The organism is Paenibacillus sp. P4_A9 (assembly GCF_056402415.1).
In genome coordinates this window covers 57,672-115,342 of sequence record NZ_JBFUHL010000005.1, presented here as the reverse complement: position 1 = coordinate 115,342, position 57,671 = coordinate 57,672, and the positions used below count along the sequence as shown (strand labels likewise).

At 47.4% G+C, this 57,671-nt stretch carries 46 protein-coding genes and 1 riboswitch (2 of these 47 cut by a window edge); of the genes, 9 read left to right on the top strand and 37 right to left on the bottom strand.

Annotated features, from left to right (window positions below; genetic code table 11):
• The 8 genes from AC1DVJ_RS06965 to AC1DVJ_RS06930 form a co-directional block, all read right to left on the bottom strand.
• Nucleotides 1-622: the start of a family 78 glycoside hydrolase catalytic domain gene (locus AC1DVJ_RS06965; protein ID WP_477589419.1), read on the bottom strand. 2,279 nt of this gene lie to the left of the window's left edge; only the first 622 of its 2,901 coding nucleotides appear in the window; the start codon lies at nt 620-622; its stop codon lies off the left edge, out of view.
• A gap of 34 nt (nt 623-656) precedes the next feature.
• Nucleotides 657-2,864, bottom strand: a complete 2,208-nt coding sequence (locus AC1DVJ_RS06960; RefSeq protein ID WP_477589418.1) for a hypothetical protein — start codon at nt 2,862-2,864, stop codon at nt 657-659.
• Between the two features lie 41 nt (nt 2,865-2,905).
• Entirely contained in the window at nt 2,906-3,898 is a 993-nt protein-coding gene (locus AC1DVJ_RS06955; RefSeq protein WP_477589417.1) for a phytanoyl-CoA dioxygenase family protein, read from the bottom strand.
• Nucleotides 3,895-5,286, bottom strand: a complete 1,392-nt coding sequence (gene pepV, locus AC1DVJ_RS06950; RefSeq protein ID WP_477589416.1) for a dipeptidase PepV — start codon at nt 5,284-5,286, stop codon at nt 3,895-3,897. Before pepV ends, AC1DVJ_RS06955 begins: the two co-directional genes overlap by 4 nt.
• Before the next feature lie 24 nt (nt 5,287-5,310).
• Entirely contained in the window at nt 5,311-6,675 is a 1,365-nt protein-coding gene (locus AC1DVJ_RS06945; RefSeq protein WP_477589415.1) for a DUF455 family protein, read from the bottom strand.
• Nucleotides 6,676-6,697: 22 nt separating this feature from the next.
• Nucleotides 6,698-9,427: an alpha-L-rhamnosidase gene (locus AC1DVJ_RS06940; RefSeq protein WP_477589413.1), complete on the bottom strand. Its 2,730-nt coding sequence runs from the start codon at nt 9,425-9,427 to the stop codon at nt 6,698-6,700.
• A 74-nt stretch (nt 9,428-9,501) separates the two neighbouring features.
• A complete protein-coding gene (locus AC1DVJ_RS06935; RefSeq protein ID WP_477589412.1) occupies nt 9,502-10,845 on the bottom strand; it encodes a DUF455 family protein in 1,344 nt (447 codons plus the stop codon).
• 16 nt (nt 10,846-10,861) lie between these two features.
• Complete coding sequence (locus AC1DVJ_RS06930; RefSeq protein ID WP_477589411.1) at nt 10,862-12,541, bottom strand: hypothetical protein; 1,680 nt, start codon at nt 12,539-12,541, stop codon at nt 10,862-10,864.
• A gap of 179 nt (nt 12,542-12,720) precedes the next feature.
• Here AC1DVJ_RS06930 and AC1DVJ_RS06925 point away from each other — a divergent pair, with 179 nt between their 5' ends.
• The gene (locus AC1DVJ_RS06925) at nt 12,721-13,794 is read left to right on the top strand and encodes a M42 family metallopeptidase (protein ID WP_477589409.1); all 1,074 of its coding nucleotides are present in this window, start codon (nt 12,721-12,723) and stop codon (nt 13,792-13,794) included.
• Nucleotides 13,795-13,895: 101 nt separating this feature from the next.
• Here AC1DVJ_RS06925 and AC1DVJ_RS06920 read toward each other — a convergent pair whose 3' ends face one another.
• The 12 genes from AC1DVJ_RS06920 to AC1DVJ_RS06865 all read right to left on the bottom strand — a co-directional run bounded on the left by AC1DVJ_RS06920 (nt 13,896) and on the right by AC1DVJ_RS06865 (nt 32,761).
• The gene (locus tag AC1DVJ_RS06920; protein ID WP_477589408.1) at nt 13,896-15,503 is read right to left on the bottom strand and encodes an extracellular solute-binding protein; all 1,608 of its coding nucleotides are present in this window, start codon (nt 15,501-15,503) and stop codon (nt 13,896-13,898) included.
• Nucleotides 15,504-15,581: 78 nt separating this feature from the next.
• Nucleotides 15,582-16,499 carry a carbohydrate ABC transporter permease gene (locus tag AC1DVJ_RS06915; protein WP_477589406.1) on the bottom strand — a complete coding sequence of 306 codons (918 nt, stop codon included), beginning with the start codon at nt 16,497-16,499 and terminating at the stop codon, nt 15,582-15,584.
• A gap of 25 nt (nt 16,500-16,524) precedes the next feature.
• Complete coding sequence (locus tag AC1DVJ_RS06910; RefSeq protein WP_477589404.1) at nt 16,525-17,496, bottom strand: ABC transporter permease; 972 nt, start codon at nt 17,494-17,496, stop codon at nt 16,525-16,527.
• 156 nt (nt 17,497-17,652) lie between these two features.
• Nucleotides 17,653-18,735 (bottom strand): beta-galactosidase BglB, encoded by a 1,083-nt coding sequence (gene bglB / locus AC1DVJ_RS06905; RefSeq protein WP_477589402.1) that lies wholly within the window; start codon nt 18,733-18,735, stop codon nt 17,653-17,655.
• 78 nt (nt 18,736-18,813) lie between these two features.
• Nucleotides 18,814-20,457 (bottom strand): response regulator, encoded by a 1,644-nt coding sequence (locus tag AC1DVJ_RS06900; RefSeq protein ID WP_477589400.1) that lies wholly within the window; start codon nt 20,455-20,457, stop codon nt 18,814-18,816.
• Entirely contained in the window at nt 20,432-22,240 is a 1,809-nt protein-coding gene (locus AC1DVJ_RS06895; RefSeq protein ID WP_477589398.1) for a sensor histidine kinase, read from the bottom strand. Before AC1DVJ_RS06895 ends, AC1DVJ_RS06900 begins: the two co-directional genes overlap by 26 nt.
• Before the next feature lie 128 nt (nt 22,241-22,368).
• The gene (locus tag AC1DVJ_RS06890; RefSeq protein WP_477589396.1) at nt 22,369-25,599 is read right to left on the bottom strand and encodes an alpha-mannosidase; all 3,231 of its coding nucleotides are present in this window, start codon (nt 25,597-25,599) and stop codon (nt 22,369-22,371) included.
• 36 nt (nt 25,600-25,635) lie between these two features.
• Complete coding sequence (locus tag AC1DVJ_RS06885; protein WP_477589395.1) at nt 25,636-26,412, bottom strand: phytanoyl-CoA dioxygenase family protein; 777 nt, start codon at nt 26,410-26,412, stop codon at nt 25,636-25,638.
• Nucleotides 26,413-26,525: 113 nt separating this feature from the next.
• A complete protein-coding gene (locus AC1DVJ_RS06880) occupies nt 26,526-27,938 on the bottom strand; it encodes a Sapep family Mn(2+)-dependent dipeptidase (RefSeq protein ID WP_477589393.1) in 1,413 nt (470 codons plus the stop codon).
• Between the two features lie 45 nt (nt 27,939-27,983).
• Nucleotides 27,984-29,144 (bottom strand): trans-sulfuration enzyme family protein, encoded by a 1,161-nt coding sequence (locus AC1DVJ_RS06875; protein WP_477589392.1) that lies wholly within the window; start codon nt 29,142-29,144, stop codon nt 27,984-27,986.
• Nucleotides 29,131-30,996, bottom strand: coding sequence for an ABC transporter ATP-binding protein (locus AC1DVJ_RS06870; protein ID WP_477589391.1), 1,866 nt, complete (start codon nt 30,994-30,996; stop codon nt 29,131-29,133). The genes AC1DVJ_RS06875 and AC1DVJ_RS06870 overlap by 14 nt, the downstream gene beginning before the upstream one ends.
• Nucleotides 30,953-32,761: an ABC transporter ATP-binding protein gene (locus tag AC1DVJ_RS06865; RefSeq protein WP_477589390.1), complete on the bottom strand. Its 1,809-nt coding sequence runs from the start codon at nt 32,759-32,761 to the stop codon at nt 30,953-30,955. The genes AC1DVJ_RS06870 and AC1DVJ_RS06865 overlap by 44 nt, the downstream gene beginning before the upstream one ends.
• A 329-nt stretch (nt 32,762-33,090) precedes the next feature.
• Here AC1DVJ_RS06865 and AC1DVJ_RS06860 point away from each other — a divergent pair, with 329 nt between their 5' ends.
• Nucleotides 33,091-33,894, top strand: a complete 804-nt coding sequence (locus AC1DVJ_RS06860) for a phytanoyl-CoA dioxygenase family protein (protein WP_477589389.1) — start codon at nt 33,091-33,093, stop codon at nt 33,892-33,894.
• A 245-nt stretch (nt 33,895-34,139) separates the two neighbouring features.
• On the top strand, nt 34,140-34,886 hold the full coding sequence (locus tag AC1DVJ_RS06855; RefSeq protein ID WP_477589387.1) for an NHL repeat-containing protein: 747 nt from the start codon (nt 34,140-34,142) through the stop codon (nt 34,884-34,886).
• Between the two features lie 13 nt (nt 34,887-34,899).
• Here AC1DVJ_RS06855 and AC1DVJ_RS06850 read toward each other — a convergent pair whose 3' ends face one another.
• The 3 genes from AC1DVJ_RS06850 to sigK form a co-directional block, all read right to left on the bottom strand.
• Nucleotides 34,900-35,808 (bottom strand): AraC family transcriptional regulator, encoded by a 909-nt coding sequence (locus tag AC1DVJ_RS06850; protein WP_477589385.1) that lies wholly within the window; start codon nt 35,806-35,808, stop codon nt 34,900-34,902.
• A 238-nt stretch (nt 35,809-36,046) separates the two neighbouring features.
• Complete coding sequence (locus AC1DVJ_RS06845; RefSeq protein WP_477589384.1) at nt 36,047-36,718, bottom strand: ABC transporter ATP-binding protein; 672 nt, start codon at nt 36,716-36,718, stop codon at nt 36,047-36,049.
• 63 nt (nt 36,719-36,781) lie between these two features.
• Nucleotides 36,782-37,483 (bottom strand): RNA polymerase sporulation sigma factor SigK, encoded by a 702-nt coding sequence (gene sigK, locus AC1DVJ_RS06840; protein WP_477589383.1) that lies wholly within the window; start codon nt 37,481-37,483, stop codon nt 36,782-36,784.
• A gap of 284 nt (nt 37,484-37,767) precedes the next feature.
• Nucleotides 37,768-37,866: riboswitch (purine riboswitch) on the top strand.
• A gap of 61 nt (nt 37,867-37,927) precedes the next feature.
• Between sigK and AC1DVJ_RS06835 the strand changes: the two genes are divergently transcribed.
• A complete protein-coding gene (locus AC1DVJ_RS06835; protein ID WP_477589381.1) occupies nt 37,928-39,352 on the top strand; it encodes an NAD(P)/FAD-dependent oxidoreductase in 1,425 nt (474 codons plus the stop codon).
• 185 nt (nt 39,353-39,537) lie between these two features.
• Entirely contained in the window at nt 39,538-39,879 is a 342-nt protein-coding gene (locus tag AC1DVJ_RS06830; RefSeq protein WP_477589380.1) for a LytTR family transcriptional regulator DNA-binding domain-containing protein, read from the top strand.
• A 73-nt stretch (nt 39,880-39,952) separates the two neighbouring features.
• On the opposite strand, the gene AC1DVJ_RS06825 is transcribed toward AC1DVJ_RS06830, so the two are convergent.
• From AC1DVJ_RS06825 to AC1DVJ_RS06800, 6 genes are all read right to left on the bottom strand, one after another.
• Nucleotides 39,953-40,363, bottom strand: a complete 411-nt coding sequence (locus tag AC1DVJ_RS06825) for a hypothetical protein (protein ID WP_477589378.1) — start codon at nt 40,361-40,363, stop codon at nt 39,953-39,955.
• A 109-nt stretch (nt 40,364-40,472) separates the two neighbouring features.
• Nucleotides 40,473-41,738 (bottom strand): MFS transporter, encoded by a 1,266-nt coding sequence (locus AC1DVJ_RS06820; RefSeq protein ID WP_477589376.1) that lies wholly within the window; start codon nt 41,736-41,738, stop codon nt 40,473-40,475.
• Complete coding sequence (locus tag AC1DVJ_RS06815) at nt 41,735-42,184, bottom strand: MarR family winged helix-turn-helix transcriptional regulator (protein ID WP_477589374.1); 450 nt, start codon at nt 42,182-42,184, stop codon at nt 41,735-41,737. The genes AC1DVJ_RS06820 and AC1DVJ_RS06815 overlap by 4 nt, the downstream gene beginning before the upstream one ends.
• Nucleotides 42,185-42,429: 245 nt before the next feature.
• Nucleotides 42,430-43,497 (bottom strand): lactonase family protein, encoded by a 1,068-nt coding sequence (locus AC1DVJ_RS06810; RefSeq protein ID WP_477589373.1) that lies wholly within the window; start codon nt 43,495-43,497, stop codon nt 42,430-42,432.
• A gap of 25 nt (nt 43,498-43,522) precedes the next feature.
• The gene (locus AC1DVJ_RS06805) at nt 43,523-44,158 is read right to left on the bottom strand and encodes a DUF2238 domain-containing protein (RefSeq protein ID WP_477589371.1); all 636 of its coding nucleotides are present in this window, start codon (nt 44,156-44,158) and stop codon (nt 43,523-43,525) included.
• Nucleotides 44,159-44,260: 102 nt separating this feature from the next.
• Nucleotides 44,261-45,106, bottom strand: coding sequence for a helix-turn-helix transcriptional regulator (locus AC1DVJ_RS06800; protein WP_477589369.1), 846 nt, complete (start codon nt 45,104-45,106; stop codon nt 44,261-44,263).
• 134 nt (nt 45,107-45,240) lie between these two features.
• Here AC1DVJ_RS06800 and AC1DVJ_RS06795 point away from each other — a divergent pair, with 134 nt between their 5' ends.
• Both AC1DVJ_RS06795 and AC1DVJ_RS06790 read left to right on the top strand, forming a co-directional pair.
• The gene (locus AC1DVJ_RS06795; protein ID WP_477589367.1) at nt 45,241-46,236 is read left to right on the top strand and encodes a Gfo/Idh/MocA family protein; all 996 of its coding nucleotides are present in this window, start codon (nt 45,241-45,243) and stop codon (nt 46,234-46,236) included.
• A gap of 30 nt (nt 46,237-46,266) precedes the next feature.
• Nucleotides 46,267-47,205, top strand: coding sequence for an aldo/keto reductase (locus AC1DVJ_RS06790; RefSeq protein ID WP_477589365.1), 939 nt, complete (start codon nt 46,267-46,269; stop codon nt 47,203-47,205).
• 124 nt (nt 47,206-47,329) lie between these two features.
• Here the strand turns inward: AC1DVJ_RS06790 and AC1DVJ_RS06785 are convergent, their stop codons facing one another.
• Complete coding sequence (locus AC1DVJ_RS06785; protein ID WP_477589499.1) at nt 47,330-47,773, bottom strand: hypothetical protein; 444 nt, start codon at nt 47,771-47,773, stop codon at nt 47,330-47,332.
• Here AC1DVJ_RS06785 and AC1DVJ_RS06780 point away from each other — a divergent pair.
• On the top strand, nt 47,718-47,972 hold the full coding sequence (locus AC1DVJ_RS06780) for a c-type cytochrome (protein WP_477589492.1): 255 nt from the start codon (nt 47,718-47,720) through the stop codon (nt 47,970-47,972). The genes AC1DVJ_RS06785 and AC1DVJ_RS06780 overlap by 56 nt on opposite strands.
• A gap of 279 nt (nt 47,973-48,251) precedes the next feature.
• Nucleotides 48,252-49,007, top strand: a complete 756-nt coding sequence (locus tag AC1DVJ_RS06775; RefSeq protein WP_477589364.1) for a DeoR/GlpR family DNA-binding transcription regulator — start codon at nt 48,252-48,254, stop codon at nt 49,005-49,007.
• A 318-nt stretch (nt 49,008-49,325) separates the two neighbouring features.
• On the opposite strand, the gene AC1DVJ_RS06770 is transcribed toward AC1DVJ_RS06775, so the two are convergent.
• From AC1DVJ_RS06770 to AC1DVJ_RS06740, 7 genes are all read right to left on the bottom strand, one after another.
• The gene (locus tag AC1DVJ_RS06770; RefSeq protein WP_477589362.1) at nt 49,326-50,588 is read right to left on the bottom strand and encodes an MFS transporter; all 1,263 of its coding nucleotides are present in this window, start codon (nt 50,586-50,588) and stop codon (nt 49,326-49,328) included.
• 181 nt (nt 50,589-50,769) lie between these two features.
• Nucleotides 50,770-52,401 (bottom strand): beta-N-acetylhexosaminidase, encoded by a 1,632-nt coding sequence (gene nagZ, locus AC1DVJ_RS06765; protein ID WP_477589360.1) that lies wholly within the window; start codon nt 52,399-52,401, stop codon nt 50,770-50,772.
• A gap of 25 nt (nt 52,402-52,426) precedes the next feature.
• Nucleotides 52,427-53,242 (bottom strand): carbohydrate ABC transporter permease, encoded by an 816-nt coding sequence (locus tag AC1DVJ_RS06760; RefSeq protein WP_477589358.1) that lies wholly within the window; start codon nt 53,240-53,242, stop codon nt 52,427-52,429.
• A complete protein-coding gene (locus AC1DVJ_RS06755; RefSeq protein WP_477589356.1) occupies nt 53,239-54,123 on the bottom strand; it encodes a carbohydrate ABC transporter permease in 885 nt (294 codons plus the stop codon). Before AC1DVJ_RS06755 ends, AC1DVJ_RS06760 begins: the two co-directional genes overlap by 4 nt.
• A 14-nt stretch (nt 54,124-54,137) precedes the next feature.
• Entirely contained in the window at nt 54,138-55,484 is a 1,347-nt protein-coding gene (locus AC1DVJ_RS06750; protein WP_477589354.1) for an extracellular solute-binding protein, read from the bottom strand.
• 94 nt (nt 55,485-55,578) lie between these two features.
• A complete protein-coding gene (locus tag AC1DVJ_RS06745) occupies nt 55,579-57,177 on the bottom strand; it encodes a response regulator (RefSeq protein WP_477589352.1) in 1,599 nt (532 codons plus the stop codon).
• Nucleotides 57,174-57,671, bottom strand: the 3' end of a protein-coding gene (locus AC1DVJ_RS06740) for a cache domain-containing sensor histidine kinase (protein ID WP_477589351.1). It continues 1,317 nt past the right edge of the window; the window shows 498 of its 1,815 coding nt (coding positions 1,318-1,815); the start codon falls outside the window, past its right edge; its stop codon occupies nt 57,174-57,176. Before AC1DVJ_RS06740 ends, AC1DVJ_RS06745 begins: the two co-directional genes overlap by 4 nt.

Genomic DNA, 57,671 nt, shown 5'->3' with positions numbered 1-57,671 from the left:
TCCGCTTTGGCTGTACAATCTCCGTCGCAAACGGATAAATCGGTCGCTCGTGAAGCTTCCCCCACGGTAAACCGTCATGGCTCGCTACTATAACGGCTTGGTCCCAATCGGAATCATCGTATTCGGCTTCGATCCAAGCGCCCGGAGCCAAATTGGCATCGTAAATTTCCATCCAGCCGAGGTTGACGTTGCGTTTTACGGTCAATCGGTCATAGGCCTCGTTCAGCTTGCACTTCCAAGACTCGTCCGTCCCGATTGTCTCGGCGCCTTTTCCCGGTCCAAGCCGCAGTTCGGCGATCAAGCCGGCCTCGGCTTCAATATATTGATAATTCGAATGCCCGTAGTGCCAAACCTGAACTGCGATGCAGTTATCTCCGGTCTTAAGTAAATGCGCGATTTCATAGGAATCGTAGTACCAGTGCTCAGCAACGGAACGAATCGGCCCACTGCCGAGGAAATGTCCGTTCACCCAAACGCGAAAGCGCGAATCCCCCGAAATATGCAGCTGAGCGCTACGAGGCGTTTCGGAATCCAACTGAAGTGTCCGTCTAAAGCAAACCTGTTCGTTAATCGGCATGCGGTCGTGACCGTCTTTCCATATCCAGAAAGCATTATTAAACATGAAATGAGCCTCCTTGTGTAACTTCCATATCAAGCTAGCGAATCGATCCGCTCCATGCGCGCCACTTATGATTGGCTATTGCATATGTACCGGTGTGGAATTGGTAAGAAGACATCACTGGCGTCACAAACAAATCCTCGCCGTGGTAACGGACTCCGAGCCCGTTAATAAAGCCGAACGTTCCCGACGTTCCCGAATTCGAATTCGAGTCTCTCGTTTCCACATATGAAAAATCAGCATCGGTTTCGATGCTCCCGTAAGGAAGGCGGCTTTGCTCCCAAGAATATTTCGGATAATGAGGAGTGTCGATCAGTCCTTTATTTAAATCCAGCTTATAGGTAAATTCAATTTTTTTGCCGGAAACATTATATTCCAAAGCAAGCTGATCGTTCGCCCCAGAAAGCGCTGTCACTTTTGTTCTTCCGGCGATGTTCCGTGCGTCGCCATTTGCGGAAATAGGCGTAAGAACGGTAATGAAGCAGTTCATCTCTCCGGCACGAACGTGCCTGCTGTCCGTTTCATAAACCATGTGGCTCTCTCCGTAACAACGTCTGATCGACTCATAACCCATCGAACGGTCGCTTCCGGGAAATTCGATTAATAATGCCAGCTCTCGCCGGTTGATGAACGGCTGCGTGTCCCCAGGGAACCTGTGAATATGCTGCACCTGTCCGATATAGTAGTCATTTTCTGCCTCCAAAACCATGCCGGGATGCCACAAATTTACTGTGCTGATCGATTGATCGGTTTGCGATACTGTCCAGTCGACGATGATAAACGCTCCATCTTCTTTTACATACGTGATGGAGCGATCCCATACCATTTGACGGTACGGATCGTTCAAACGGGTCCTGCTATATTCGATTCCATCGAAGGTATGGAAATGCAGCAGCTCCGTCTCGACGCGTCTATATTTCCCATCGTCATGAATAAAGTCAAACATGCTCTGCCCCGGGTCAGGTTGTCCGCTGCGAAAGACAAGACGGTTGTGATAAATGTCTGCGCGGTATCTTCCGTTTGGCGCCCCATCCCGGTATCCCGACTCAGCAAGGAGGATGTTTTGCTCCTTTACCAGCATCAGAATGGAGTTTTCATCGGCATGGCCGTGATGCGCCTTTTCAGCGGGCGCGTTGATCGTGCGGCGAAGATATTCGCGCGAAGTAAAGGAATAATTGCCTTCATCCCGAAAATTATGGAGCAAATAGGTTGCGTCATCGTGTGAGCCATCGCGAAAGACGATTTTTTTCCCGATGACGTCATCCAAAAGAAGCTCGCTTTTCCACTCCGGCTTTACCGGCTCCAGCGTTTCGTCCGCCCACAAATAAGCATAGGCGAAGTAGCACGCCAAGAAAACGGACGGAGGACCTGCTTCCTGACTCATGGCATAATCCCGGATCTGCTTTGCGGCATACCTCATTTGCCCGCAACGATATTGGGCAGCGCCTTTTTCCAGACAGACAAACCAGAGAAACCAATTGCAGTTGAGATGTGAATCGCCGAAATCGGGGAGCAGCCCATAAGGAGTAATCGCGCGCGTAATAAAATCGAAATAATATTTCGTTTGCGGCCTAGAGTAATAGTCCGCTTCCTTTCCGGTATGCTCGGCATACGCGATGCAGGAAATAAGCCATAACGGCAAATAAAGCTCCGCGTCCTCGATTGACCATCGGCCGTACGATTCCTCCGCGAGCACATCACGCAGCTTTGCCCATTCCCTCGTTTCCTCTGTATCCCCTAAGGCGGATATGGCGAGCGATAATGCAAATACGCGCAGCATGGATCGGTTGTGGGCTCCCCACTCCGGGAAATGCATCATAAAGTTGATCGAGCTGCGGATCGAGTCCTCGATAAGTCTCGTCTCCTCTTCGCTTAACAGCTCCGACCCTTTCATGAATAGGTAACCCTGAATATAGTAATTTCCTTGAAACATCGTTTCGAAGGACGGAATTCCTTTTGCGTATTCCGGATGCCGGCCAGCAATTTCTTGGGGTACGATCTTCTTGAATTCATCGATGGCGAGCAGCATGCGTCTCGCCTGTTCCCCGTATTCGCGTTCGCCGGTAATATGATAGAGGAAGCCTTCCGCTTGCGCCTGAATCGGTATGTTTCCCGGTGGGATGTACATGCCCAGGAAGCGATCGGGCTCGAATGATTTTTTCCAGTTTTCGATGGACAGCTCATATTGCTTGCGTCCCTCCAGTACAGCCTCTTTGATATACGTCAAGTACGATTGTCGATTCATGTGCCAACTTCCTCTCTGCTTTTCAGTTATACCGTCGTTGTTCAGGACGTTTGTTCCGTCATAAAGCCGTCCTCTGATCCCATCATTCGGGCAGGTGCAATTGGGACCGGCTTCTCATCTGTTTTCGTATTCGTATCAACTGGAGTTCCAAATTTGGGGAGCGCATACGGCAGATGCGTTTGGCCACGCGCCAAGATATGATGCTGATTGGCGGCTTCCCCTTCGAAGGGGGCCCCATGATTCCAAGGCACCCACGATCTTGCATTGCTATAATGGCAAACAAAGGACCTTCTGAATCGGTCTTCCGATTGGTTTGGGTATGATCGATGAAATAAATGGCTGTGGAAGAATAACACGTCACCTTTCTCCAACTCGACTGGAACCTTATTGGGATACTGGGCGACTTTTTGGGAGAGCGTGTTGATCTCATCGTCTTGATGACTGGCATGTTCAATCGGATCGAGATTTTGAAAGGCTCCAAGCGAATGAACCGAGAAACTGGCTTTGCTGGGAGGATAAATTGGCTCGCAATGAGAACCAGGAGCCACCCAAAGGCAGCCATTCTCCACATCCGCTCTTTCGAGTGCGATCCATGCTCCGATCAGTGTCTCCGGATAAGTAGGAATGTAATAAGCATCCTGGTGCCATCCTTGCCCTCCTTGTCCGGGAGAATTGAAGAAATTCATCGACTGAAGCGCCAGAACATCAGGGCCGACCAAAGCTTCAATTACGTCTAAAACCCGAGGGTGCAAAAGTCCCCATTCCGCTGTTGGATGCGATCGGTGCAGCATATGGATTCGGGTAAAACGTCTCACCAGTTGGTCTATAGGTGTACCGGGCGCTACAGAGCCGAGCCCGGCAACCTCTTCCCGCCCATACAGAATATTGTCCGCCCACTGGCGCAGCTTGTCTGCATCATCGGAAGTTAACAGTGATTTGACAATTAAATATCCATTTCCGTGATAAAACTTATATTCCTCCACAGCCAGCCTGTAACGGTCTTGGCGGGATATTGTATTCGGTAAATAAGTCACTTCAACCATCCCCCCCCGCCCAGCAATTCATACATTGCTTGCGTGCAAATTACAGCGTGGCGCATCAAATCATCAATCGGCACAAACTCGTCGGGCTGATGCGCACGCGTATTTGTGCCCCGAAAACCGGGTCCGAAAGCAACGCCTCGATTTTGCAGCTTTCTCGCATATGTACCCCCTCCGATTGACAGCAGCTCTGCCTTCTCACCAGTAATGGCTTCGTAAGCCTTTGACAGCTTCTTGATCAAAGGATGATCCGCTGGAACATGAAGCGGCTCAAGATGCTGCAGCACCTCCACTTTTATCCCGTAAGCACCGGAAATGCGGCGTAGGGCTTCTATAACGGATGGTCCGTCTTCGGTTACCGGATACCGCAAGTTTAAAATAATAGAGCTTTCGTCACTTCCTACGTTCATTTGACCAAGATTGATGGTTAAACGCCCATGAACCGGATCGCTTTTGGCCAGCCCTAATGATTCTCCGAACGCTTCAAATCCTATTTTTTCTCGAACAAATCCAACGAACCTCATTAACTCTCCGGTCAGTGGAAGGTTACACAGTAGCTCAACCATTACAGAAACGGCATTTATGCCTGACGGCGGATAGGATCCATGACCGCTTCTCCCTCTGGCTTCCAGCAAAAACCTGCCATTCTCCGATCGGCATTCAATTCTCTCTGCAGATTTGGCCAGCCGATAGAAACGTTCCGTCTCCTCTGCATCAAGCGACGCCATATCGATTTCGGCATAACAGTGGTCGGGCACTACATTGGGAGCACTTCCGCCGAATAAAACGACGGGACCGCTGCAGTGAGCAACGGATAAACGAATGACATAAAATCCTTTTTCCGCATTGATGATCGGATAGGCGGCATCGGGTGTAAATCCGCAATCCGGAAGCGGCTCTTGAGCAAAATATTCGTCTAAATCGGTCATGCCATTTTCCTCGTTCGTGCCAAAAATAATCCGAAGCCTCTTTTTTGGTATTAATCCCGCATCTTGAATGGCTTTAAGTGAAAACAGAGCGGCAATGACCGCTCCTTTATTATCGGATGCTCCCCTTCCATAGATCCGGCCTTCCTGCATGACGGCCTGAAAAGGATCGAGGCTCCATCCGTCTCCTTCGGGTACGGTATCGACATGAACCAAAACCGCTGCAATTTCATCGCCTTCGCCGTACTCCGCATGACCTGCAAATCCGCCCACATTGCGAATCGTAAATCCCAGCTGTTCCGCAAGCCGCAGGACATATGTCAAAGCTGAATGTATGCCTTCGCCATAGGGCATTCCTTCCTTCGGATCGGCTATTACGCTTCGGATTCGAATCAGTTCGCATACGTGATATATAATCTCATCCTCGTAGTCCAAAACCCTCTGACCGAAAGTCATATGTTCCCTCCCGATTTCTCCGTTCTACTCCCGAGCTGTGGAGACCGGAATAACCTTCCCCTTCTCAAGCATCCACTGTTCCATATGCCGCTTAATCGATTCGAGGTTATGGCGCTGTTGATGAGGCATCGTTCTTGTAAAGGCTGCCGCTTGCTTCTCCCGCAGAGAGATACCGATCCTTTTGACATCATCCACAAACTCATTAACGGTTCTAAAATCTCCGTAATGACGCATCAACTGTTCCACCCATTTATGACCGAATGCTACGTGCAGCGTTTCATCGGCAAGGTCGAACCGAAGAAGCTCTACCGCTAAATCCGTCCCTCCCGCTTCACTCGCGAGTCTCTCCAAATAATCAGGCTTAACTTGAAAGCTGCCCGGCTCGTACCAACACGTAACTGCCGCATACCGCTCGTGAGGCTTCATTTGGATTGAGCTCATGTAAGTAGCGACCCATACTTCAAACTCCTCAGGAGAAAAACCTAAAGCGGTCATCAGCTTTAAGCCGAACTCGGAATGACGAGCCTCATCCCACGTATGGCGTGCAACGTCATAATAAAATTCCCATGGCATGCCTTTTACTTCATACAAAATCGGTGAGATGTATTCCGCCGCATCCAACTCGTTATACAACCAGACAGCAAGGGCGGCACGCTCGATTAAAGGATTTCCTTTTAAGTTTTGCGACCACAGATACCCTTCGATCGGATGCTCGTAAGAAAAGTACGAGTTCACAGATCGGTGCTGGCGCTCAGGAGGCTGATACGTATAACCCGCAAAGCGCCGTTTCGTTTCAACGCTCTCCACTCCCGTGATTCCGCATACGCCTCCTGCGATATGCAGTAAGGAACGTATATGCATAACCCATTGGGAGACATCTGATTCACCAGAGCAAACATTATCTTCATCCCGTATCTGCTGAAGCATGGCGCTACCTTCGACCATTTGTTTGTCGAGTGCGTTTATGATCTCTTTCAAAATACGGACAGACGGCCGGTCCGGCAATTCGACCGTCAAATGGATATAATCTTTGTATGCGCAACACAGGCCTGGCAAAAACACCGAATAGAGCGTTTCCAGAAAAGGCTCTTCGTCGGATGCAAAAAGCGCTTCCTCAATCACACTGTTCAGATGATCCTCAAGCGGCGCATCTGGTTTCGTACCTGGCAGCTCCAAGAGCCTCTTTCTCAAAGCGTTGAATTGCTCAGCCCACTCCCACAAGTGTCGGGCTGCCATATATTTGACTTCAGCGTGCCTCAACCTTGCAATCCAGGCTCCGGTCATTCCGATTAAGCTCCTATGAAAGGACGCCGCCCTGCGTAATTCGACCGCTTGCGGAATGCGTCTCAGCTCTTTCTTGCTTGCCCCCTGCCTTGCACCATCTGACATTCCGATTCCTCCGATTCGTTCGCTACTTGATTATCCGCTCATCTTCCACCGTGAAACGGTATCGTCCGGAACCGACATCCAGCAACCAAAAATCCGTTCCCTTCGTAACGAGCGCGATTTCATCCGACAAGCAAACATCTTTGTCGTTCTCAAACACCGTTTGACCCGAGCGCAGAGGGATGCGTACGGAAGCTGTCGTATTGGCAGGAATAAAGAGATCCAGTTGAAAGCATCCTTCCGAATTCTTCCATGCGCAGGAAATTGGTCCGTGTATCGACTCGTAAGTGCAGCGGACTTGTTCCAGTCCTCCCCCAATCCGTGGATGAATGCAGATCCGTTTGAAGCCCGGCTCTTCGTAATCGATTCCTCCGACATATCGATACAGCCATTCGCCTACCGAACCTAGAGCGTAATGATTCAACGAATTCATTCCTGCGCGTTGGAAGCCCTTCTCCTCCGTCCAACCGTCCCACCTTTCCCAGATGGTAGTAGCGCCTTGATGTACCGAATAAAGCCAGGAAGGAAAGGTCTCTTTCATCATAATTCGGAACGCGATATCCTGATGTCCGGTTTCCATAAGCAGCGGAAGCAAGAACCTGGTTCCGTGTATGCCGGTCGACAGGTGCCACTCCCTCTGCTCCAGCAAGAATAGGAGTCTGTTTATCGCAGACTGACGATTGCTTTCTGGCAACAAATCCATCGCTAATGCCATCACATAGGCAGTCTGGGTATCGCCTTTAATATGTCCTGAGGCATCGACAAACGCTTCAAGGAACGCATTCTTGATTTGGTGGTGAAGTTTTCCATATTCCTTTGCGTCCTCTAAGCGCCCAATCGTATCGGCAATTCGCGCCATCACCCCAGCGGTGTGGGCATAATAAGCCGTAGAAAATACATCATATGGAGTCGTGGATAAGGAAGATACATTGCGAAGCTCCGCCACCCCACCGCTTTCCGGGATCGAAAGCCAATCTCCGTATTGCGGCAAGTCTTTCCGAAGATTTTCGGGATGCATCACGCGAAGGAAGCCGATCCACCGAGTCATCGACTGATAATGCTCTTGAAGGATCCGCTTGTCACCATAAACCTGATACATCATCCACGGGACGAGGACGCCGGCATCCGCCCAACCTGCCGAAGCGGTGTGATCATAGGTCATATCCCCCCCGTGCTCTGTTTTCGCTCCTGGGATAAACGGGGCAAAATCGGTAAACGCACCGGTGGGGCGTTGGGCATCTGTTAAGTCGGTCAACCACTTTGTAAAAAATGAAGCTGCATCCATTTGATAGCAAGCTGTTCGGAAAAATAATTGAGCATCACCGGTCCAGCCATGACGTTCGTCACGCTGAGGGCAATCCGTCGGTACGCTTATGAAGTTACCACGCTGCGTCCATTCGATGTTACTGATCAACTGATTCAGTAAGGGATGCGACGTTTCTAAGGTACCAGCCTTCGACATATCAGTATGAATAACAATTCCGATTACATCATCGTTCATTAAAACTCCGTCAAAACCGGAAACCTCAACATACCGAAAGCCGTGTAAGGCGAAATGCGGCTCGAACCATGCAGCCTCACCACCGTTCATAATGTAGGTATCGGTTTGACGAGACAATCTCAAATTTTCCGTATATAACCCGCCGTTCGCATCCAACGCTTCTCCGTGACGCAGGCAGACCGTAACGCCGGATCCTCCAGACAATTGGATACGAACACGCCCGACCATATTTTGGCCCATATCGATGATGTAATTCCCATCAATCTTCCGTTCGATGGACTGCGGTCGGAGCTCACGAACGGGTTTGATAGGCGGACAGACTGCAGCTGATAGAAAGCCCTTGTAATCATAAAACGTATCTGCATGTTTCCAATGACGATCTTCAAAAGAGGATTCGTTCCACCCATCGATCGCAATCCGTGCGTCGAATCTTTCACCCATGTGGAAATCTGTAGCGATCAGAGGTCCGAACGATGCCCTCCATGACTCGTCAGTCGTCACCTTCTGCACGGATCCGTCGTCATATTCGATATTTAGCTGTACCAAAATCCTTGGATCCTTGCCGTATCGTTGGAAGCCGAACATTCCAATATATCCGGAATACCATCCGTGGCCGAGCAGGATGCCGACTCCATTCAACCCACCGGCTATATCTCCGGTAATCTCATAGGTTTGATATTGCAGGCGGATGTTATAATCCGTCCAGTCCGGAGCCAAAGAGCTGTCACCGATTCTACGGCCATTCACATAGAGCTCATAGGCACCGAGTGCGGCAGCGTGCAAAACTGCCCGACGTACCGGCTTTGTGACGGAAAATGCGCTCCTTAAGTATACCGCCGGCTTCGGTTCCGCATGAGTCGGTTGATGAGGGGATTTCAAGCCGATCCACTTGCCTAGCCATTCGCCCCGTTCAAGCAATCCCATTGACCAATGTGCTGGCTCACTCCAGTTTGAAGCATGACCTTCTTGGTCCCATACTTTGACCTTCCAGAAATATTCCTTACCTGATTCCAGATGCTCACCATTATATTCAATATGCTGGGAACGGTCCGACACGATCTTTCCCGTATCCCACATATCACCTTCATCCCTCAATAACGCTTCATGGCTTGATGCGACTATAATTCGATATGCCGTTTGAACGGACCTGCGTCTGATCGAATCGAGCCACCATCCGAGTCGGGGCCGCTGACGGTCGATTCCAAGAGGATCATTCAGATATTCCACTCGTAAATGGTATACACTTAGGTGCATCCCTGCTCCCCCTTTCGGATTCAATACTCCCGAGTTTTCAGTTCCTATTCTCTGGGGAGAAGGTCCATCGTTGCTCAATATTTCGCATAGTTTAAATCCATGGTGGCAAACCCGCAAAATTCGGGAAAGCTCTTAAGAACCTTGTCAATTTGCTCTTGGGTGTAGCCCATTTTGACTAGATGCATTCGTTTGACGGTTTCCGCTGCTTTGCCCGCCGCAACGAAATTTCCGGTATGTTCGAACAGCTTGGCGCCCCACCTTTGACCGAAGCCTACATGTAACCGTTCATCAGCAATATCATATTCGGACTGTATGGATGATAACGGATCGCCATGATCCATAAAGGCGGTGATCGATTTACGTTTTTTGATAAAAGAGCATGGCTCCATCACCATGGTCAAGCTGGAGTAAAATTCCGGAAACACCTGCTGCATCGTTTCGGGGGTCGGTATGGTCGGAGGATGCCAAGCAAAGTCTTCCGTTTGATACCCCCATTGCTTAAGCCGACGGACACCCATTTGGCTGTGCCTGACCTCATCCCATGTATGACGAGCGACATCTATGTAAAAATCAACTGGCATGCCCTGAACGGCGTAATACAGGTAGCAGAGACTTTCAGCAGCTGACATTTCACTGGCGTTGATAAACACCATATGTTTGACGCTATCGTACGTCGGTGATTTCGGATCGAACATTGCGCTCTTATATTTTTGCAGATCGACGAGCGGGTAGCGGGGATCGTGAGCCGCTTGAGAAGGTACGGGTCCGGCCGGCTGGCGGGAGGGATGCACAGGCCAATCCAGTATCTTCCCCGGCTCGGACTTTTCCAGTAAGGTCCACACATCATGCACATAACGGAGCCAATCTCGATAAGCCTCTCGACCTGCAGGATCATCGACACGAGCAAACTTCAAGTGTGGAGCCGCCCATCCCAGAAGCGTATCACGATCTACCAGGACATGCCGGATTCGATCGATAGTCGGAGCATCAAGAATTGGATCTAGTGACTCCATAAAGTCCTCATAACGACGGTTTAGCTTTGTTAGGAGAAAGTGATAGCCCGCTGCGAATTCCTCGAACGTTGGCGCAAAAGAGATTCTTTGGCAAGCTTCCCTAAGTCCTGGAGGCGTCAATGAGTGCTCACCGATGTCCGGACCGGGCAGCTCATGGATTCGTTCCTTCAGCAGCTTCATATGCTCTGTATGCAAATAGCCCATCCGAACGAGCTCGCCCTTTATCTCCCAATCGGGAACACTTGGCACCCAACCGATCGTCATCCGTGATAACTCGAATTCGAGCCAGAAGCACGGAAGCAATAAACGAGCGGTGTCGATCGGTCTTAGAAGAAATCCCTTATAAGCAGAATCAGCTTCAAGGAAGCTATAGTCGGTAACGTCAACTTCAATTTGTTTGGCCATAAGCCTTCACTCCTCTTTACAAGCTATTAAAAAAACGGAAGCGGAGAGTGCGGTCTGTCGGTGTCTTCCAATTGACGGTCAGGTTCTGCACATCGCGGTTTACCTTGTCGTTACGCGTGGAAACATCCATATGTTCAAGAGCTCCCGTCGAAATATGGATGGAATCCTCCTCCAACGTAAATGAAGCTTCACCTTCCGTCAGTTGTACAATCCCTGGGGCCGCTTCATGTAAACTCGAACCTGATATTTTCCCTTTCACGTCGAACATGCAAACGGCTTGCAAATAAATGTTTGGAATCGTCTCGGACACAACCCGGACATCCACACCGTTGTCCAGCAGAGTAATCTCCACCGCTATCGGCAAATGTTGGATATGCGTCTTCTCACGCAAATTGTTGGGCATATTGACGTATATTCCGTCCGTTCCTTCTGTCAAGTGCTTTGGCAGCGGATTCCAGTAACAGCCCTCTAGTTCAAGCTGCATGCGGTAAGTGTTCTCCCGGACTTGCTTGATCGAGGGGAATGCTACCGCTCCAATACCGAACCAACCGGCTCCCAGCTTTAGCCCGTGCATGACGGCCTTGCCGTATCGGATGTGTAGAAGCTCCGGTTGTCCTGCCATCGCTGTTACACTTATTTTGCCCTTCCGGTATCGAAGTACGGAAGCTCCATGCGGATGTTGAACCAGTTTACCAAGATACGGAACGTTCTTCGGCACCGGCACCTCGTTCTCTTCTCCTAGTAAGATCGTATATTCGTCAGAAAGCGGTCCCATCCATTCGGAGGCATTCATCTCCTCCGGATAAAGCATCCAGTACATCAAAGCATGAGATCCGCGCGGTGCAGTTTTATCAGCCACATCGGCCATTGCGCCGAATACAGTACTTTGATCATGTACCGCCATCAGACGGCAAACAACGTAATACCAGTCATTCATCAGCATGGTTTGCCCAAAATCCTGACGTCCGGAATACTCCGTAACGATGGAGTGATCCGGATGCAGCATGTACTGCATCATATTTAAATTGGAGCGAACTGCCGCAATGGCAGGCTCGTAATTGAAAATCAGTCCGACGTCAAATAAATGGATAGCGCATGCGCCGTTGTATATCGCATTACTCCGCTCCGTCCATTCGCCGTATTCCGTCAGATCGAAACCTTCATCTAAAAATTGAAAAGCGCGATTACGGAAAGCCTCATCGCCAAAAATCTCATACATTTTTGCGAGGGCCCCTGCCATTACCCAACGATGATTCGGCGTATGGATGCCGCCTTTCAGAAGACAAGGTTTCGCTCGTTCAAGGAAAAGATATAGAGACCCTTTTGCCCACTCAAGCTCTTTCATGCTGTACCGATCGGCTACTTGATAAAGTAAGGTGGTAAGGTGTGTAGTAAATGCCGTGTCCGGCGGGGAATCAATGTTACAATTGACAAGCGAAATGCAGCCGCTTTCAAGCTGGGTATCCAAAAAATTAATCAACGCTTCATTGATTTCGGGCAGCAAAGAAGAGTCCCGATAATAGATGGATTCAGAGTGCACATAAAGAGGCAGCATCAGGCAGGCGGAGCCGAGCCCGAGAGGCTCAGGGATTTTCCCAGCTACAACACTCTCCTGCCGCTTTCTCCGATACTCGCTTAATCGTTCATCTTGCAATTTAATGATCTCCTGTATCGTTTCCTTCGTGGAACGGTTCAATGGAATCAACTCCCGTAGCGGTTTAATGGTCCTCCCTAGTATAAATTTCGATGAAAGCGTTTCACATCATGCTATTTTGTTTTTTTATTAGGTTTCTTGCGTTTTTCGTTTACAGTTATTGACATGCTTTCGGACTCGGGATAACTTGGTAAAGAGAAACTGGATTGGAGGAAATTTGAATGGAGCAGGCGACAAAACAAATGTTTAAAACGTTGACGGAGCTTCCTGGAGCACCCGGCTTTGAGCACGAGGTGCGGCGGTTCCTTCGTGAGGAATTGGCGAAACATACCGAAGAGTTTGTGGAAGATCGTCTAGGGAGTTTATTCGGGGTTCTCCGAGGAAATCCGGCAGGTCCGCGAATTATGGCCGGTGGCCATATGGATGAAGTCGGCTTCATGTCGACGACAATCCTCGACAATGGCATGATCCGCTTTCAAGCTTTAGGCGGTTGGTGGAATCAGGTGCTGCTCGCCCAAAGGATGCAAATCATAACGTCCCGAGGTCCCGTTCTAGGAGTCATCGCTTCCACTCCTCGTCACCTGCTGGACGAAGCACAGCGAAGCAAGCCGGTGGAAATCACAGCGATGCTTCTCGATATAGGAGCGGACAATCGCGATCATGCGTTGAGTATGGGGGTTCGTCCGGGTCTGCCTATTGTACCCGTGAGCGAGTTCACACCATTGGGCAATGAGAAGAAGATATTGGCCAAGGCTTGGGATAACCGTTTTGGAGTCGGACTTGCTATCGATTTGATTCGAGAACTGAAATCTGATTCGCTGCCGAATACCCTGTATGCAGGTGCGACCGTACAGGAAGAAGTCGGCATGCGTGGAGCGCAAACCGCAGCCGCACTTATCGATCCGGATTTGTGCTATACATTAGAGGCGGGACCTGCCGGCGATGCCAGCGGTGATCCACATGCTCTAGGCCTCATCGGAAAAGGGGCCGTCGTTCGAATCCTTGACAGCTCGATCGTCCCGAACCGCACGTTAACGGAATTCATTCTTGATATTGCCGAAACCAACCAAATCCCTTATCAGTTTTTTATCTCGCCAGGAGCGACCGATGGAGGCAAAATTCATCTCCATGGACGAGGAGTTCCAACAGCTGTGCTTGGAATATGCGCCCGCTATATTCACACGTCCGCTTCCATGATCCATACGGATGATTATGACGCTGCCAAAGAGCTGCTTATAAAGCTGATTCGTGCATCAGACAAAACGATGTATGATACTGTCACATCGTTCGCTTAACTCACCACCTTTCCGCTTCCAGCAGGAAGCGGAAGGACTTTGTTAAAAAAGGCCTGCATCTTCCGGTTTCCCGGATGATGCAGGCCTTTTTTGGGGTATGATTATTTTTTCTTCATTTCAGCAATCTTGTCGGAAGCTTCTTTGTCATAGTCGCGTCCGCCGAGCTTAACCCAACCGTCGACCGTACTGGCCCATTCTTTCTCAAAGTCGGTTGCGATAATGGCTTTAGATAGCGCCTCATAGCCGTACTTGGTAAGATTCACAATATTCTTCTGAGCGACCGGACGCGGGCTGTCGATAAACGGTGTAGTTTTACCGAACTTCTCGAATTGATCATAGTGAGGAGCCAGTAATTCCGCATATTCAGGTGTAGTCGGAGCCTGTTTAAGAAGCTGTTCCTTGGTTGGAGCGCCCATGTAACCTTGCGTAAGCAGATTCAGGTCTCCGACGTACCAGTTGATTTCCTTCGCGTTCTTATCCGCATCGATTGGGAGTCGAAGACCACCGTCAACTTTGTAATGAACGCCTTCAATACCACTTTGGACAACGTTAATATGCTTCGCCATAAAGTTAAGGAATTTGACCGCCGATTCCGGATTTTTAGTCGTTTTCGGAATCATGTTGAACAATCCGAATATAGCCGCTTTCGGCATGTTCTGGCTTCCATCTTTTCGTTTGAGAGGCGCAAGTGTTACCCATTTGGCAGTAGGGACCGTTTTCCTTGTAGCCGTATTTAACGTCCACGGATCATCGTTGGAATCGACGAAGCCTGCTTGTCCAGATGTATACTGCTGTGTGTATTTCTGCGAGTTGACATCTGTAACAAACTCTTTGGAGATTAACCCCTCTTTGTAAACCTTATTCATGAAGGTGAAGTATTCCTTCCCTTCCGGAGTGTCCATAGCCGAATGGAACTGACCATTTACTAGATTGCCGTTCGGCATATAAAGGTCATAAGCTGGGCCATCGTTGTTCACGCCAGCTGCAAACATCGGACCGAAGAAAAATGCTTTTGCCCCTTGGTTGATAGCTGGAATTGCCCAAGGTACGACGTTATCCTTGCCGACCCCGCCAGGGTCCTTCTCCTTGAAAGCTTTAAGTGTAGTGTACAGTTCATCAAGCGTGGTCGGTGCTTTCATCCCAAGCTTATCGAGCCAATCTTGACGAATTTTCATGGATGATCCTACATCCTGATTCATGCGTTGGGCTGGAATCGCGTAGCGTTTGCCTTTATATGTACCTGCCGTGTCGAGAGCAGGCTTAATCAGCTTTTTGATGTCGGGACCGTATTTGTCCAGCAGCTCATCAAGCTGCCATACTCCCCCTTGCTCGGCATACTGAAATACCAAGTCGGCGTTGTAAGTGATCACGATATCTGGCGCCTCGCCGGAAGCCATCCACACGTTAAGCTTCTCCGTTTCCTGAGACCTCGGTAACGCGACGTATTCCACATCCAAATTGTCTTCTTTCAATGCGTTTTCTTGAATCCATTTTACGAGGACACTGTCGGTAATTTTCGTCCCATCGGGTGCGTTCGAGCGATCCCAGACTGAGACTCTTACCTTTTGAGGCTTTTCAGAAGCTTTGGTTGTAGCCTGTGGTGTAGTTCCTACGGTAGTGCTGGTAGCGGCATCATTGCTCTTCGAACAGCCTGCAAAAATAGTAGTGACCATGGTGAGTACCAAGCAAAGCTTAAGACCCTTCTTCATGCCTTATCCCCCTTTTAATAACAGGTTTAATATTAATGAGATTCCCCACACATATTGTCCAGGTATTCTCACTGCCTGTCAGCCTTTGATAGAGCCCATCATGGCTCCCTTGACGAAATACTTTTGCAGGAATGGATAAACGATAAGAATCGGTAATGTAGCGAATACGACTGTTGACGATTTCAGTGATTCCTCAATTACATGAAGTTGGTTTTGCTGCTGCAACGTTTCAAGAGAAGTATCCATTTGCGCGAGAAGCAGAATGTTCCTCAGTTTAACCTGCAAAGGGTAATAATCTGGATCATTGATGAAGAGAACTGCGCTGAAGAATGAGTTCCAATGGCCTACCGCATAAAACAATCCGATAGTCGCCATTGAAGCTGCCGAGAGCGGAAGGACGATTCGAACCAAGAAACGGATGTTGCCGCAGCCGTCAACGATTGCAGCTTCGCGCAATTCATCGGGGATGCTCTGGAAGAAGGTCCTCATAATAATGACGTTAAAGGTGCTGATTAATCCGGGAATCATGACCGACCATAGCGTATTCAGCATACCAAGTGCTTTTACCAGTAGAAAAAATGGAATCAAGCCGCCGCCGAACAGCATGGTAACAATCATATAGTTCATAAAAAGCGTACGTCCCTTCAGATCTCTTCTAGAGAGCGGATACGCGGTAATGATCGTAAACAACATATTTAGTGATGTTCCGACAACCGTAATATAAACGGTTACTAATAACGACCTTATGACTTGTTTATCGCTTATAACGGTCTTCATCGCATCCCATTGCCATTCAACGGGAAAAATAGAGACCAAACCCGTTTGGATCGCTCGGCTGCTGCTAAAAGCGTTAGCGACCGAATTGAGGAACGGAAACAGACAAATAAAAGTAAAAAAAATGAGTAAACTGTAGTTTAACACATTAAAGATGATCTCACCCGGCGTATACTTTTTGAGGGAAAGTCCCCTAAGTTTGTTGCTTACTATTGAATTCAAATGGCTGTCCTCCTCTCCAAAGCTTCTACCAAATCCCCTCGCGACCCATCCGTTTGGCTGCGTAGTTGGCCCCTAAGACAAGAATGAGATTGATGACCGACTGAACCATGCCTACCGCCGTCGTCAGACCGAATTGTCCCTGCTTGATCCCAACCGAATAAATATAAGTACTGATAACCTCAGATACATTTGTAACAACCGGGTTTGAAAGTGCCATTGGCTGTTCGATTCCGATTGAGACCATATGACCGACTGTAAGAATCAGCAATACAATGACCGTCGGCATGATACCTGGAATGGTGATGTGCCAGATTTTTCGAAAGCGCCCAGCGCCGTCCATGACTGCAGCTTCATAAAGGGAAGGATTTATGGCCGTCATAGCTGCCAGGTAGATGATCGTACCCCATCCGGCTCCCGCCCATACGCTTGAAAGCGTATAAACAATAACCCACCAGGTTTTATCGGCCATAAAATAAAAGTCATGTAAGCCAAGATTTCTCATAATTTCATTAACAATTCCGTATTTTGGCGATAAAATATTGTACACGATGCCGCCAAGTACAATCCAAGACATAAAATGCGGCAGATATAGAAGAGATTGAGAAATTCGTTTGAAATACTTCGCTCGGATTTCATTCAGCATTAATGCGAGAATGATAGGAGCAGGAAAGCCGATGATCAAACCGAGAACGTTCAAGGTTAATGTATTTCGAATCATTTGCCAGAAAGCKGGGATTTTAAGCATTTCTCTGAAGTGGTCCAATCCGGCCCAATCGCTGGCAAAAACTCCTTTAAACAAATTGTAATCCTTAAAAGCGATGAGCAGACCGAACATTGGTACGTAGGAGAAGATCAGGAAAAACAAGAAACCGGGGACGAGCAACAAATACAAATCATAGTTTTTCTTCAATTCTTTCTGGATCGGCCCCACTTTTGCAGGGACGTCAACTTTATCCAATTTGGTTAAATTTACGGAGTGAGTCTCCACCTCCATCATATAGCGAACCCCCCCTAATATGGATTGAAAAAGAAATCAACTAACGGAAACGCTTACAATCCGATTATTAATTCGTGTATTAACCGCCTTGGATACAGTATACGAAATTATGTAAGCGCTACAAATGTGACTATCTTTACATTTTATTAGTTTTCTTTAACAGTAAACTTCTTCGACATGTCTCAAGCTTTCTACCAGCATCAGTAAGGCCATGGATTGTCCATAAGGCATAGGACATTTCGGAATTTGCTTGTAGAAATCCAATGTATTTCCCATTCTTGTCCCATAGGATACGTCTTGAAGCGTTCCCTTTTCGTCGATTTTGCCGATAACCGCATTCAACGCCTTAATCCCTACTTCTTTGTACGATTCGCTTAAATACCCCTTACGGATCGCCTTCAAGATGCCATATGCAAATCCGGCGGTTGCCGATGTTTCCTCATAGGAAGTCGGATCATCCAAAAGCGTGTGCCATAGACCGCTTGGAGACTGGAGCTCCGCAAGCTTCTGTACCTGCCGTTCCAAGGAAGATATGAGGAAGAGCTCAACGCCGAGCGGGAGTTTAACCATATCGAGAAAATCGACTAGGCCTGCGGTATACCAAGCGTTCCCTCTTCCCCAAAGCGCTTTAGCAAAATTGTGATTACCCTCAAATGTCCAGCCATGATAGAATAAGCCGGTTCGGGTATCTGTCAAATATTTGAGATGCACAAGAAATTGCCGAATACTTTCTTGAACATAATGTTCTTTATTTAGAAGAACGCCCATTCTTCCCAGAAATAGGACCGTCATATACAACGTGTCGTCCCAAAGTTCCCCTTGATTCGGGTTGTCGATCGCATTGTGTGTAATGCCGAATTCCTTCGTTCGTGGCATCTCGTCGGCCGCATAGCTTGCCCATTCTTCGCATATCCGCAAATAATCGGCGTTTCCCGTCATATCGTAAAGATAGCTCAATGTTAGAAGAGGGCACATCGTATTGACATTCTTCGCCGGAAGGCCCTCACGTATGCGATTGTCGAACCAATCGGTCAGATAGGACAGAATCGATTTATTTCCTGTCTCCAAATAATACTGGTAGAGCGAGAATAGCCCGACTCCTTGTGACCAATCCCACTTATCCATCGAGATGATACTGACTGGCGTATCCTCTTGGATCGTGATTTCGAGGCCCTGCATACCTGAAATAACATTACGAATTAAATTTTCAATTTCGTCCTTTTGCAATTGTCGTATCATCCATATTCCCTCCCTTGGTTCATTTACTACTTTAAAATAGAACAAGAAAGGTTTACATACGTGTATTTAACGGTTTTATTAGATTTCTTTACTTCCGTTCTTATATTCCTTAGGAGATTGCCCCTCGACTCGCTTGAACACTTGATAGAAATAAGCATATTCCTTATATCCGACCATCTCACCAACCTCGTTCACCTTGTATTTAGGATCTCGCAGCAGACGTTTTGCCACTTCGATTCTAGCCTTTGACACCAGATCTACGAAGTTGATGCCCGTTTCCATCCGAAGAAGTCGGCTTAAATAACTGGAGCTAATACCGAAATGGTTTGCGACGGAGGTCAGATTGATTGCTTCGGAGAAATGGGTGTTGATATAGTCTACGACCTTCTTAACCATCAAGCTGTACTCTTTGTCTCCTCCTTCCACCTTGCGCTTGACAATTCCGATCCAACTAGCCAAATAATCTGATGCTTCCTTTAAACTATTTAAACGAAAAACGTCATCGAGCATTTGATCGATGCTCTTGCCTAGTCCAAACTCATCCCCGGTCAATCGAAAATAATAACGGGCGGTAGCAAGGCATACTTCGGACAAGAGACCCTTCACAACCAAAATATTTCCCTCGCTGTATACCCGAATCTGCTCCAGAAAGCGTTCCAAGTAACAGATAATATCCTGGCCGGATGACTGCTCCAGCATTCGGTTAAAATTCTCAAGATCATGGATAATTGAAAATTTCCCCGTTTCTCGGGATATCGGATTCGGATTCTGCAGCAGAATCTCCTCCTCTTCCCCCCGGAAAAACCCTGACTCCATCAAACCTTTAACCTCGCTGTACGCCTCCCCTAGCTCCTCCAAAGACTTCCATAAATTGCCAACTGCAATATGGCAGCGATGGCCGCCTAGCTTTCGAATTCGCTTCAGCCAATCGGATGCAAGCGATTGTAGTTTTATGCGAGCTTCACGTGTAGTGGGGATACGGGGAAACAGGCATACGAACAACAAGTCGTTATTCCAATAGGCGTCGATGATTTGAAGCTCGTCTTTATGCGAAGCTTCAAGCACCGTACCGACGATTTGTTTGCGGAAAATGGCGGACAGGTGCTCGCGATCATGCCCGCTCCCAGGCTGGGGCTTGATCGCAATAAGTGAAAATCTGCTGAAGTGAAAAATGCCCAGTTCCTTCTGAACAGACTCGAGACGTTTTATTTCCTCCTCCGTTTTCCCCCCGATCAGATCGGTAATCCATTTGCTGCGCAAAGACGGAATGCTGCTGTTATGACGCTGCTCCAGGTCGAAATATTCACGGTTAAGCTGCTCGACAGACTGCTTCTCGGACCTCATGGCCTCGATCTCCCTGACCGCCGATTGGACAACCTTATAAAGATCATCGTTGCGAATGGGCTTTACGATTAAATCAAACGCTCCTGAACGAACCGCTCGTTGAGCATATTCAAACTCCTGATAACCCGTAATTAGAATTGTTTTGGAGCAGGGGAGCTTGGTTTGCATCAATTCCGACAAGTATAGGCCATCATGCCCGGGCATACGGATATCCGTAATTAAAATATCAGGGTGCTTTTCTAGAATCAACCGTTCGCCTTCAAGCCCATCCTCCGCTTGACCTACAACTTCGCAGTCGAGACTCTCCCAGTCGATCGTATGGACGATTGATTTCACGATAATAGGCTTATCATCAATCACTATAACTTTCTTTTTCATCTCGATCTTCCTCCCGTATAATAGGCAAACGAATATTAATTGTCGTATATTCGCCAGGAACGCTTTGGATCGATAAACCGTAGTCACCGCCATACAAGATCCCGACTCGCTTATGAACGCTTAAGATGCCAACCCTCGTATGTTTATCTTTTACGGGCTGATCGGGGTAATTCGATGGATTCATCACCTGGTCGATGGTTTGTTCGTCCATGCCGATCCCGTTATCGGACACTTCCAAAATCAAAATTTGACCCTCGGACCGGCAGGAAATTCGGATCACCCCTTTGCCAGGCTTTTCTTCGATTCCATGCCTAATTGCATTCTCGATAAGAGGCTGCAGAATGAATTTGGGGACCAAGGTGTCCATCCATTGTTCATCGAGCTCATAGAAAATTTCTATTTTATCTTCATAAATAATCTGATTAATGACCAAATATTTCCTTATAAAATCGAGCTCATCCCGCAGTGTGATCGTATCTCCCTTCTTTGCGATGCTTTCGCGCAGCAAGGAGCCGAGCAAATATATCAATTCGCCGATCTTATCTTCGCTGCTCAACTTGGCTAGCGCATAAATAGATTCTAGGGTGTTATACAAAAAATGCGGATTGATTTGAGCCTGTAACGCTTTATATTCAAATTGAAGCGTTCGATACTCCGCCTTCTGCTTTAAAAGCTTCTCTTTGTAAACGGTATTGACAAGCTCGCTTATTTTTTTCGCCATTACGTTAAACTTTTCCGCAAGTAATCCGACTTCATCTCGTCCCTTTGGCACAATGATCTTATGGGAAATATCGACGGAAAAATTCGTCATACTTTGAAGAAGCATTTGAACGTTGACTGTAATGCTTTTTGACAAAATAGCCGCAAGCAGAAACGAGACGATAAGCGCAATGATGATAATTTTGATTGTCCAAAGGGAAATCGCAGACGCCCCCTTGGTCAATTCGTCAACCGAAATAATTTGTATAATTTTCCACTTTTCCATCGATGAGGTAAGTACCGTATATAAATAATCGGTCCTGTTCCACTGAAAGGAATAACCGGCTCCATTTCCCTTCATGTAAAAATTATTATCCATAAAAAATCTCGCAATGGGAACTCTGTCTCCACTGCTGATGAGTTGGTTGTCCTCGTTCAAAATCAATATATCCGAGCTAGTTAAGCGATTAATCTCCGAGTAAATGCTTTCAAAATATTTTTTGTCGATACCCAGAATGACTATTCCGACATAAGATCCCGAAGTTAACCCATAGAGCGATTTGGTCATCTGAAGCGTTCCTTCCGCACCGTTGCCCCAGAATGCCTTGCCTCTTCTCTGCTTAGCTTTGTCGAGGAAAACCGGATCTAATCCGACAGCCATCGTAGCTTTTCCGAACACTCTGCTGATTTCATGCGGATCGCCATTAGGCTCAACATACGCGGCATATTTAAAATATTCGCGAGAGTAGAGTAGGTTAGACAAATAACTGGCAATTTGTTTGCTGCGAAGCACATCTCTGATTTGCTCATCGCCCTCCTGGACGATAGCTTGATCGAGATTTGAATTCCGAAACTGCTCGAAGGCGAGTTCCTCTATATCCATCGTCCTTTTGTCGAGGTTAATGCCGACTTGTTCAATCAAGAAGTGGGAGTAGTTTGCCGTATTGTCTTTTATAGTATCGACAGATACTTTATAAATGACCGTCCCGATCATCAGAACCATAATCATAATGATCAATAGGAAGGAAAACAGGAATTTCGTACGAAGTCGCCTGTTGGATAAATATACAAAAAACTTTTTCAACGTTGTCACCCTCTGAAATGAATGTTTTGCCTTTTTGTATCATAACATAGCAGCTTCCATCTCATCTGTTAATTTTAAATGCACGAAAAGACCAGGGGTTGTTCCTGATCTATCCGATTCGAATTTTATTAACTCGAATTCTCGTTCAACGCTGTCCGTATTCGCAGAGAAACAATCGCTCCAGGCATTATCGTCCCTAAATCGAGTTCATTTTGTTTATCGAGAGGTAAGCGTCTTATCCTGTCTTCCACAAGATTCACTTCTTCCGCATATTCGATCGGGAACGTGAACGCAAGTCGAGCCCGTACCGATCTTCCATGTGACTCAAAAATCCGCACGATGAAATCCGCATGCGAACCGGAGCTTCCGGAAGCCGGCTTAAGCGCCGTTGCAAGCAAGCTTTCGGACGGCTGCCACCCCGTGGAGCGAAGCTCCTCAATTCGAAGTGCGCCGAATGCTTCTGGCAACGGAGAATCGCCTATTTCAGACATAAATGCAGCTAAAGGTTGATTGAACTCCCACGCCCTTCGATCAGCTTGTCCTTCTTTCCATTCGAAATCATGAGGATAAATCGCATAGGCGAATTCATGCAAACCGATATCCGGTAGGTTGTCGGGCTCGTAAGAGCTTCTAAGAAGAGTGAGCGATATTGTCGAGCCTTGGACGGAGCAGCCGTATTTCCCGTTATTAAGCAGTGCAATCCCGCAGCCTTCGGAATTCGTTTCCGATAGGCCGCACCAATGAAGGGCTGGCACTTCCTGCCCGTTAGGATCGCGCCGAATTGTGCCGAACGGAATGTCGAATAAGGCTTCCGGCGTTCTTAAATCAGTCGCAAACGATACTTTTAGCATTGGGGCATCTGTTTCGGACGTCCCCTTTTCCTGCCAATTGATTTTGGTTAAAAAATCGATTCGCTCGATTCCTACATACATTCGTATCTCCTGTCGAATTTCAGAGGATTGATGGCGGTGTACGACAATTAAAGATTGGAACACCGGCCCGCTTTCGCCTAGATAAACCTCTGAACCGCGGAGAAGCCGATGAATCCGAGTGATCGGACCAATGTTCCAAGCGGACATGCCGTGAGGGGCTTCGTCGTGCACTTCAAACAGGTTAAAGCCTGCGGCCCGCGCCAACTCACGGCGGAGCGTTTTGTTATAGAGGCTCGAGACGATGCCGGTACCGCCGTTGACCGAGAGACGATACCGGCTATTCTCAAGCACCTGTGTTCCGCCGACTGCCGAAACGTCATTTCCCGCTGTAGGTTTGGCAGTGGAACCTTTCGAATAACTATATGAGGCAAAGCCAAAGGCGGGAATTCGTTCGGCCAAAAAAACTGCTGAACCGTCTTTCAATTTTTGGATCATAGACCGGTTTCCCGCTCCATCAATCAACTCATCGCCGGTTTCCCAATTGTCTATCTGCGGGTACTTGCTCCGGTTCAGCATAACGACATCGGTCCGATCCCAGGATAGCGTGTTGAAAACAGTGACGATCGGATTAATGTTGCTTTGGCTCCCACCTTCTAACCCCTGAGCCGGGAGAGGCGGAACCATTCGCGCCATTGCCCGGTACGCCTCGTTTTCTGCAATTAAGCGTGCGCTTCGCGACGCTGGGACCGCATCCTGATAAGTCAAACGAATAGCGCAACCGCATATGATATCATGAAATTGATGGAAGCACTGCGTACGCCATGGCTCCTGCAAAGCTTTTCTCGTTTCCGTTATCGCAGACGCTTTCTTTAATGCTGCCGGCGGATATAAATCGGCAATCACCGCCAGGCATTCCGCCTGTACAAGAGCATGTTCCGTTTCCCGATTTGCTCTTTTGATGTCACCGTGAGATGTGTAGCATCCTTCGAAGGCCGGATTCAGTTCCCCCTTAATTATCGGCAAACGGATGCCCGATTGCTCCACCTCCCGAAAGAATGTCGTACTACCAGAGAATATGAACTGAGGCAAAAGCCGGCTTTCATTCAGCCTCAATCCCCTGCGTATATCCTGCTTGGTCACGCCGCCTCCGTGGTCGCCTATTCCGTACACATACATATTGCAGGGCAATCCGTATGCTCTCGCCATCTCGATCGTACCAGGAACGATGTCGGAAGCGTAAATCCTTCCGTTATAGTGACGGGGATCATTGAAGGCAAGGACACGCGAGCCGTCGTCACCTTCCCACCAGAATAGCGGGACGCCTTTACCCACTCTACAAAAATAATAATACTTCAGCCCAGCATGGGTTAGAATTTTCGGCATCGTAGCTGGATGCCCGAATGTATCCGGCTCCCAGCAAATTTCCGGGGATACTCCCAGCTGCTCTCGGCAATATGAGATTCCTTCAACGAATTGACGAATCATGGTCTCGTAACCGGCCATGTTTAAGTCGCCTTCCACCCAAGTTGCGGCCGTTACATCCCAGCGTCCTTGATCGATTCGCGCCTTGACCTGTGTCCACAGCTCAGGATATTGCTCCTGCATGGCTTTATAAGTTACGGCTTGACTATGCGAGAAACAAACATCCGGGAATTCTTCCATAATGGCGTTTACCGATTCGAAATCCCTGCGAATCAAATCCACCGTTTCCTTCCAAGGCCATAGCCAGTTCATATCGATATGGGCATGGCCTACCAAATAAATTCGGTAACGCTTCGCATAAGGCTCAAACGAACGAAGCTTCTCCCGTACCGCCAAGATGGAATAATTCAGCTCCTCCCAGCTGTCATCCTTGAGCGCCGAATATGGAAACGCTTCCAAGGAGTCCTTTACTGCTTCGATCAGACCAGCTTCTTCTGTATCCCCGTTCTGCAGCATAAATAGAACGAATCGAAGCTCCTCTGAGAACGTATCTAACGTATAGAACCATTCCTCCACCGCGCTTATTCTAAGATCCGCGTCATGGAAATAACCGAAGCCGTCACCTTTGCGGCAATGGATAACGACGTCATAAACTTCATTGCCGCGAACCGAGTTCGTCAGCGGGATCGGAACGACCTTCGTATCCGCCCAATAGTCGACTGCATACACAAGCTCGCCGTTAATATATATTTGTGAACCGATCAAAAGACAAAGTTCGAGAAAAGCCTCTGACTGAACGAGGTCAAGCCCCATATTTTGTGCCGGCAGTCGAATTTGACGATAAAACGTCTTATCGCTATCTTGAGGAGGCCAAGCAAACCGAATGTGGGCTTCCGTCCACTCCTTATGCTGGACCGGGCATTGTTGTACCGGAACAATGCTGTTTGTATAATGCCATGTTTTCAGAGAAGAGATCGATTGAAGCTGCTCCTTTTTTGCATGAAGTTCTCCACGGAGCCGGTCGATATCACCAGCTAATTCTGATAACACCTTAGGTATGTCCATCCCTTCCCCTCCCCTTCTTTACTCCGAATGCCCGCGCTATAGCTTGCATCCGCGAAACGGCATATGCTCGCCCTCCACATATCTCGGAAACGGCAAATAGGTATTTATGCCAGGAACGGCTTCCCCACGAAGTAAGAAAGCGGATGCCCACTGCCCCGGGGCGGTAATTTGAGTCGTCGTCGGAATATAACGGATCGTCAATCCGCAGCGTCTCATATTTGAATGGTTTGCCTCAGATCCATGTATAATGTTCGGATTATGAACAGAAACACTTCCTGCCTTCAAAAGCAAGTCGACCGCTTTGGCTTCGTCCACAAGAGACGGATCCACCTCGGAATCGAGAACATTCGGAATGTCCTTCCTCGTGTGCATCTGCTGCAACTGCATCGTATGCGTACCGGGAATTACGCGCATACAACCGTTTTCCCGAACCGAGTCGTCCACCGCCAGCCATAAGGTCACAACCTCCATAGGCTCAAGCGGCCAGTAGCTGCCATCCTGATGCCAAAGAACAGGTTGCCCATCGTACGGGGGTTTGCAAATGTAGTGGGAAGCGAACAATGCGATGTTCGGGCCAATGAATTGCTCGGCAATATCCAGAAGACGCGGGTCGCTGATCAGACGAATCCAGAACGGATCGTTGGCAACCAAATTATGGGTCAGCAGTTCGGGACGCTTGTCCGGATGCTTCTTCATCAACCAGGCTATATGCTCCTGTGCTTCTCGGATCAATTCCATATCCAAAACATCTGTATACACCGTGTATCCGAACTGATCGTAATGTTGCTTTGCCTTAGTCGGTTGAGCGTTCATTTTAGGTCAGTCTCCTTTAAATTTGTATTAATTAACGGGGCAGTTCCTTCCGATCCTTACGAATATAAAGGGATGGCAGTGAAGAAGTCTAGACTATTCACTGCCATCCTTTTTTAAGAAAGCTCCGTATCTGCTGTCGCTAGCTCATATAGTGCCTGTAGACAAATTTCCGCGTGTTTCATCATATCTTCAATGCGGACAAACTCGTCAGGTCGATGTACGTTCGTATTGATGCCTCCGGGCAGCCCAGCACCAAAGGCAACACCCTTATTTTTCAGTTTACGAGCATAAGTACCCGCTCCCATTTTTAGCAGCTCCGCTTTTTCTCCTGTGGAACGTTCAAATGCCTGGCTTAACAGACGGATGATCGGAGCCTGGGGAGGGACATACACAGGACGAAGATGACGGATTATATTCATTTTCAGCCCGTATGATCGAGCTTGTTCCTCAACGATCCCCAGCAAACGGTCGCCGTCCGCAGTAACCGGGTAGCGAATATTTAAAACAGCGGTTAYGATACCATTTTCTTTGACAATTTGCTTGAGAAACACAACGGTAGATCCTGAAGCCTCATCGCTGCAGTGTATGCCGAGCGATTCTCCGGAAGTCTCATGTCCAAGCTTATCGTTTAGAAAAACTACCATCGGGTCGGCATCGGTTTTGTACCGGAGACCGTCAAGCCATTCCATGATATCGGCTACCGCATTACTGGACCGAACTGCGGCTACACTGTCTGCCGTGACTTCAATATCTCCTTCCTCCTTCGTTTCCACTATCAGATTCGTTTGACTTTTCAGCAGCTCATTCCTGTCGGCTTCCGTTAGCAAATCAGATTTGATTCGGACCTTGCACATCTCTGGCACAAGTACCATCGGCACTCCACCTGCCAGACTAACAATTGGGATCCGCTCTTGGTCAAACTGCCGATTAGTGGTTTGAGATATCGCAACATTCACGTTACCCATCTCCACATTAAAAATCGGATAACCAGCATCCGGAACAAACGCAAAATCCGGCTGCGGTTCTTTGGAAAAATAATAATCCATATCTTGCATTCCGCTTTCCTCGTTCGTTCCGAAAATAATCCTAATCCGGCTGCAGATCGGGAGGCCAAGGTCGCGAATGGCCTTCATACAGAATAAGGCGACAACGGCCGGCCCTTTGTTGTCGGAAGCCCCTCTTCCAATGATTTTCCCTTCTTCAATAAGGCCTCCGAAAGGTGGATAACTCCACCCAGTACCTTCGTGAACTGTATCCAAATGAACTAAAATTGCCGTCAAACGTTCACCGCTCCCATATTCGGCATGGCCAGCGTATCCGTCTATATTTGCAGTCCGGAAACCTAGGGAGTCTGCTAAAGTAAGTATATACTCCAGAGCTCGGTTGACTCCTCTACCAAATGGTTTTCCCGGCTCTCCCTCCTCTTGGACGCTCCGGATTTTAACCAATTCAGCAATATGACGAACGATCTCTTCCCGATAACGGGACATACTGTCACCAATAATCATCATTTGTTGATTCTCCATCTTAATTTCCTCCTGTAATCAGGAAACGTCAGATCAAATGTGCGTTCAAGCTTTCATGGAGCGCAGGCCTCGATCCAAATCTTCGATAAGGGTTTCCGCTTGCTCCAGACCGACTGAGATTCGAAGTAAACCCGAAGGAATGCCAGTAATGCGGGAAGCTTCTTCTGAAATTCCAAGTCCCGGTCCATTGATTAGACTTTCAAATCCTCCCCAGCTCGGCCCCTCCTCAAAATATTGCAAGCCCTTCATAAAACCTCGAATTTGTTCATTGCTGCCTTTCGGAATAAAGCTTAGCAAACCGGAGTAGCCAGACATTTGCTTACGTCCGAGCTCATACTGAGGATGGCTTGCTAGACCCGGATAGTAAACGCTTGAAACAGCCGGGTGATCTTCCAAAAACTTCGCCACCTTCATGGCGCTTTCCTGATGCTGTCGCATCCTGATCGGAAGTGTCCGAAGCCCTCGAAGCAGCAGCCAGGACTGATGAGGATCCATGATAGCGCCGAGCATACCTCTCTCGCGGTGCATGATTTCTGTCATCGTATCCTTTTTACCGATGACTACACCGCCGATGATGTCGCTATGCCCCCCCAAATACTTAGAGGCGGAATGAACGACCAGATCAATCCCGTACCGGATCGGATTCTGATACATGGGGGTCGCCCATGTATTGTCGATAATTGTTTTAATATTGTAGGTGCGCGCGAGCCGAGACAGCTCCGCCAAATCCTGCATTGTAAATAAGTTGGAAACCGGACTTTCCAAAAAGATCGCTTTCGTATTCGAACGAATCGCCTGTTCAAACGCTTCCACAGACTCCGAGTCAACGAATGACACTTCCACACCGAATCGGTTCATATACGATTCCAAAAATGCCCTTGTCGGCGTATAGACACTTTTCGGACATATGACGTGGCTCCCCTGCTCGAGCACACTCAAAAGAGATGAGGTGATGGCGGCCATACCGGAGGAGAAGCATTTTGCTTCTTCCCCCTCCTCTAAAGCGGCAATTTTCTTCTCCGGAACCTCAGTCGTAGGGTTTGTTACTCGCGTATACGTGTATCCATGATTGATCGTTTTCCGCGTAAACAGCGAATTCTGAAAGATCGGCGGAATGATTGCCCCATGAAACCGATCATAGTCATCCCCTAGATGAGCGCAAATGTCTTCCTTGCTCCAAGACTCAGAACTTTTATGCTCGTTCACGCTGTAGCCCCTCTTCAATTAATTTATATTGCGATTTGATTAATCCGTAGTAATCACGGCGACGCTCCATTAACTCCGAATGCTTGCCTTCTTCTTTGATTATTCCGTGATCCAAGACAATTATTTTATCGGCGTTTCGAATCGTGGACAATCGATGCGCGACTATTAAGGAGGTTCTTCCGGCAAGCAATACCTTCAACGCTTCTTGTATTTTCAGTTCCGTCTCGGTATCAATGCTGGCGGTCGCCTCATCCAGTATGAGAATGCGCGGGTCGCTTAACAGCGCACGGGCAAACGATATCAGTTGTCTTTGACCCATTGACAGAATATTTCCTCGTTCCTCCACCTCTGTATCGTAGCCATTCGGGAGCTTACAGATAAAATCGTGGGCATGGACTGCCTTTGCGGCCCATTCAATTTCTTCATTCGAGGCATCGAGCTTGCCAAAGCGAATGTTGTCTCGAATCGAGCCTGAAAATATGAACGTATCCTGCAGAACAATCCCGATTTGCGTTCGAAGACTTTGTAAAGTGACGTCCCGCAAATTAAATCCGTCAATTTCGATGTTCCCTGCCGACGGGTCATAAAAGCGGCAAAGCAAGTTAATGACTGTGCTTTTCCCCGATCCTGTATGGCCTACAAGCGCTACCGATTGACCGGGCTCGGCCTCCAATGTAATCCCTCTCAATGCAGGCCTCCCCTCCTCGTATTCAAATCCGACCTGATTCATTCGGATCCGCCCCTGAATAGGAGGTAACTCTACAGCATCTGGCTTGTCATCGATAATCGGCTTTTCATCTAAAAATTCAAAAATACGTTCTGACGAGGCCATGGCTACCAGAAGCTGGGAGTACATCCCCCCAAGGCGATTAATCGGCTCCCAAAAGCTTCCGATATAATTGGCAAACGCCACCAACATCCCGACCGTGATCGCACCTGACTGAACTTGATAGGATCCGTACCAGAACAGGATGAACGTACCGACTGCCATCGTGATCTCAATCAGGGGGCCAAAAGTATTATTTATTGTCATGGCTCGGTTCCATTTTAACCGGTTCTGTTCATTCATTTCTGAGAAATATCGTATATTCGCCTGCTCTTGTGTATAAGCCTGTGTGACGCGGATTCCCTGAATAGATTCGTTAAGGTGAGCATTAATCTGCGATTGCTGTGTCCGCACCTGCTGCCATGCATGACGAATTCCAAGGCGGACCGTCTGTGACACGACGAACATGAGCGGAACGATCAGCATAATGGCAAGTGCGAGCTTTACATTCAAGAAAAGTAAAATAACCATGACGCTGATCAACTGAATACAATCGATCAGTGTATTGACGGCCCCGTTCGCGAGAAGATCCTGCAGGGAATTGACGTCATTGGTGATCCGTACAAGCACGGAGCCCGAGGGACGCTTATCAAAAAAACGGAAGGACAATTTCTGAATATGTTGAAATAAATCCGCCCTCAAATCAAAAATAGCTTTCTGTCCCATAACACTCGTCAAGCGAATCCGGCCGACATTCGCACCCCATTGAAGTACGTATAAAAGGAGCATACTCCCCACATATAACGGAAGCATACTGCCGTTGCCCTTCATCAGTACCTTGTCGATACACCAGCTCATGAGCAGCGGTATGCCTAGCTTCGTAACCGTCCCAACAAGCATAAAAAGCAAACTCATTGGGATAACTTGCCGCCTGTATGGGAGCAAGTAATGAAGAAGCCTTCGCATTTGTTTCCAGCTAAATGCTTTTTCCATCTCTTCGTCTTCCTGGTAAACGAATCTTGGGCGTCCCTGATGCCGAATTTCATGCTTGCTTTGCGTGGTCTCTCTGAATTTCGTCTGGCTCAATGTTCTCCCCCTCCACCAATTCTGTCAGCTGATTTTCCAAATAGTCCGAATATTGGATGCGATAGGTCCGAAGATAATGCCCTTGTTTGCTCAGAAGATCGGTGTGAGTGCCCCGTTCGACCGTCATGCCTTCTTCAAGCACAATGATTTCATTCGCATGCTGCAGCGACGAGATCCTATTGGCGATAATAAAGATGGTCGTGCCCTGGAGAGAACGAAGGCTCCTTTGGATTTCATACTCCGTTTCCATATCGACCGCACTGGTGGCATCGTCGAGAATAAGGATACGAGGCTTTCGGATCAGAGCCCTTGCGATCGCAATTCGCTGCTTCTGACCGCCCGATAGTCCGAGTCCGCGTTCCCCTACGACCGTATCATAGCCTAATGGAAGCTCCATAATGAATTCATGGGCTAGCGCCAGTTTAGCGGCGGCGACGATTTGATCCGTCGTCGCGTCGTTTAGCCCATATGCAATATTGTCACGAATCGTCGATGAGAAGAGGAACGTTTCTTGAAACACGACAGCCATTCGTTCGCGAAACTGCTCAAGTCGGTATTCCTCGATATTAACCCCATCGATTGTGATTCTCCCCTCCTTGACCGAATAAGCGCCTAACATAAGCAGTGCGGTAGTCGTTTTACCCGAGCCCGTTCCTCCAAGTAAGCCAATGATATGTCCCGGAGGAGCATCAAACGACATATCTTTTAATACGGTTTGCTGACCGTCGTAAGAAAAGGAAACGTTTTCAAAACGAATATTACCTCTGAACTGTTCATCAGTTATCGGCCGTGCATCCTGCTTGTTTTTTATATGCTCATACTGATGTAAGAGGTCTACCAGACGTTCAGTCGCAGCCTTTGTTTGCGTGTAAATATTAATATGGTAGCCTAGCGACCAAAGAGGACCGATAATGAATCCGATCATTCCGAAGAACGCCACCAATTCACCGACAGAAAGCTGCCCGTGCAGCGTCAAATAACCGCCAGCTCCCATCAGAATAACAACACTCATATTTGCGGTAATTTCCATGGCAGGAAAATATTTGGACATAATATTCGCGGTTTCGATGTTTTTATCCTGGTAAACCCGGTTTCTCTCTGAAAACTTCTTCACTTCATGAGATTCGCGAGCAAACGACTTGACCGTCCGAACGCCCGATATATTTTCCTGAGCTCCTGAAGTCATCCTGCTGAGAGCTTCTCGAATCGAACGAAATGCTGGATGGATCTTTTCATGGAACCGAACTGCTAAAAATCCGATAGCCGGCATCGTCACCATTGCAATCAACGTTAACTTCCAATTGATGGTGGTCATAAATATAGTGCCGAGAATGATGCAGCTGCAGAAGTTTATGAAATGCCCAAACTCCCATGCGACAAAATGCCGAAATTGGTCCAGATCAGCTGTAAGTTTGGACATTAAGTCACCCGTTTTGGACTTGTCATAGAACGTAAACGAAAGTTTCTGCAGCTTATTGTAGAGAGCGTTTCGCAAACGTAACGCAACACGGTTACTTGCACGTCCTCCTAGGTGTCCGTACAAAAAGCCGAATAACGCTTTCACACTCACAAGAATGATCACAAAAACAGCCAAATGAGGTACAAGCTCAAATCGCTTTTGACCGATGACGACGTCGATAAGATAACGGAGCAATTGTGGGTATACAAGGCCCAATGCCGTATTGAGGGTTAAACACAGGACTGCCAAGGCGATGATTTTTCGTTCATCACGGTAATAATTCTTAAGGGCTTTAAAGCTCTCCATCGGGCAACTCCCTTCGGTATGCATTTCTTTTGGTTATCCTTCATTCTAGAGAAAACGTAAGGCGGTTCACATAGGAAGACCTTTACTTTTTATTAGTTATTTTTACATGTTGCATTTTAACTCGTTCAATTGATGTTATTAATCGCACCATTGAAAATTAATCTAATTGCCGTCAGCTGCTGCCATGGTGATTGTCTTGATATGCGTTGGCAGATTGCCCTACATTTTCGGCATATTTTCCAAGAAAGTACGTCCGTCCTGCGATACATTTATAGCGTAAAATCCTATTGAAAGTTGTTAGACAACCTAATCACAAAGGGAGGACTCAAATGAATAACGTGTTGGCACAAAACCTACTGCAGAAGGAAAAGATCGATTTTTATCGCAAGAACGGTTTCGTTCAGGTGGATAACGTTTTAACCCCTGACGAATTGAATGAACTGAGGGAATATTTGGACGAAGCGATGGGTGCGGACCAGGGGATGTCGTTTCAAACCGACAAACAAGGCGGAGCCTATTACAGAGTGCTGAATCAGCGAGTAAACACATGGCGCGATCACGCCGGAATGGCTCGCTACGTCACACATGGGCGTTTTGCCGAGATGGCACGTTTGCTTACCGGTGCTTCCGGTATCCGGTTGTTTCATGATCATGCTCTGCTCAAAATGCCGGGAGACTCCAAGCCGACGCCTTGGCACCAAGATTCCACGTATTGGCCTATGAACGAGGATGGGGCTATGTCAATCTGGATCGCACTTGACGACGTCGATGAGCGGAACGGATGCATGATGTTCGTCCCGGAATCTAAGAGAATCGGCAAACTGAATCCGATTGATTTGGCCAATCCCCAAGACATTTTCGAATATACGAAGGGCACGGAGCACGAGCATACGAAGTCGATCATCTGCCCGATGAAGGCTGGCAGCTGTACGTTCCATGATGGCTTAACCTTTCACTATGCGCATGCAAATGTAACCAACAAGCCTCGTCGGGCGCTGGCGATCATATACGTACCGGATGGAACGACCTATAACGGCAAATCGCATCCAGTTACGAACGGACAAGAGCTTGAGATCGGCAAGCCGATTAGAGGAAGTCTCTTCCCTCTTCTTGCACGAGTGAATCCACTATAGCTAACGACCACAGTATTTTTTAAAAAAACTATCATATTCATTCAGGAGGAATTGAACCCATGCCAGAGAGTCTTACTATCGGTAATGCCACTCACTCATATAAAGTGAGTCCAGATTGGGGCAAGCTGCCGGAAAATATTGTTTACGGGTACACCCACGGCATTTGTGTTGATGCCGAAGATCGGGTCTATGTCCACCATACCGGCAAGCAGTCCGTTATCGTGTTTGACAAGGACGGCCATTTCTTGACATCCTGGGGCGAAGAGTTTGAAGGCGGTGCTCACGGCTTTTATTTACACCGCGACGCCGAAGGTAAAGAGTTCCTTTACTTCGCCGACACGAAACGTTCCCTCATTGTAAAAACGACTCTCGAGGGTGAAGTACTGCTTCGTATCGAGCCTCCAAACCGTCCAGACCTATATGACTTACAACGCCGCTATGTCCCTACCGATGTCTGTGCCGCGCCGAATGGCGACATATATGTAGCAGACGGGTACGGACAGTACTACATTCACCAGTATGATGCACAAGGCGCCTATATTCGCAGCTGGGGCGGACGCGGTTCAGAGCAGGGACAGCTTATTGAGCCACACGGGATCTCGATCAATTTGCGCAAAGGTGAGCCTGAGCTTTATGTGGCGGACCGACGCAACCACCGTATTCAAGTCTTTACGCTGGATGGCCGTCATAAGCGTTATGTTGAGCATAATCTGGACCTCCCTTGTAGCTTTTATTTCTGGCAGGACGAAGTGTATTTGCCGGACCTGAATAGCCGGATCACAGTACTTGATGCCGAGGATCGATTGATCACGCATCTCGGCGAGGATCAGCAGGCTTACAAGCAGGTGGGATGGCCGAACTTACCTAAATCGTACTATCGTCCGGATAAGTTCAGCTCCCCTCACGGGGTATGCGTCGACTCCAAAGGGAACGTCTACTTGGCAGAATGGATCTCCGATGGTCGAGTGACAAAGCTGATTCGTCAGTCATAAAAAGCAGAATGAATTAAGTAATAGAATGATGCAGTATAGATCGGTGTTGACGTCGGTACGTACCTGGCGAAGCACCGATCACTTTCTTAAACAGTTTGTTAAACGAACTGAGATCGTCAAATCCGACTTGTTGTGCAATCTCGACTATTTTTTCATCCGTATCCGCAAGCAGCATTCTTGCTATTCGAATACGGGACTCGTTGCGAAATTCGATAAATGTTTTACCCGTATATAATTTAAACTTGGCGGTAAAAGATGACATACTCATCCCGCACATTTGGCTAAGCTGGAGCAAGGATAACGGTAGGGCGTAATGACGCTCAATATAATCGCAAACTCGCTCGATTATCTGGCTTTCGGAGCCTAAAGATGTCATGGGACGATGCAGCTGTAACTCATAGTATCGGCTAAAATTGATAAGCAGCTCAATCAGTCCTGTTTTCACCAAAATACGGTAGCCAATCTGCTTTTCGCTGTACTCCTTCATGATGTGGTTGATCTTATGCATGATTTCAATACGTTGCTGGGGCTCTAAGGTCAAATGGGAATTGAACTGCAGTGTCGACCTTAAGAATGGCTCCACATAAAAAAAGTTGACAAATGGCGCCACTCTTGAAAGCGATTCCAATTCGTGAGACAAAAATGACTTGTGAAACAAAATGTTGTAGAGAGTCATACTGAGACCGTTGTCAACCAGGTAACTATGCTCGACCTCGGGCTCGATAATAAATACGTCGCCCTCACAGATGTTATATTGTTCCCCTTTGTAGATGTGGATCCCCGAACCCTCTGTAATAAATACCAACTCGATGAATTCATGACAATGCGTCTCAATGTTCTTGCCGGATTCGAGCCGATATAATCCTGAATGGAACGGAAAATCAGGGCTTTCTAGGTAAGCGTAATTGCTGAATCGGGTCATATCGAACCTCCTATTAGAAGTTAGAGTGTGCTCCAAGTATAACATATGATGCGGAGGGAAAGACAAGGTGGTCGATGATTCGAGGAATGGCAGTGTCGACGGTCGACAGATAGATACAGCAACAAGCGTTAAAGACCGTGAGACGAAGTCAGACCTAGCCGTTTTCATTTACCTTGATAAATCAAATAGCCCTACGATTTCTCGCAAGGCCACTCTTAGTTGTATTTTCAATCCTAATCTAATGAACTAACCGCCCATCCCGAAACCTAACAACCCGCTTCGCCTGCTCCGCAACCTGCCGATCATGCGTAATCACAATAATCGTCCGCCCCTGCTCATTCAACCGCCGGAAAATATCCATAATCTCCACGCCAGTCTTGGAATCCAAAGCCCCTGTTGGCTCATCCGCCAAGATGATCGGTGGATCTCCCGCCAATGTTCGAGCAATCGCAACACGCTGCTGCTGTCCGCCAGACAGTTCCGAAGGAAAGTGCTTCCGACGATCCAACAGATCCACTTCTTCCAGCGCATTCATCACGAGCGGCTCCCGCTGCTTTCTCGACAATCCGCGATAAATCAATGGCAATTCCACATTCTCATAAGCACTTAATCTCGGCAGCAAGTTGAAGCTCTGGAAAACAAACCCGACCTTCCGATTCCGAATCTCTGCCAATTGTGAATCCTTCAGAGCGTGAATCTGCTTCCCATCTAGGGTGTAGACCCCTTCGTCCGAAACGTCCAGACAACCTATTATGTTCATCAGCGTGGACTTGCCAGACCCCGACGGCCCCATAATAGCGACAAACTCACCCTGCGTGATATCCAGCGAAACATCATCCAAAGCCCTTATTGTCTCTCCGCCCATATAATAGAACTTGCTGACATGCTCAATCTGGATTAAGGCTGCCATAGTCTTCGCCCCCATTATTTGATGCCAAATGAATGAAGTCTGCGATTCACCAACTCGTCGACCTTACCGCTTCGCCTTATAAAACTCATGATACAGCTTCATCAGCGCCCTTTTCTCTATCCGTGACACATACGAACGCGAAATCCCTAGCTCCTTCGCGATCTCTCGCTGCGTTCGCTCTTCGCCGCCAAGCTCCAATCCAAACCGACCAACCACAACTTCCTTCTCGCGGTCGTCCAGTATTTCCAGATTTCTGTAAATTTTCGACTTCTCAATCTTCAGCTGCACCGCATCCACCACATCGTCCGCCTCGCTGCCGAGGATGTCAATCAAAGTTATTTCGTTCCCCTCTTTGTCCGTTCCGATTGGATCATGCAAGGACACATCTTTACGTGTTTTCTTCAGCGAGCGAAGATGCATCAGGATCTCATTCTCGATACATCGTGCTGCAAAAGTCGCCAGCTTCGTCCCTTTGTTTGGGGAGAATGATTCGATAGCTTTGATCAGTCCAATAGTCCCAATAGAGATCAAATCTTCCAAATCTTCTCCTGTATTGTCGAATTTTTTCACGATATGCGCAACAAGTCTTAGATTATGTTCAATCAGCTTGTTTCTGGAATGCTCATTCCCCTCAGCCATTTGCCGCAAGTGACGTTCTTCTTCTTCCTCTGTTAGTGGCTGTGGAAACGCATTGTTCTTTACGTAGGATACAAGCAAAGTTAGCTGCTTTATTAATACGGCTATTGCGCTAAAGAATCCAGGCATTCCAGCTACCCCCTTCAGTGTTAGCGGATCTTAGCTGTTTTGGAAGCCTCCGCTTAGTGATTAGTATTAGTGTATGTGGGTGTGAGCCTAGAAGTGCATGTACGTAAATACTTACCTGAATATGTCGTGCCAATGGTAATTACTTTTTTCGAAAAAAACTATCAATTAAAATACATCTTCGTACGAAACAAGATACCTTCCACCTCAAACCCATTTTTCACGAACGGTTATCCCATTGACATTAAATAATGTTCGTATTAAGATAATCAAGGCAATAAAAATCAGTCACAAAACAATGAATCGTTCGTATATCCTTGAGAATTGGCTTAAGGGTCTCTAGAGGAAGCCATAACTTCCTAGCTACGACGGGTGCTCTTTTTCGCATACCCGTGTGTCTAGGTTTTTTTGCGTCCAAAAATGACTGTTCCAGAGGAGACTACTGCTATGAAAGCTTATGATTTTATCGTTGTTGGTGCAGGACCTGCCGGTATTTTTGCTTGTTATGAGATGACATTGCTTCACCCTAACGCAAACATTTTACTCGTTGACAAAGGCCACGATATTTACAAGCGCAGTTGTCCGATTCTTGAAATTAAAATCAAGCTTTGCCCACCACCCGCTGGCAAGAAGGACTTCTCTGGTTGCCTTCCTGCGTGTTCGATCACCTCTGGCTTCGGCGGAGCAGGTGCCTATAGCGATGGTAAATTCAACATCACGACCGAATTCGGCGGGTGGATGACAGATTATTTAGCACCTAGTAAAGTCATAGAGCTCATTCGTTATGTGGACAGCATTAATCTCCAGCACGGGGCAACAGAAAACATAACGGATCCTACAACCGAGGCGGTTAAAAATATTGAGCAACGCTCCTATGCAGCGGGCTTAAAGTTGCTGCGCGCTCAGGTTCGTCATTTGGGCACGGAGCAAAATCTAATGATCCTCAAATCCATCTATGAATATTTGAAATTACGCATCGATATGCAGTTCAAAACCGAAGTCGATGATATTATCACGACCAAAAAAGAAGACAAAAACGTCATTCAAGGGATTCGTTTGAAGGATGGTACGGATCTCCTAAGCAACTATGTTATGCTGGCTCCAGGTAGAGACGGATCGGCCTGGTTAACACAGGTCCTCAAGAAACGCCGTCTCAAAATGTCCAACAATCAAGTCGATGTCGGCGTTCGAGTTGAAACCTCTGATGTCGTCATGCGCGAAATCAACGAACATTTATATGAAGGTAAATTTGTGTACAACACATCGGTCGGTACTCGAGTTAGAACCTTTTGCAGCAATCCTTCTGGGCATGTTGTGGTTGAGAATCACAGCGGCATCATGGCAGCCAATGGACATTCCTACAAGGATCCTGCGCTTGGATCTAACAACACGAATTTTGCCTTACTTGTATCCCATAAATTTACGGAACCGTTCGATAAACCAAATGAATATGCAAGAGAAATTTGTAAGCATGCGAATGACTTATCGAGCGGCGGTGTCATCGTTCAGAAGTTCGGGGATATTATGCGAGGCCGTAGATCCACTGCCGAACGGATACGCGAAGGCTTCTTGGAACCAACTTTATCTGAAGCCGTTCCGGGCGATCTAGGGCTTGTTCTTCCATACAATACGATGAAAAGCTTAATCGAAATGATCCATGCACTTGAGAAAGTAACACCTGGTATTGCATCCGAGCATACCCTTTTCTATGGCGTTGAAGCGAAATTTTATTCCGCTCGTCCTAAGCTCAGCGAGAGCTTTGAAACGGAAATTAAAGGTCTATTTTGTGGCGGTGATGGGGCCGGTATTACTCGCGGCCTAGCTCAAGCAGGTGCTGCTGGCGTTTGGGTTGCACGTAACATCCCGCTATAAATTATTTCCGAGGAAATAAGTGCTCGTTCGTCAAAAACAGAAGAAAACCAACATGCTCTTCCTTCTAGGAAGAAATATGTTGGTTTTTTTAACTATTTTAACTCTTTTCATTCCTCATAGATTATGGTAAAATAAAACCGTCTAAAACGATGTAAGCGTTATCATTTTAAAAGGGGGCAAATAAAATGAGTGTAGCGCTCGAAGTAAAGAACACGTATGAGGATTTTATTTTAGAAAAGGATATCATGTATTTCCGCGTTGGTGAACATGGCCTGGTCTCCTTCCATGGGAAGAACTACCATATCAAGAAACGCATGAATACAGAACAAATCCAGGATATGACCTCAGACAACAGCTTTTTCAAAGTAAACACAGATTGCTATGTGAATACACGTAAAATCCAACATATTCAAGATGGCAAAGTATTTTTCGAAGTCAGAGGCTCCGAATCCAAATTCACGTCAATCACGAAGCTTCGCCAACATCGTTTGAAAGAACTTGTACAACAACTGAAGGCTGAAGCATAGTCACAGTCGAAATTGAGAGTACGAAAAAGGAGCCAGCGAATCAATCGCCAGCTCCTTTTCCTTGCTTAAACCATTATGAAATTTTGGCGAGTGACTCTTGTTGATGCTCGCGGATCAGAAAGCGTATGTAATCGACGGTTGTATCTTTAACCTTTTTGGCTTCTTCCAACGTAGCGAAGCTGTATTCAGCATAATCTGTGCTTTCATACTTGTTCAACTCTTCATTGTTCATGCCAAGTGTGGAAAAGTTATGTATGAGCTCATAGGATGTTTTTGAATCCACATTTTTCACAAAAATATCTTTCGAAAAGAATGAGCCTTGTTTCTCCACTTTAAAAATGACGCGAAACGGCTTCTCCTTATCCGAAACAAAACATTTAATGACAACGTCGATTTCCATCGTTTTATAATCCACAGTGTGCTTCGGTTCCTGCATTGGTTTCTGCATTGGTTTCTGCATCCATTTCTTCAATATCCCCAGCACAAGATCCCTCCTCACACTTGAACTTATCCTCATATTGTAGCGAATACTGTCTAAATTGACAACCCAAATGATGGAATCTTTATAATGTTAAGACGACTTTTCTATCGTTTTAAGCAACACCCTGTTCGTTACTAGCTTTCAGTGTGAGCGAGGACTTATATTTCCACGTAATGAACAAACAGAGAAGCCCCGTTAGGACCCCACAGGTAATAAACGCGCCACCCGCTCCAAAACGATCCGCAATGAACCCCGAGAACAAGCTTCCAATCGGTGTAGAACCAGCAAACACAAGGGCATACACACTCATTACACGTGCTCGATACTCATCCTTGGCAAACATTTGGAGGGCGGAATTACTATTTGTCGCGAACATAATGTTGAAGAAACCCGTACACGCAAGCAGTGTGCCACAGACCCAAACGGAACCACTCAGCCCGTTCATAATCAAGCAAATAGCGACCATACAGCTCGCAATCATGCTTACCTTAAGCTTCGGCCCCTTCTTACTGCGAAATGACATGGTCAGTGCGCCCGCTAGCGAACCGACTCCCAAACAAGACATCAACGTCCCATAGGTCGTCTCACCCATATGCAGCACATTTTTGGTGAACACCGGAATCAGAATATTAAAGTTAAATGCAAGCGTTCCAATTACGGTTACAAGCAGCACGGTCGGTGATAGGATTGGATCTTTGGCAATGTAGACGATACCATCCTTAATTTCTTTGAAAATGCCTTCCTTCGATCTTATCTTCCGCACATACGGTGCTGCCTCAATATGAAACAACCCATAAAGTACAGCGAGAAAGCTGACGCCATTTAGCAAAAAGCACCAGCCAGCCCCTAACCAGGCCATCATCACAGCGCCAATCGAAGGGCCAACGATTCTTGCCATATTAAACGTCGTCGAGTTCAGCGCGATCGCATTCATTAGATCTTCTTTGCCCACAATTTCCACATTAAAGGACTGTCTAGTCGGCATATCCAATGTGTTATTTAATCCTAAAAGCAGTGCAAGTACAAGGATATATTCGTATCTAACCGTATCTGTTAATACCAATGCAGCCAAAGCAAAGGCGAGAATCATCGAAACGGTTTGTGTCAAAATAAGAATTTTCTTCTTTGGAAATTTATCCACGATAATGCCGGCAAACAACGAAAACAATAGAATAGGAAGGAATTGACACGCCGCCACGATCCCCAGTTTAAGAGACGATCCCGTAAGTGTCAGAACGAGCCAGGATTGACCGATATTTTGCATCCAAGTACCGATAAGCGATACACATTGCCCAAACCACATATAGCGATAATTCTTGTGGGTCAGCGCATGGAAATGACGATCAATAAACATAGACCCCGCAGCCCTCATATTCATAGGTCTACCTCTTCCTCTGCAAAGTGAGCCGCATTGTGACCCATTTTTTCTAAAATAATAAGAGCCATCTGCTTCTCCTCATCCGATAAGCCGAACGTCAATCGTTCACGCCAATCGGTGAGTACTTTGCGCACATCTTCTTTAATCCCAAGTGCTTTGTCCGTCAAAATAACCTCGTTGCATCTCTTATCCTTTTCACTAACGGTGCGCGTTATGTAGCCTTGCTCTTCTAGCTTTTTAAGTGCTTTCGCCGTCGTTCCTTTATCAATTTTCAAATAATCGGAAAGCTCTTCTTGCGTCAAACCATCCTCCTTATACAGCGCATTGAGAAAAATATGCTGACCTTTGCCAATATCATATTGTTTCAAGTGGTCACCGATGTACATCTGTCCATACCTGTAAATCAGCGAGACCCACCTTGGAATCGAATTTCGCGTTTCAATCATCGTAACCCCTCCTGTGTTAAAACCAATTCCGAATCGTTGCACTTCCCACTAATTTAGTTTACGCCGAATACGTTGCATGTGCAACTAATTTTTGGCGGAGATTGATTTGGAAGAAAGCGGATTTTTCTAGCTTGTCTAAAAGGTGATTGAGCAGCTGTAAGCGTGTTTTTCACCGTTACAGCAACATTACACGGTTATAGCCAAAAAAAAAATGAAGGGGCAAGTGTCCGCTCGCCCCTTCATTTTTAAAGAAACTTCACGCAAACCGGCCGCGATACCGCCACCGTTTGCTCCGTTTCTTGCAGCATCCCTGTTTCCGCATCTCTGCGGAAGACAACGACGCTGTTCGAATCCTGATTCGCCGCGAGCAGGTACTCCCCCTGCGGCGAAAGCGCGAAGTTCCGCGGCGTCCGCCCCCGCGTCGACTGCCAACCCACGACCGACAGCGTGCCGCTGTCTCGGTCAACCCCATAAACCGCGATACTATCGTGTCCGCGGTTGGATGCGTACAAGAAGCGGCCATCCTCGGAGAGGTGGATGTCCGCGCAGAAGCTGACGCCGCTGAAGTCCTCCGGCAGCGTCGATAAGCTCTGAACCGCGGCCATGCGGCCCGCGGCCGCCTCATAAGACAGCACAGTCACTGTGCTGTCCAGCTCATTGATCGCGTACACGTACGTACTGTCCGCGTTAAATACCAAATGCCGCGGGCCCGCGCCCGGCTTTAACCCCGCCCCGCCATGCGGCAGCAAGTCGCCGCTGTCCGCGTCAATGCGGCTAATGACCAGCCGATCAATACCTAGATCGGCTGCAACCGCGAATCGATTGTCCGGAGACGGAACAATCGAGTGCGCGTGCGGCGCTTCTTGGCGATCCGCTTGCGGTCCAAGCTGGCCTTCATGCTTGATTAGCTGCGTATGTTCCCCCAAAGCGCCTCCCGTTTCTACGGGATACACAGTCACATCGCCGCTTAAATAATTAGCCACATACACCCTGCGATTCGTGGCATCCAAGCTAATATAGCAAGGTAACGAGCCATCTGTTGGCTGTTGGTTGATTTTGCTCAATCTGCCTGTGCCCGCTTCAATCGCATAGGCGGCAGCCGAACCCCCGAAACGTCCCTCGTACGTTTGGGTTTCACTCACGGCATATAAAACATTCCGATTCGTGTTCACCTCTAGAAAGGAAGCATTCGGTAAATCGCTGTACGTTTCAACCAGCGTCATTTCACCATTTTGCCCATTGAAGGTATATAAAGAAATGCCCACCGGATGCTGTTCATCTGTGTAAGAACCAATATAAACGAAACTCCCCATTTGCAACGCTGCCTCCCAATCGTCCTTATGATTTATTTTCTACTTTCCATCGCTTTCCAATTGCCGTCACACACATCGCGATAATCGCCCCATATAGCGCAAGCTCCATATCATGATGGGCATCCCAAGGATCCCCCTGTGAACCGACAAATAACGTACCGAGCTCTGGGGCTACGATCATAGCTACCCACATCTCAATCAACTCATAGAAAGCACCCATAGCCAAAACGATAACACACGTCATCACATAAATCCATCTTCTCCCAAGCGTTGTCCAAGCGCGCATTCCTTCACAAATGGGATAGCCGCACAGCAACCCAAAGCTCAAATGAACAAGCCGATCGAAATGATCGCGTTCAGACCCCAATAAACTGCGTAACCAGGGATCGAACCACGTCCCATTATACGAAAAGTGTGCGCCCACGCAATGCAACAGCAGAAAACTTGCCAGTAACCCGTAGGATAAATTTGAAAAAGGAAAGACACGATACGTAGCAATCAACCCAATCAGCGCTGCCCAAATCAATAGATTTTCTAGAACCCAATCCCCTCGGCTATAAGGCGCAATCGCTAACCATCCCCACACCCCAAGCCAAACCAACATGATTATTTGCAAAATCCAATTCGTTTTAAAAGGTTTCTTAATCGCTTTTATTGGCATGTGCGCAGCCCCCTTATCGTCTCTACAGACTAAGAGTACCGTGCTAACATGACTTCCAAAAGTACTAACTTTTTCTAGTACCAAGCCTTAAGCTCGCTCATTCTAGCTAAATAAACCTTTCATATACAAGCTCCGGAACTCACTCGGTGTCATGCCTTCATGCTCATGAAATCGCTGATTGAAATAGCTAGCAGAGGTATAACCCGCTTCAGACGCGATGTCCTTGATCGGCCAATTTTCTTTCTCAATTAAGCGCTGCTTAGCGAATTGAATACGGCAAAGTGTAATGAAGGACAGCGGCGTCATTGATGTAGCTTTTCGGAATAATTTGCAAAAATAATACGTACTCACGCCTGTGAGCTCCGCCCAATCCTCGAGATTGAAGGGCTCGCATGCTCTTCTCTGCATCTCTGGCAGCAAGGCTAGAATCCGATCCACCGATTCCGTCCCTCGATTGACCGTTAAAGGCGTCGCATAGCTCATGAATTCGCACAAAATCATATAAATCAACGTACTCAACTGCGTAGGTCGAAGAATTTGAAAGGCTTCCGCTTCTAACAGCAATTCATTGAATGCTTTCTCAAGCTCTGCACTTCTTTTTAACGTCCACAGATTGCGTAGGAATCCTTTCTCCAATAGAAACTCCTTGATTTGATCCCCATAAAAATGGACCCAACGGATATCCCATGCATCATCTTTGGAACTATAATAGCGCTGCTCCTGGTACGGCGGAAATAAGAAAGCATCTCCCTTTTGCAACGTGTACAGCTGCCCTTCGATCTCCACATAACCCTTTCCTGAGATAACAAAATGCAAGCTATACGTTGACCATGAGCCTTCTGGTCGCTCTACTGCATGAGCAGACTCCTCACGATACCAGCCTACTGATTCAGGGAAAATGAAAAAAGGGGATTGCTGTAAGGTAGGTAACATGACATGCCGGATCATACAATCAGACCTCATCTCTAATGACAATATTACGATAGTTTAATTCAATATATTGTTATATCCATTTTAAATAACTCATTTTATAATAGCAATATCACGTTACACATTCCGCTCTAAAAAGGAGAAATACGGTTATGACTAAACTTCGTTGGGGAATTCTAGGCTGCGCAAATATTGCTATCAGAGCCTGTATCCCAGGAATTCAGCAATCACAAACAGGTATTGTAAGCGCAATCGCAAGCCGTAACTTGGAAAAGTCACAAGAGGTTGCCGCTCGTCTTGATATCCCGAAAGCTTATGGAAGCTATGAAGGATTAATTGCCGATCCCGATATTGATGCGATCTACATTCCACTTCCGAACCATCTGCACAAAGAGTGGACGATCCGCGCAGCTCAGGCTGGTAAACATGTGCTATGTGAAAAGCCTGCTGCACTGACAGCTGCTGAAATTCAAGAGATGGTGACAGCCAGCGAAGAAGCAGGCGTGCTTTTTGCGGAGGCTTTCATGTACCGTCATCACCCTCGTTACGAGCGTGTAAAAGCGATCATGCAATCCGGCGAAATCGGAGATATTCGCGGTATTCACGGCACATTTACGTTCAGCAACCCGGATGATAGCAAAAATGTTCGTTACGTCCGAGAGTGGGGCGGCGGCTCTGTCTATGACGTTGGCTGTTATCCGCTGAGTGCAGCTAGATTTTTATTAGAACGTGAGCCTGAGGCTGTCACCACCCATGCTTTCTTCTCCCCTGAACACGATAATGTCGATATGATGATGTCCGGACTCGTTGAATTCAGCGGCAATGTAGCCCTTACGTTCGATTGCGGGATGTGGGCTTCGTTCCGAAACACACTTGAGATTCTTGGCTCCAAGGGACGTATAGTGATTCCTTCGGCTTTTGTAACACCAACCGAAGAATCTGGTCATTTCCAGGTATTTGTCGGTAACGAGCAGCGCGAAGAAAAAGTTCCTTTCCTTAACCAATACTCCCTGCAAGTCGACGATTTGGCGTATGCAGCATGGGGAACGAAAGCGCAACGCTTCCCTGCGCAAGATGCCATTTCAAATATGAAAGTCATCGATGCTTGCTTGCAATCGGCAACAGAACGCTCCCGCGTTCAGCTTTAATCATTCCAATCGAGAGGCTGGGGAACCTATATGAAACATATTCAAATTAAAGGCTTAGATAAGCCTGTATCCAAATTGGTTATGGGATCTGATTTTTTCAGACTAGACAACGCTCACGAGGTAAGTGAAATCCTTCATCATTATCTGGCTATTGGCGGAAATGCGATTGATTCTGCTCACATTTATTGTGGGGGGCAAAGCGAACAAGCCTTAGGCATTTGGCTGGAGGAAACGGGGAAACGAGAAGAAATGGTGCTGTTCACCAAAGGTGCTCATCATGATCAGAATGGACCACGCGTGAATGCAGAAGCCATTCGCCATGACTTAATGACAAGTCTAGAGCGGATGCGTACAGACTACATTGATTTGTACGGTCTACATCGTGACGACCCAGCAATACCTGTAGGTGTCATTGTCGAGGCATTGAATGAACATCTAGAAGCTGGGCGTATCCGTGCTATTGGCGGGTCCAACTGGACTCATCAGCGCATTCAAGAAGCGAATGATTACGCCGCTAAGCATGGCTTAGTTGGCTTTAGCTTCAGCTCGCCAAACCTCAGTCTCGCTAAGCCTAATGAGCCTTTCTGGCCTGGCTGCGTATCCGCAGATGCAGAAGCCTTGCGCTGGTACGAAGAACAGCAGTTTCCACTGCTGTCGTGGTCTTCGCAGGCGCGCGGTTTCTTCACCGGTCGCTTCTCGCCGGAGATCCGCGACAACGCCGACCTCGTTCGCGTGTTCTACAACGATGAGAACTGGACGCGGCTCCAGCGGGCGCAGCAGCTCGCGCAGGAGAAAGGCGTCAGCGCGATCCAGATTGCGCTCGCTTACGTGCTTAGCCAGCCGTTCCCGGCATGCGCGCTGATCGGCCCGCGCACCGAGGCCGAGATGGTCTCCTGCCGCGATGGCGCAGAGCTTGTGCTGTCGGCGCAGGAGCTGGCCTGGCTTGATTTGACCGGAGCTACGGTGTAGCTCTCGGTGACATCGCCCTGATAACATCCTCTGAAACGAGGGTGTTACAGGGCTTTTTTTCCGCAAACTAGCGTACCCTCGTCCCCTTTCGAGATCCATTCATCAGCAAGAAAACCTAAATCGTTTATTCGCCGTTACCTAATGTAGAATAAACATGAAGGAGTTGGAAAGCTTTGAACAAATGGATGTATGCAAGCATTTGTGGAATGATCCTGCTCGCTGCCACGGGTTGCAGCGGGAAAGAAGCAGGGCCGGCGGCTAGCTCGCCAGCCGCTATCACTACCACGCCGTCACCAGCAGCGACGGCAACTATAGCTACGCCGACTCCACAGGTATCGGCGACGGCAACCCCTGACGCTGCAGCCAGCGCATCGCCGCAGCCACAAGCTTCGGCTACACCTGCGCCTACGCCAGCACCACCCTCGGCTTCGCCCGCGACGGCGAAGCCAACACCAACGCCAGCGCCTGCTAGCGCGACGCCATCGCCTTCCCCATCGCCAACCGTCAAGCCAGTGGCGACGGCAAGCACCACCCCTAGCACCAGCGCAAAAGCGGAGCTGCTGTACAAGGACAACTGCCTCGTCTGCCATGGCGTAGGCCTAGCGGGTGATTACGGTCCGAACCTGACCAAAGTAGGTTCGCGTAGAACGCAAGATCAAATCGCCGCGCAAATCATGAACGGAAAAGTCGAAATGCCACCTTTTAAAGACACGCTGAAACCAGAGGAAATCGAAGCATTAGCCAATTGGCTCGCAGCTAAAAAATAAGTATCGTAAGAAAAAACAGGCATACCTTCTCTACGAAGGATGTCTGTTTTTTTCTTACTTTTTTTTCTTCCTGTTTTTTTTCGCATGTTCCCCTAAAACTCCAATAAATGCACACTTCAAGCAAAAAACGAGTACCTAAACGGCTGATACACGCAGGATCTAATGGACTACCCTCCTTTACCGTGATAAGATATATAGAAGCGTTATTTTTGTAAAAATAAGTATGTTCATATACAATCGTTACTTAGCTTTCCAGACAGGAAGCTGTTAGGAGGTACCATGGGAAAAACCGATGTTCGCCGAGATGCCATCATGCATGCGATCAAAGATAAAGGCTCCATTGCCTTGACGGATATTGTGAAGCAATTCAATGTCTCCGAAGCAACAGCACGACGGGATCTAGAAATTCTCGAGCAAGAGAAACGCTGCATCCGCACCTTTGGCGGGGCTGTACTTGAGAGCTTGAAAGTCGAAGTCCCCTTCTTTAATAAAATGGACCTCTACACCGATGAAAAGAAAGAAATCGCTGATAAAGCACTTCGTTTCATCGAAGATGGTGATATTATTGGACTAACGGGCGGAACGACAACGACCTTTATCGCCAAAAAGCTGAACCAATTCAAAAACTTGACCGTCATTACGAATGCCGTGAACATTGCTTACGAGCTCATCGGCACGCCTGGGCTGCAGCTGATTTTGACCGGTGGTGTGATTCGCACACAAACCTTTGAGCTATCAGGTCCGCTCGCGAATGCCACACTCGAGAATCTCAGTATCCGCAAAACATTCATGGGCTGCGACGGCATTTCCCTTTCGCGCGGCATGATGATCTACAATGAGCTTGAAGCCGAGACGAATCGCCGCATGATGAAGCAATCCATGGAAACGTATCTCGTGGCGGATCATTCCAAATTTAGCCGAAGCTCCTTGTTTGTTATTGGCGAGGTGCAGGAAACCGTCGGCATCATTAGCGATTCCAGCATCACACCAGAAATGAAGGTGGCCTTTAAGGAATCCGGAGCACCATTTTTATAAGTCCCTTTGGAATAGGACCCTTGAGTTACGGAACGTGGTTCCCTAATTTACACGAAAACTGCCTTTTCTCAAAAGTTACGGAACGTCAGGGCGCTATTTTGCCCATTCCTAAGCAATTTGCATGTTTTTCATTCAAATAGAGGAACCACGTTCCGCAACTAATCCAAGATACCGATCTCCCCACAAATAACGTCCTCTCGTTCCGTATCTCATGTAGAAGTTAGTGAAATTCAGGGGATGCATAGGTTGCAAAATAGGTAACAAAAACGCGATATCACTAGCCATCAAGGCCTAATGATATCGCGTTTTGCGTTTCTTCTATTTCATTTCACTGCTCGGCAGTGGAATTTGCCCTGACTTCATTTTCAAAGACGGCACCATAATACCTACACCGATCACAAACAATAACGCCGACGTTAGGTAGATCGATTCAAGTGAGAAAGACGCCTTGATCGTCCCCGCCAAACTCATCATGATCACCATCGCCCCCATAAAGAGCGGAGTTAAAATACCATTGACACGACCGACGAATGCTTCTTCGGTATTCCCTAGAATTAACGTACTGATCCCAATTTGGATAGCCGGCATGACAAGTCCTGAAATGAACTGCATGGCAAGCGCTAGCCAGAACCAGTGCGTCATCCCCAGCATGGCAAAGGTAACGGCACTAACAGCCATACCAATAGTAAGCATCGCCTGCGGAGATATTTTTTTGGAGAACGCCATCGTTACGCCCCCGCCTACAATCATCGCGAGCCCATTGGCCACCATAAACCACTGCAGATTTTCTTTTGCCAAGCCCAGATGCTCCGTAACAAGAAAAATACCAAGCGGGCTAATTAAACCGATTGCCAGCCCCGCAACAGCGAAGCATCCGCCAAGGATCACTAGCATTTTGTTTCTTAACACATAACGAAAGCCTTGACCCATTTCAGCAAATATATGTGTTGTCCGCGGCTCTGAAGACTTCTCTTCTTTGCGATCTGCAGGCAGGAATGTAAGGACCAAAGCTGATAATAAGAAGCATCCCCCCATAATCCCAACGGCAGTCTCAATTCCAAAATGGTAGTAAACGAAGGTTCCGAGAATCGGTCCCAAGATCATAAAAATCGCCATCATGGACTGAAACATCGACATGCCCATTTGCATTTGGGATTCATGAACGTGCACTTTGAACAGCTTCATCCCGGATGGTTGTGAGAATTGAGATAGGATGGATGACACCAAGGTGGCAAAGAAAATCGCTTTCCAAGATCCCATATACAACGTTATCAAAATGACGAACACGGAAGCTGCGCTCAAAATATCACACCATACCATCGTCAACTTTGGCCTCCAACGATCTGCAAAGGCTCCGCCGATGAAGGAGAAAAGGAAAATCGGTGCAAACTCTGCAACGGAAATTAAAGATACCGAGTAGGGATCGTTATTCGTCATATCCGTCACATACAGAAGGATCGCAAAGTTACGAATCCATATCCCGACTTGGAGCAAAAGGCCAGAAAGCATGATCGTTTGCACAAATCGACTGGCAAAAAATGATTTCATCGTTGGCTCAGCTTGAGCATTGGATTGACTCATAAGAAAAGAAAACACCCCTTTGAAATTAGATCTCTTGTGAATTACGTGAACTGCTTTTAAATGCATGAAATGCGTGCATATGTTCCTACGTAGCAGGAAACAAAAAGTTTCACAAGCCTATCTGATTTTACAAAGAGATGCTGCAAAATACTAGATACAATTTCTGTATACCTATTTTCGCCTAATCCTGTCTCCAACCAATCGGATATTTCTCCGATAATGTAACAGGTAACCGTCCAACAGCTGCTTCACGCCCCAGTAACACATTAGCCAGAGAAACCATGGCTAGCGGCCGATTCTCATAGCAGGCATAGTACGTCTTCACTTCTGGGAATTCAAGCAAATCATAGGGATTCCGTCCTGCAGCTACGATAAGGTGCAATTCATCCTTCTGAGCCAATGCTTTAACCAGCTTCGTTTGCCCTTGTGAGAAGGTCGCGTTGTAGGTAACAATCACAACTTGCTCAAATGCTTCACAGCGCTTCAATGTTTCCTCAATTTCTTCATCAGATGGATATAACCCTAAGTACATCTCCTGAACGTGCTCGCCTGTCAATTCTGACAACGTACCGCCGAGAGTTCCCTCACGATCAACAACTTCATCAATTTCAGTACCCGATTGGACTTCTGTCCAAATCACGCCTGTTTTATCGTTGAGTTGAAGCACCTTGCCGACCTCGTCTTTGACCTTGGTGATGCTTTTACGACTCAGTTCCTTGGCCAGCAGCTGATGCTCAGGCGTCGAGATTGGCCCCTCGGGAATCGGGATTAATGTATCAAAGCGAATGTCACGCTTAAATTTGTACGTCATAACTCGCAGAACGGACTCATCAATACGCGATTCTGGGATTCGACCGCTTTCCACCGCAGCTACGACGGCTTCAATAGCCGCAATCTGCCTTTCTAATGCATGACTAACCAACAGAATATCCGCTCCCGCTTCTAATGCGCGAACAGCACCTTCCGCTACGCCAACTCCTTCTGAGATTGCCTTCATCTCTAAGCAATCCGTCACGATAAGCCCTTTGAAGCCAAGCCGGCCGCGCAGTAGTTCTGTCAGTATCCGATACGACAATGTCGAAGGTACACTGCTGTCTTCCAAAGCCTCGAAGACTACATGTGCGGACATGATGGCATCTACGCCACCCTCAATCGCCTTGATGAATGGCGCAAGCTCTAGCTCCATCAATCGCTCCATGCTGTGTGGAACAATTGGCAAATCATGATGCGAATCCGCAGTTGTATCGCCATGTCCAGGGAAATGCTTCACTGTTGCGATAACGCCCATATCCTGCATACCCTTCACAGCGTGCGTGCCCAAATCACTCACAATTGCTGCCGTCTCACCATAAGAACGAACTCCAATAACCGGGTTTAACGGATTATTATTAATATCTAAGCAAGGTGCCAGATTCATGTTCACGCCCATTTGGCGAAGCTCTTTCCCCATCACTTTCGCGCTGGCATAGACGCCTGATGGTGCAAATGCAGCTCCCATAGCCATGTTCCCTGGCAGCAAGGTTGCTCCTTTTTCGACCCGAGACACCATGCCGCCTTCCTGATCGACCGTGATAAATAACGGCTGACCGCCGCTCTTCAAGCTTATCGCTTGCAAGTCAGCGGACAACTGAGCCAGTTGATGGGCGTCCTTCACATTACGACGGAAATAGATGACGCCGCCAATGCCATATTTTTCGATTAATTGCGTAATATGCGGATTAGGCTCCATCGCGTCAAAACCACAAGCAAATAGTTGACCTACCTTTTGACGCAGCGTAAGGGGCTTATTGTTCGTAATTTCTACTGATGACATATGTACACGCTCCTTGCATGATTGATTATGCTTTTATATTTTCCATGATGCCTTTTTGCAGGATAAAATACATCACAACGACAGGAATCATACTGATCATGATCGCAGCGCATAGGGAACCATAGTTCATATTCAATTGGTCATAGAAGGCCACCATGCTCACTGGGAGCGTCCGAAGCTTCTCTTTGGACAAATATAAATTTGCCATAATAAATTCATTCCAGCTTGTCAGAAAGTTCAGCATAAATACGGTAAACAGTGACGGAAGGGATATGGGGACAATCACACGCCACAGCAAGCCATAAATGGAGAGCCCATCCATAATGCCCGCCTCTTCCAGCTCATTGGGAATGGACGAGAGAAAGCTGCTCACCATGAATATAGTCCAAGGCAGCCCTAATGTCACATATGGAAGAATCAAAGCTAATGATGTGTTATACAGATGCAGGCTCCTAAGGAGCATATACAGGGGAACTAGCAAGGACGCTGCAGGTACAAGCAGGGCAAGGATCAGTATTCTTTTCAGAACCAGACTAAGCCTTGGGAAAGACATCCGAGTTAGCGCATAAGCGGTCGCTGTTCCTAAAGCTAGAGAGACAATTGCTGATACCGTCGAATTGATGACACTATTCATAAAATATTGACCCACATGCGCGCCAGTCCACGCATTCCAGTAATTCGAAAACGAGAGCTCCGTAGGCAAGGACCATGGCGCCGTAATGATCTCTTTATTTGATTTGAAGGACGAATTCAACGTCCAGCCTAACGGGAATAAAATCAATCCAATGTAGATCAGTAATACCGCATGTGGGCAAAGGCGACGCAGGAGGCTTCCTCTCAAAATCGCACCTCCTCCGGTTTTCTTGTGAACCAGCCGAATATCGACGTTAATATTGCTGTAAAGAGGAGGATCAGCACGGAAATGCCGTTTGCGTAACCATATTCACCGATACGATAAGCTTTTTTTATCATATAGGATGCCATAACTTCTGTAATTCCATAAGGATTTCCACCGGTCATGACAACAACAATGTCCATCGCTTTCATGCCGCCCGTTATGGATAAAAGCATCATGACGAAAATAACAGGTCTCAACAGCGGCAGAATAATGGACCATGCTTGTCTAATGCTGCCTGCACCGTCGATTTGAGCAGCTTCCACGAGATGTTTGGGAATGGCATAGATCGCGGAAACCACGAGTACCACGTAGAACCCCATCCATTGCCAAGCATTTGTGATCAAAATGGCGAGCATCGCCGTCGCCCCATCTGCCAGCCAAGCATGCTGCCATTTGGCTAAACCGACAGCTTCTAAGGCTTGGTTAAGGAGCCCCGCCTGTGGGTGATAAATAAATTCCCAGAGCACACCTACGACCGCAGTCGACAGAATCGTTGGAAGGAAAATCAGGGTTTTATAAAACCCGATCCAGCGCTTTATTTTACTCACCAGCAGCGCAATGGCTAGAATAATGGGAATCTGAATCCCGATGGAGAAGAGAATGAAATACATATTATTACGCACAGCAATCCAAAAATAAGGATCTTGAAAAGCTGTTATGAAATTATCCAGCCCATTAAACCTTGCCGAGGATATGCCATTCCACTCCGTAAAGCCGTAGCGCAGCGACATCAACATCGGAAAGATGAAAAAAATCGCGAATACGAGCAGCGTCGGTAAGGTAAAAAGCGTATACGCCCATGCATTTCTTCCCATTTTGTTCATATGTCATCCTACTACTATTTGGTATGGGTTTCTTCTCTATTCGAAGCCTCCTGCTGCTTCTGCAAATCCGCCATAAGTGAGGTCGGATTAGTTCTTCCGCCAAGTAACTCCTGCATCCCGCGTTCAAGTTTCTCTCTGACCTTCGTTTGAATGCGGGAATCGAAAGCAGGAAAAGTTCCCTTGCTATTCGCAAACACATTCAAAATTTCCGTAATCAATGGATTCACTTCACTCGTATCATGCAGCATCATTGCAGGAGGCATACCTTCTTCAACGAGCTGCCTTTTTTGCATGGATTCATTGTACATTTGCTTAATAAATTCTTTGATCGCAATCAATTGCTCTGGCGTGACTTTTTGAGAGAAGCCATAGGCATTCGACCAGCCGCCATTGATATACCCATCACCAGGTCCGCCCATGGATGGGAAGTTCATGAAACCAACATCCTGGGCAATCGCTGATTTCTCCGGATCAAGGAGCGGCGTATTCGCCCAGCTACCATCAAACATGAAGGCTGCGGCCCCACTGCTGAATGTATTTTGTTGTTCCGCATAAGCAAGCGCTAGACTGCCATCTTGAAAATAGTCCTTCTGAATGAGCGATTGATAGTCTTCAAAAGCTTGCAATACCTCTGGATCTGTCCAACGCTTGCTTCCATTCAGAAAGCCCTCGATCGAATCCTCACCTGCTGTACGTACCCACATCGTATTTATCATCATATTAATCACCCACGAATCCTTCGCTGCCATGGCAAAAGGGGTAATGTGGGCAGCTTTCAACTTCTCCGATGCGGCGACAAGCTCGTCCCAGGTTTGGGGCAGCTTGATCCCGTGATCGGCCAAAATCTTTTTGTTATAATACAGGCCTTCCACATAGCCCGCCATAGGAATCCCGTAAATTTTGCCATTTACACTGAACTCTTCAAAGCTATAAAACTTATCCGTTAATCCAAGCTCCTGCAGAATGGGCGTGAGATCGAGCAGTCGATTCGCCTTCACATAATCCTTCGTGTCCGTGCCTCCGAACAGATCAAATATTTCTGGCGGGTTGCCCGCAGCCATCTCCGCTCGCAGCTTCTCGAAGCGATTGACCTTATCCTCAACACCATCCAGCGTAATCGTCAAGCCAGGTACCTTCGCTTCGGTCGCTTTCACAACCTCGTGCAGCATAGCTAGTCGTTTCTTCTGTGTATCCTTCACCTGTGTATGCCGAATTGTCAGGAGAATGGGACCATTCTGGGACCCTTTTCCGCCCGCCGCATCACTTTGCGGATCCGAGTTGTTGGGCAGAATACTGCATGCCGACAGTATGAAAGTGAGAGCCACGGCACTTGTGCGCCAAATAAACGTTCGTTTTCTCATCCACATGGTTCTCCTTTAAGCTTACCATTTAAGTATAATTGAACCCTTGCACGGACTAAAGACAGATAAATTCCTAATCTAGGGGCAAATTCCTCTAGTTCCCTTCCTTTCGCTTATCACGATACTCGGAAGGAATTTCGCCGGTAAACTTCTGAAATACTTTGGTAAAATAACGCCGTTCGATGTAACCAACGCTTTTCCCAATATCGGTAATGCTTTTGTCACTATGAAGTAATAGGGATTTCGCCTGCTCCATCCGATGCTTCGTTACATGCTCCACAAAGGTTTCCCCAAAATGCTGTTTAAATAACAAACTGAAATAACTCGAGCTAATCCCTAGGCTGCTTGCAATATCCTCGATGCCAAAATCAGTCGAATAATTCGTTCGAATATACTCCTTGGCTGCAGCCATCAGTAGCTCACTATTCTTCTTCTTGTTCGTACCCTCCAGCCCGATCGATACAAGCTGTACCATAACCTGCAGCAAATGCTGGATACTTTCGCTTTTATCCAGCTCACGCCAAATCTGTTCTTCCTCTTGACTATCGAGCGCATTCATCTCGCGCAGCTCACGAAGCACATGCAGGATTAAATAGTGCAGCATCTGGTAAGCTCTAGCAAAGGAGTTCTCCGATAGCCCTTCGAGCAGTAACTTTAGACGATCAAGCGCATCTTCGGTTTTGAGACGGTTCAGTTGCTTCAGTCCCGTTACAATTTCCTCCACCAAAAACCAAAGCGAGCTATTCGCATCCGCAGTTTCTTTGGTCTCTCTGTACGGCAGCACGGATTGATGCTTATCTAGATTCAGCTGCATGAATCGTTGCAGTTTTCTATACGTATCCGCAAGCTGTTGCAATCCGACCGGCCCAGGAAAGTAGCCCACGCTGATGCCCAGCTTCACAGATTGAAGCACATTTTGCTGAAGCTTAGCTGCTAAATCACTCAACTTCGATTCGACAGTGTAAGGATCTGCCTCCTCCCATTCCATCAGCAGAGACCATTCCCCTTCGCGCATCTGCAGAACGGTGAACTGTGATTTCTCGTCTGCCAAAGAATCTTGCAAGACATTCCGCACAGCGAAGTTCCATAGCTTACGTTCTTGCTCTGTCCAAAGCAACGATTTCTGGGAGTAATTATCCACGTCAATAATCACACATACATATCTCAGTGTCTCCAAATCCCCATGATCAATAGGAAGCTGCGTATTCGCAGTGATATCGGTATAGTCCAAGATAATATCCTGCAAAATCTTCTCGTAGGCCAAGCTTCTGATTTTCCCCCATTTAAGGAGCTCTTCCTGGTGATTCTGTTTTTTGGCTCGGATTTCGATGGCCAGCTTACGGATCGAGTTCTCTAGCTCTTCATAATTGATCGGCTTTAGGATATAATCACTCACGCCCGCTCTCAGAAGCGAACGCACATATTCGAAATCCTGATACCCCGTCACCATCAGCACCGTGCAGTCCTCATTGATTTCCCGAAGCTTATGGATAAACGTAATTCCGTCCATTTGCGGCATCCGTATATCACTCATCACGATGTCAGGAATATGCAGAACACAAAGTTCCAAGGCTTCAAGCCCGTTTTTGGCTGTGCCTACAATATCTATTTCGAGTTCTTCCCATGGAATGACCGCCTGCAAATTCCGTAAAATGTTAGGCTCATCATCCGCCAAAATGGCCTTCAACCTCATTGGATATCCCTCTTCCTTTTCGGAATTACAACCTTCATCGTCGTGCCTTGACCTTCTTGCGAACAAATAAACATCCCATAGTGCTCGCCATATTGAATGCGGACCCGATCCGCAACATTACTTACGCCAAGTCCTCTCCGCTCTTCATTCGATTCCAGAATCTCATGAAAAGGCGTCTCCAGCTCTGTTTTATAATGGAATTTCGCTAGCTTTTCATTACTGATCCCGACACCATTATCTGTGACGTACAGGCCAATCCGCTCGCCTTCATCGACAACCTTCACCGTGATGAGTCCCATATAATCAATCGGTTCAAAGCCATGCTGCAAGCTGTTCTCGACCAAAGGCTGAAGCGTCAGTTTCAAAATATTCTCATAGAGCAGCTCCTCCGGCACCTCGATCGTATAATGAAACTGATCCTCAAAGCGGAACTCCTGGATTTCCAAGTAGCTGCGCAAATGCTCAAGCTCTTGCTTCAGTGTAATTTCTTCCCG

Coding starts and splice junctions, on each gene's coding strand:
- AC1DVJ_RS06940 (WP_477589413.1), bottom strand. CDS start 9,427: ATGCACCTAAGTGTATACCATTTACGAGTGGAATATCTGAATGATCCT.
- AC1DVJ_RS06845 (WP_477589384.1), bottom strand. CDS start 36,718: ATGGCAGCCTTAATCCAGATTGAGCATGTCAGCAAGTTCTATTATATG.
- AC1DVJ_RS06745 (WP_477589352.1), bottom strand. CDS start 57,177: ATGAGGTTGAAGGCCATTTTGGCGGATGATGAGCCTAACATTTTACGG.
- AC1DVJ_RS06750 (WP_477589354.1), bottom strand. CDS start 55,484: ATGAGAAAACGAACGTTTATTTGGCGCACAAGTGCCGTGGCTCTCACT.
- AC1DVJ_RS06835 (WP_477589381.1), top strand. CDS start 37,928: ATGAAAGCTTATGATTTTATCGTTGTTGGTGCAGGACCTGCCGGTATT.
- sigK (WP_477589383.1), bottom strand. CDS start 37,483: ATGCCTGGATTCTTTAGCGCAATAGCCGTATTAATAAAGCAGCTAACT.
- AC1DVJ_RS06830 (WP_477589380.1), top strand. CDS start 39,538: ATGAGTGTAGCGCTCGAAGTAAAGAACACGTATGAGGATTTTATTTTA.
- AC1DVJ_RS06925 (WP_477589409.1), top strand. CDS start 12,721: ATGGAGCAGGCGACAAAACAAATGTTTAAAACGTTGACGGAGCTTCCT.
- AC1DVJ_RS06885 (WP_477589395.1), bottom strand. CDS start 26,412: ATGAACGCTCAACCGACTAAGGCAAAGCAACATTACGATCAGTTCGGA.
- AC1DVJ_RS06775 (WP_477589364.1), top strand. CDS start 48,252: ATGGGAAAAACCGATGTTCGCCGAGATGCCATCATGCATGCGATCAAA.
- AC1DVJ_RS06860 (WP_477589389.1), top strand. CDS start 33,091: ATGAATAACGTGTTGGCACAAAACCTACTGCAGAAGGAAAAGATCGAT.
- bglB (WP_477589402.1), bottom strand. CDS start 18,735: ATGATACGACAATTGCAAAAGGACGAAATTGAAAATTTAATTCGTAAT.
- AC1DVJ_RS06935 (WP_477589412.1), bottom strand. CDS start 10,845: ATGGCCAAACAAATTGAAGTTGACGTTACCGACTATAGCTTCCTTGAA.
- AC1DVJ_RS06800 (WP_477589369.1), bottom strand. CDS start 45,106: ATGATCCGGCATGTCATGTTACCTACCTTACAGCAATCCCCTTTTTTC.
- AC1DVJ_RS06790 (WP_477589365.1), top strand. CDS start 46,267: ATGAAACATATTCAAATTAAAGGCTTAGATAAGCCTGTATCCAAATTG.
- pepV (WP_477589416.1), bottom strand. CDS start 5,286: ATGACTTTCGGTCAGAGGGTTTTGGACTACGAGGATGAGATTATATAT.
- AC1DVJ_RS06920 (WP_477589408.1), bottom strand. CDS start 15,503: ATGAAGAAGGGTCTTAAGCTTTGCTTGGTACTCACCATGGTCACTACT.
- AC1DVJ_RS06820 (WP_477589376.1), bottom strand. CDS start 41,738: ATGAATATGAGGGCTGCGGGGTCTATGTTTATTGATCGTCATTTCCAT.
- AC1DVJ_RS06890 (WP_477589396.1), bottom strand. CDS start 25,599: ATGGACATACCTAAGGTGTTATCAGAATTAGCTGGTGATATCGACCGG.
- AC1DVJ_RS06805 (WP_477589371.1), bottom strand. CDS start 44,158: ATGCCAATAAAAGCGATTAAGAAACCTTTTAAAACGAATTGGATTTTG.
- AC1DVJ_RS06795 (WP_477589367.1), top strand. CDS start 45,241: ATGACTAAACTTCGTTGGGGAATTCTAGGCTGCGCAAATATTGCTATC.
- AC1DVJ_RS06815 (WP_477589374.1), bottom strand. CDS start 42,184: ATGATTGAAACGCGAAATTCGATTCCAAGGTGGGTCTCGCTGATTTAC.
- AC1DVJ_RS06960 (WP_477589418.1), bottom strand. CDS start 2,864: ATGAATCGACAATCGTACTTGACGTATATCAAAGAGGCTGTACTGGAG.
- AC1DVJ_RS06810 (WP_477589373.1), bottom strand. CDS start 43,497: ATGGGGAGTTTCGTTTATATTGGTTCTTACACAGATGAACAGCATCCG.
- AC1DVJ_RS06850 (WP_477589385.1), bottom strand. CDS start 35,808: ATGACCCGATTCAGCAATTACGCTTACCTAGAAAGCCCTGATTTTCCG.
- AC1DVJ_RS06945 (WP_477589415.1), bottom strand. CDS start 6,675: ATGTCAGATGGTGCAAGGCAGGGGGCAAGCAAGAAAGAGCTGAGACGC.
- AC1DVJ_RS06900 (WP_477589400.1), bottom strand. CDS start 20,457: ATGAAAAAGAAAGTTATAGTGATTGATGATAAGCCTATTATCGTGAAA.
- AC1DVJ_RS06865 (WP_477589390.1), bottom strand. CDS start 32,761: ATGGAGAGCTTTAAAGCCCTTAAGAATTATTACCGTGATGAACGAAAA.
- AC1DVJ_RS06755 (WP_477589356.1), bottom strand. CDS start 54,123: ATGAACAAAATGGGAAGAAATGCATGGGCGTATACGCTTTTTACCTTA.
- AC1DVJ_RS06770 (WP_477589362.1), bottom strand. CDS start 50,588: ATGAGTCAATCCAATGCTCAAGCTGAGCCAACGATGAAATCATTTTTT.
- nagZ (WP_477589360.1), bottom strand. CDS start 52,401: ATGTCATCAGTAGAAATTACGAACAATAAGCCCCTTACGCTGCGTCAA.